This window comes from Streptomyces humicola, from assembly GCF_024436035.1.
GTDB classification, from domain to species: domain Bacteria; phylum Actinomycetota; class Actinomycetes; order Streptomycetales; family Streptomycetaceae; genus Streptantibioticus_B; species Streptantibioticus_B humicola.
Genome location: NZ_JANFNG010000013.1, coordinates 112643 through 163826, shown reverse-complemented (window position 1 = coordinate 163826; position 51184 = coordinate 112643). Strand labels below are relative to the sequence as shown.

41 protein-coding genes, 1 tRNA gene and 1 pseudogene (1 of these 43 only partly in view) are annotated in these 51184 nt (G+C 67.1%); 28 read left to right on the top strand and 15 right to left on the bottom strand.

The genetic code is table 11. The features are described 5' to 3' along the window. The 3 genes from NGB36_RS18365 to NGB36_RS33180 form a co-directional block, all read right to left on the bottom strand. Positions 1–311, bottom strand: a 311-nt coding sequence (locus tag NGB36_RS18365; RefSeq protein ID WP_505016745.1) for a transposase, incomplete at its 3' end; no start/stop codon positions are given. A gap of 481 nt (positions 312–792) precedes the next feature. Beyond that, entirely contained in the window at positions 793–1293 is a 501-nt protein-coding gene (locus NGB36_RS18360; RefSeq protein ID WP_255921395.1) for a hypothetical protein, read from the bottom strand. Positions 1294–1362: 69 nt separating this feature from the next. Then, positions 1363–7422: an RHS repeat domain-containing protein gene (locus NGB36_RS33180; RefSeq protein ID WP_308288877.1), complete on the bottom strand. Its 6060-nt coding sequence runs from the start codon at positions 7420–7422 to the stop codon at positions 1363–1365. Positions 7423–8279: 857 nt separating this feature from the next. Between NGB36_RS33180 and NGB36_RS18345 the strand changes: the two genes are divergently transcribed. From NGB36_RS18345 to NGB36_RS18330, 4 genes are all read left to right on the top strand, one after another. Beyond that, positions 8280–13205, top strand: coding sequence for a LamG-like jellyroll fold domain-containing protein (locus NGB36_RS18345; protein ID WP_255921394.1), 4926 nt, complete (start codon positions 8280–8282; stop codon positions 13203–13205). Between the two features lie 1355 nt (positions 13206–14560). Beyond that, entirely contained in the window at positions 14561–14965 is a 405-nt protein-coding gene (locus NGB36_RS18340) for a DUF742 domain-containing protein (protein WP_308288876.1), read from the top strand. Positions 14966–15564: 599 nt separating this feature from the next. Further along, positions 15565–16791, top strand: a complete 1227-nt coding sequence (locus NGB36_RS18335) for an NB-ARC domain-containing protein (RefSeq protein ID WP_255921392.1) — start codon at positions 15565–15567, stop codon at positions 16789–16791. Continuing rightward, on the top strand, positions 16792–17742 hold the full coding sequence (locus tag NGB36_RS18330; protein WP_255921391.1) for a tetratricopeptide repeat protein: 951 nt from the start codon (positions 16792–16794) through the stop codon (positions 17740–17742). A 246-nt stretch (positions 17743–17988) separates the two neighbouring features. Here NGB36_RS18330 and NGB36_RS18325 read toward each other — a convergent pair whose 3' ends face one another. Continuing rightward, complete coding sequence (locus NGB36_RS18325; RefSeq protein ID WP_255921390.1) at positions 17989–19293, bottom strand: nucleotidyl transferase AbiEii/AbiGii toxin family protein; 1305 nt, start codon at positions 19291–19293, stop codon at positions 17989–17991. Then, positions 19290–19958 carry a hypothetical protein gene (locus NGB36_RS18320; RefSeq protein ID WP_308288874.1) on the bottom strand — a complete coding sequence of 223 codons (669 nt, stop codon included), beginning with the start codon at positions 19956–19958 and terminating at the stop codon, positions 19290–19292. Before NGB36_RS18320 ends, NGB36_RS18325 begins: the two co-directional genes overlap by 4 nt. A gap of 179 nt (positions 19959–20137) precedes the next feature. Here NGB36_RS18320 and NGB36_RS18315 point away from each other — a divergent pair, with 179 nt between their 5' ends. Further along, positions 20138–21472, top strand: coding sequence for an ADP-ribosylglycohydrolase family protein (locus NGB36_RS18315; RefSeq protein ID WP_308288873.1), 1335 nt, complete (start codon positions 20138–20140; stop codon positions 21470–21472). 328 nt (positions 21473–21800) lie between these two features. After that, positions 21801–23027 carry an IS110 family RNA-guided transposase gene (locus NGB36_RS18310; RefSeq protein ID WP_255921403.1) on the top strand — a complete coding sequence of 409 codons (1227 nt, stop codon included), beginning with the start codon at positions 21801–21803 and terminating at the stop codon, positions 23025–23027. A 116-nt stretch (positions 23028–23143) separates the two neighbouring features. On the opposite strand, the gene NGB36_RS18305 is transcribed toward NGB36_RS18310, so the two are convergent. Together NGB36_RS18305 and NGB36_RS18300 are read right to left on the bottom strand one after the other, a co-directional pair. After that, positions 23144–24064 carry an SNIPE associated domain-containing protein gene (locus NGB36_RS18305; protein ID WP_255921389.1) on the bottom strand — a complete coding sequence of 307 codons (921 nt, stop codon included), beginning with the start codon at positions 24062–24064 and terminating at the stop codon, positions 23144–23146. Positions 24065–24083: 19 nt separating this feature from the next. Continuing rightward, positions 24084–24602 (bottom strand): hypothetical protein, encoded by a 519-nt coding sequence (locus NGB36_RS18300; RefSeq protein WP_255921388.1) that lies wholly within the window; start codon positions 24600–24602, stop codon positions 24084–24086. A gap of 820 nt (positions 24603–25422) precedes the next feature. Here NGB36_RS18300 and NGB36_RS18295 point away from each other — a divergent pair. The 3 genes from NGB36_RS18295 to NGB36_RS18290 all read left to right on the top strand — a co-directional run bounded on the left by NGB36_RS18295 (position 25423) and on the right by NGB36_RS18290 (position 27659). After that, a complete protein-coding gene (locus NGB36_RS18295; protein WP_255921387.1) occupies positions 25423–26193 on the top strand; it encodes a tyrosine-type recombinase/integrase in 771 nt (256 codons plus the stop codon). A gap of 58 nt (positions 26194–26251) precedes the next feature. Then, entirely contained in the window at positions 26252–27085 is an 834-nt protein-coding gene (locus NGB36_RS33825; protein ID WP_372509473.1) for a tyrosine-type recombinase/integrase, read from the top strand. 130 nt (positions 27086–27215) lie between these two features. Beyond that, positions 27216–27659 (top strand): hypothetical protein, encoded by a 444-nt coding sequence (locus NGB36_RS18290; protein WP_255921386.1) that lies wholly within the window; start codon positions 27216–27218, stop codon positions 27657–27659. 24 nt (positions 27660–27683) lie between these two features. Here the strand turns inward: NGB36_RS18290 and NGB36_RS18285 are convergent, their stop codons facing one another. The 4 genes from NGB36_RS18285 to NGB36_RS18270 form a co-directional block, all read right to left on the bottom strand. Next, positions 27684–28535, bottom strand: coding sequence for an NAD(P)-dependent oxidoreductase (locus NGB36_RS18285; RefSeq protein ID WP_255921385.1), 852 nt, complete (start codon positions 28533–28535; stop codon positions 27684–27686). Beyond that, on the bottom strand, positions 28532–29104 hold the full coding sequence (locus NGB36_RS18280; RefSeq protein WP_255921384.1) for a phosphotransferase-like protein: 573 nt from the start codon (positions 29102–29104) through the stop codon (positions 28532–28534). The genes NGB36_RS18285 and NGB36_RS18280 overlap by 4 nt, the downstream gene beginning before the upstream one ends. A gap of 11 nt (positions 29105–29115) precedes the next feature. Continuing rightward, on the bottom strand, positions 29116–30132 hold the full coding sequence (locus NGB36_RS18275) for a P-loop nucleotide/nucleoside kinase family protein (protein ID WP_255921383.1): 1017 nt from the start codon (positions 30130–30132) through the stop codon (positions 29116–29118). Positions 30133–30366: 234 nt separating this feature from the next. Further along, positions 30367–30708 (bottom strand): winged helix-turn-helix domain-containing protein, encoded by a 342-nt coding sequence (locus NGB36_RS18270; RefSeq protein WP_255921402.1) that lies wholly within the window; start codon positions 30706–30708, stop codon positions 30367–30369. Between the two features lie 245 nt (positions 30709–30953). On the opposite strand from NGB36_RS18270, the gene NGB36_RS18265 reads away from it, so the two are divergent. From NGB36_RS18265 to NGB36_RS18200, 14 genes are all read left to right on the top strand, one after another. Continuing rightward, positions 30954–31214 carry a DUF6284 family protein gene (locus NGB36_RS18265; RefSeq protein WP_255921382.1) on the top strand — a complete coding sequence of 87 codons (261 nt, stop codon included), beginning with the start codon at positions 30954–30956 and terminating at the stop codon, positions 31212–31214. After that, a complete protein-coding gene (locus NGB36_RS18260; protein WP_255921381.1) occupies positions 31211–31441 on the top strand; it encodes a hypothetical protein in 231 nt (76 codons plus the stop codon). Before NGB36_RS18265 ends, NGB36_RS18260 begins: the two co-directional genes overlap by 4 nt. Beyond that, positions 31438–32292, top strand: coding sequence for a DUF2637 domain-containing protein (locus NGB36_RS18255; RefSeq protein WP_255921380.1), 855 nt, complete (start codon positions 31438–31440; stop codon positions 32290–32292). The genes NGB36_RS18260 and NGB36_RS18255 overlap by 4 nt, the downstream gene beginning before the upstream one ends. Next, a complete protein-coding gene (locus tag NGB36_RS18250; RefSeq protein WP_255921401.1) occupies positions 32292–32672 on the top strand; it encodes an RRQRL motif-containing zinc-binding protein in 381 nt (126 codons plus the stop codon). The genes NGB36_RS18255 and NGB36_RS18250 overlap by 1 nt, the downstream gene beginning before the upstream one ends. An 88-nt stretch (positions 32673–32760) precedes the next feature. Next, entirely contained in the window at positions 32761–34947 is a 2187-nt protein-coding gene (locus NGB36_RS18245) for a hypothetical protein (protein WP_255921379.1), read from the top strand. A 220-nt stretch (positions 34948–35167) separates the two neighbouring features. Continuing rightward, positions 35168–35632 (top strand): hypothetical protein, encoded by a 465-nt coding sequence (locus NGB36_RS18240; protein ID WP_255921378.1) that lies wholly within the window; start codon positions 35168–35170, stop codon positions 35630–35632. A gap of 32 nt (positions 35633–35664) precedes the next feature. After that, complete coding sequence (locus tag NGB36_RS18235) at positions 35665–35907, top strand: hypothetical protein (protein ID WP_255921377.1); 243 nt, start codon at positions 35665–35667, stop codon at positions 35905–35907. Beyond that, positions 35904–36275 carry a hypothetical protein gene (locus NGB36_RS18230; RefSeq protein ID WP_255921376.1) on the top strand — a complete coding sequence of 124 codons (372 nt, stop codon included), beginning with the start codon at positions 35904–35906 and terminating at the stop codon, positions 36273–36275. The genes NGB36_RS18235 and NGB36_RS18230 overlap by 4 nt, the downstream gene beginning before the upstream one ends. Before the next feature lie 177 nt (positions 36276–36452). Next, entirely contained in the window at positions 36453–37322 is an 870-nt protein-coding gene (locus NGB36_RS18225) for a bifunctional DNA primase/polymerase (RefSeq protein WP_255921375.1), read from the top strand. Then, positions 37319–37663, top strand: a complete 345-nt coding sequence (locus NGB36_RS18220; RefSeq protein WP_255921374.1) for a hypothetical protein — start codon at positions 37319–37321, stop codon at positions 37661–37663. The genes NGB36_RS18225 and NGB36_RS18220 overlap by 4 nt, the downstream gene beginning before the upstream one ends. Continuing rightward, on the top strand, positions 37660–39213 hold the full coding sequence (locus NGB36_RS18215) for a YfjI family protein (protein ID WP_255921373.1): 1554 nt from the start codon (positions 37660–37662) through the stop codon (positions 39211–39213). The genes NGB36_RS18220 and NGB36_RS18215 overlap by 4 nt, the downstream gene beginning before the upstream one ends. A 354-nt stretch (positions 39214–39567) precedes the next feature. Then, positions 39568–39759 (top strand): helix-turn-helix domain-containing protein, encoded by a 192-nt coding sequence (locus NGB36_RS18210; RefSeq protein ID WP_255921372.1) that lies wholly within the window; start codon positions 39568–39570, stop codon positions 39757–39759. Then, positions 39759–41039: a tyrosine-type recombinase/integrase gene (locus tag NGB36_RS18205; protein WP_255921371.1), complete on the top strand. Its 1281-nt coding sequence runs from the start codon at positions 39759–39761 to the stop codon at positions 41037–41039. Before NGB36_RS18210 ends, NGB36_RS18205 begins: the two co-directional genes overlap by 1 nt. Before the next feature lie 191 nt (positions 41040–41230). Continuing rightward, on the top strand, positions 41231–42496 hold the full coding sequence (locus NGB36_RS18200) for a hypothetical protein (protein ID WP_255921370.1): 1266 nt from the start codon (positions 41231–41233) through the stop codon (positions 42494–42496). 411 nt (positions 42497–42907) lie between these two features. Here NGB36_RS18200 and NGB36_RS18195 read toward each other — a convergent pair. Together NGB36_RS18195 and soxR are read right to left on the bottom strand one after the other, a co-directional pair. Next, positions 42908–42981 (bottom strand) — tRNA-Pro (locus tag NGB36_RS18195). A gap of 111 nt (positions 42982–43092) precedes the next feature. Beyond that, positions 43093–43557 carry a redox-sensitive transcriptional activator SoxR gene (gene soxR, locus NGB36_RS18190; protein WP_255921369.1) on the bottom strand — a complete coding sequence of 155 codons (465 nt, stop codon included), beginning with the start codon at positions 43555–43557 and terminating at the stop codon, positions 43093–43095. A 53-nt stretch (positions 43558–43610) separates the two neighbouring features. Between soxR and NGB36_RS18185 the strand changes: the two genes are divergently transcribed. Then, a complete protein-coding gene (locus tag NGB36_RS18185) occupies positions 43611–44309 on the top strand; it encodes a thiamine pyrophosphate-binding protein (protein ID WP_255921368.1) in 699 nt (232 codons plus the stop codon). Positions 44310–44330: 21 nt separating this feature from the next. Further along, on the top strand, positions 44331–45230 hold the full coding sequence (locus NGB36_RS18180) for a transketolase family protein (protein WP_255921367.1): 900 nt from the start codon (positions 44331–44333) through the stop codon (positions 45228–45230). Here NGB36_RS18180 and NGB36_RS18175 read toward each other — a convergent pair whose 3' ends face one another. After that, the gene (locus tag NGB36_RS18175) at positions 45231–45734 is read right to left on the bottom strand and encodes a universal stress protein (RefSeq protein WP_372509470.1); all 504 of its coding nucleotides are present in this window, start codon (positions 45732–45734) and stop codon (positions 45231–45233) included. It lies immediately after the preceding gene. A gap of 138 nt (positions 45735–45872) precedes the next feature. Here NGB36_RS18175 and NGB36_RS18170 point away from each other — a divergent pair, with 138 nt between their 5' ends. The 3 genes and pseudogenes from NGB36_RS18170 (at position 45873) to NGB36_RS33820 (ending at position 50732) form a co-directional block, all read left to right on the top strand. Further along, positions 45873–48800: an alpha/beta fold hydrolase gene (locus NGB36_RS18170; protein WP_255921366.1), complete on the top strand. Its 2928-nt coding sequence runs from the start codon at positions 45873–45875 to the stop codon at positions 48798–48800. Beyond that, positions 48797–49735 (top strand): ABC transporter permease, encoded by a 939-nt coding sequence (locus NGB36_RS18165; RefSeq protein WP_255921365.1) that lies wholly within the window; start codon positions 48797–48799, stop codon positions 49733–49735. The genes NGB36_RS18170 and NGB36_RS18165 overlap by 4 nt, the downstream gene beginning before the upstream one ends. A gap of 350 nt (positions 49736–50085) precedes the next feature. Continuing rightward, positions 50086–50732, top strand: a pseudogene (locus NGB36_RS33820) (TetR/AcrR family transcriptional regulator). A 125-nt stretch (positions 50733–50857) separates the two neighbouring features. Here the strand turns inward: NGB36_RS33820 and NGB36_RS18155 are convergent. Continuing rightward, on the bottom strand, positions 50858–51184 hold the 3' portion of the coding sequence (locus NGB36_RS18155; RefSeq protein WP_255921364.1) for a hypothetical protein. Its footprint extends 177 nt past the window's final position; only the last 327 of its 504 coding nucleotides appear in the window; its start codon lies off the right edge, out of view; it ends in the stop codon at positions 50858–50860.

Sequence of the window (51184 nt, the reverse complement as noted above, 5' to 3'; positions counted from 1 at the left end):
CCCGCCCGGAATAGCGGCGCCTCGTGGCGCACCAGGGCGTACTTCCAGTCGATCCTGCCGCGGACCGCGTCGGCTGCCTGGCGGTCCGTCAGCCGCTCGGCGAACTGCATCACCGACACCACTGCCAGCATCCCCGGCGACAACCCCGCCCCACCCCGCGCGGGGAACGCTGCCACGAAGTCCGCGTCCTGAAACAGCACCCCCAACTCGTCACGGACCCGCATCGCCAGACAGCCCTTGAGGAAAGCCGCCTTGGCCACCCGCACGGTGGTCTCGGGGATCTCGGGAGCGGGGACAGGACGCAGCGACACCGCCGATCCTCCTCACTTCCCCGCGAACAGGCCGATCACCAAAACCATCCCACGCCGAGAACCTGCGCGTCAGAGGTTCTCAAGAATCGAGCGACAGAGTCCCGCAGTGCACCAACCGGCTACTGATCTTCGACAGAGGTCACGCGGAGAAACTCCTTCACGACTACGCACGTCACTTCAACAGCCACCGGCCCCACCAAGGCCGAAACCAGCTCGCGCCGTTCGACGACCCCAACGTCATACCGCTACCGACAGCCCGGATCGAACGCCGACAGGCTGTCACAGGCCTCATCAACGAAGACCACCGAGCAAGCTGACCACCAGCGAAACTCCAGCTCGCAGCCAAGCCATTTTGAAGCGCTACGGGGGCGATCGGGCTTCCCGACGGCAGTCTCACATAGAAATCTCACAGAAAGGGCGACTCACGGAAAAATTATCTTAGGATAGCCAAGGGTAATCCCCTTTAGCTAAAGTGGCGGCTTTATCGAATGAAAGCCGCCACAACGCCAGCAAGGATGGCCGCAGCCAGGAAAATATCTGACGACCAGCACCGCCGTATCAAATGTTTCTGGGCGGGAGCGGCCTTTTCGGGTGGCAGCGGGGATTTAGGCAACCGACTACCCACATCGCTGGCAGCCTGATCAGATGTTCCATAGTGTTTGTCAACAAGCGATCCGCCGAAGGCGAAGACTCTGATTGTATCACCGTGAACAGTCGACATCGAGAGGCCGCCGGTTGAGCTTAGCCCGACACTCTTGACGGAGGCGTAAGCGACCTCTTGAGAGCTTATCGGATTGTCCACGCGTAGAGAGTTCGCCAACAGCACGATCTTGCATGTGCCGATTCTCCGGAGAAGTGCGGTCACGCCGCAGAACACACAGGCCACAATCCATACATCATGATAATTTTCGTGACTAATGGATGTTTTCACCCCGAATGGATAAATAGTCCATATTGTCACGATACCGACCCAGGTCGCCATGGACCATGACCGCCGTTGAATCACTCGCTCATCGCGACCCGCGACACCTTTTTGCTGCATCATCGCAGTTTAGCACCCCCGGCCGTTAAGGGCGCTTGCGTTACCGGCCCCACAGAATAGCCAGGAAAGCTGCGCATTCACCCCGATATTCAAGGCAGTCCGCCCGGGGTCAACGACCCTTACCGTCTGGGTTGCCCAGCCTTTTCGTCCTCCGCCAACGCCGGTGTCATAGCCCATCTTGGTTCTGTAGAGCGGAACTTCCACTTCGGCGCGAGTCGCAGCGTTGCCCCGAAAGGCTTCATTCCAGTCCGCTGCGCCGATCCCATCCATACCCATTGCCCGGGCAACGCCTCCTGCGGCGAGTCCGCCTCCAACGGTCCAGCCAAGAGATTGGAGGTAGCCCCCTGTATCAAATTTCCCTGTCTTTACCCAGTCGCCACCATACTGGACTGTTGACGCCACAACTCCCACCACAATGCATGCGCCGGCCGAGACGAAGAGACATGCGGCGAAGGCACCGGCCGGGATGATTATGTTCTTCCAATTATCCCAGGTGGTCAAGAATTTGAATGCCGTGTCGATGGAATTGTGGCGCTGCAGAGCTTCCCCTTCTGCAGCTGCAGCCGCAGCCTCTTGGGCAGCAGAGTTGGCATTCTCTAGGCACGCCCGATTGCAGGTGCTCGGCATGCCGCCGCCGGTGTGCGTGACGGGTTCCGTTACGGGAGCCGGTGGCGGTGTGCATATGCCGTAGCTCTCGAGGTATTCGGTGCACGAGCCTGGGTAGGATGCGCCGGTGCCGCCTCCGGTTGCCGGGTTGCCGGTGTTTCCGCAGGGGCTGTCGCCGTTTTGGCCGCATTCGGAGCGTTGGCCGGAGGGGTCGCTGCCGGTGGTGGGGTTGTTGCCGGCGTAGTCGTAGCCGGCGAGTTGGGTGGGGTCGTTGGTTTCGAGGAGGGGGTCGGGTGAGAGGAAGCGTCCGGTGGTGGGGTCGTATTCGCGGGCGCCGAGGTTTTCGAGGCTGGTGGTGGGGTCGGGGGTGCCGCCGACGTAGCCCTTGTCGCCGGGCCATGTGGTAGGGGCGGTGCCGCGGGTGTCGCCGAAGGGTGTGTATTGGCGGCGGGTGAGGTTGAGGGTTTGGTAGTCGATGGCGAGGGTGTCGGTGTCTTGCCGGTCGGGGATGAGGTACTGGACGTCGCCGGTACTGGAGCGTTCGGCGGTGGTTATGCCGCCGGTGGTGTAGTAGCGGGTGCCGGACAGGGTCTGGGTGCTGCCGCTGGTGGTGTCGACGATCTGTTCGTCGCTGAGGTAGACGGTGGCCTGGCCGGGGTCGGTGCGTAGGACGAGGTTTCCGTCGGTGTCGTAGAGGTAGTTGGTGGAGCCGCTGCTGGTGGTGTCGGTGGCGAGTTTGCCCTGGTCATTCCAGGTGAGCGTCTGGTTGCCGTCGGCGCCTCCGCTAATGGAGGTGGTGTTGCCGGAGGCGTCGTAGGTGTAGCTGGCGGTTTGGTTGCTGGCGTTGGGGCCGGTGGCGGTGGTGTTGGTGAGGGTGTGGGGCTGGTCGGTGGAGGATCCTGCGGCAGGGTAGTTGTAGGTGGTGCTGGTGTCGTTGGCGGTGTTACCGGTGGTGTCGTGGTCGGTCTGGCTGGCTCGGTCTCCCGCGGCGTCGTAGGTCCAGCTCTGCCAGTACGGGTTCGGTCCGCCGACGCTGCTGCTACTGCCAGGCGTCGGGGTCGCGGTGCAGTTGTCGGTGGCAGTCCACGCGGCGTTCAGGCGGGTGGCGTAGTCGTAGGTGAAGCACTGGGTGTCGGTGGTGGTGCCGCCGTTTTGGTTGTCGGTGGTGGAGGTGACCAGCCCGGCACCCGCGGAGATGTTGCGTTGGGTGTCGGAGTAGTTGTATTTGGTGTCGTCGACGATGGTGCTGCCAGTGCCGACGGTTGTCTGGGCGTCGGTCAGGGCGTTGGTCTGCGGGTCGTAGCTGAGGTTGAGGTAGACCGGTGTGGTCGAGGGGCCCATCGTGTATTGGACGGGCTTGCCGTAGTGGTCGTAGCCGACGGCGTTGACGTAGCCCCATGCGGCACTGCCTTGGTCGCTGCCGGTGCTGATGGGCTGACTGTAGTTGTCGTAGCCGTAGTTGATGGTCTCGCCGGGCAGGCCGCCGTCGGCCGAGTCGCTTTGAGAGCTCTCATTGCCGGCGACGTTGTAGGTATAGGACTTGGAGTAGCCGCCGGAGGGCTGCAGTGAGCTCTCGTTAGAGGGCAGATTCGCGAGGGTCTCGCGCGTGGCGGCGACTTTGGCCATGCCGGTGTAGCCCAGGATGGTCTGCGTGACCGAGGGGCTGGTGGTGCCCATCTGGTAGGAGGTCGACGCGGTCGGGTAGCCCTTTTCGAGCGTGTCGTAGGTCCAGGAGCCGATCACGTTGCTGCTGGACGGGCTGGCGTTGCCGGTTGTGTCGTACGCGGCGGTCTTGCGCCCGTCCGGGTCGTAGCTGTAGGTGGTCTGCTTGCCCCGGGCGTCGGTGGTGGTGATCAGCTGGCTGGCGTTGTCGTAGGTGTTGGTCGTGGTGCCGGTGTCCGGGTCGGTGGCGGAGGTGGTGTTGCCGAGCAGGTCGTACTGCCAGGACCAGGAGTTGCCGGCGGCGTCGGTCTCTGTGGCCTGCTTCCCGTTGGGGTAGTAGGTGTAGTGGGTGTCGGAGTAGTCCGAGGCCGGGTCACCCACCGGGTCGGCGGGGACGCCGGAGTGGTATTGGTACAGGTCGGTCGTGTTGCCGCGGGCATCCGTGATCACCGTTTGGGCGGTGCCGCCGGTGGGCGGGACGGTGGTGGTGAAGTTGCCGCCGTAGGTGTAGGTGGTCTGCCAGGTCTGGTTGGCGAGGGCGTAGGCGATGGCGGCTGTTTTGCGGCCGTCGCCGTCGTAGCTGTAGCCGGTCTCGGAGGGGATCTGGCCGTCCTGCGCCTGGACCAGCGTGCTGTTCGGGGTACCGGTGGTGTAGTACGGGTCGGTGGTCTTGGCGACCCAGCCGTCGGTGTTGTAGACGGTGTCGGTGATCGTCCGGCCGCCGTCCTCGGTCGACGCTTGCGTCTCCCGCGGGCGCAGCAGAGAGTCGTAGAGGACCTCGCTGACCCGGTAGGTCGACCCGTCGTTGTTGAGGGTGTTGGTGGTGACCATCGCCGGCGCAGTGTTGGCCGGGGGATTGTTTGAGAGCGTGTAGGAGTACGTCAGGCTGGCGTTGGTGATGCCGGGCTTGAACACGGCGGTCAGGCGGCCGAGCGCGTCGTACTGCTCCTTGGTCACATAGCTGGCGGGGTCGGTGGTCTGCAGGGCCAGGTCGCGTAGCGAGTCGTAGGTCGTGGTGGTGGCGTAGGTCTTGGGGTCGGTGACCTTGACGGAGGTGGGTTCGGCGCCGGTGGTGGGGGTGTAGGCGGTAGTGGTCGTGCGGTTGTCGGCGTCCTTCGAGGTCAGGGTGCGCCCGTACTCGTCCACGGTGGTGGTGGACTGCGTGGTGTAAGTGGGGGTGGAGCCGCTGTACGAGGTGGCCTTCTGCGCCATGGTGGCGTCGCCGATGGTGGGGGCGGTGCCGAAGGTGGTGGAGCCGTCGTAGAAGGTGCGGGTGTCGGAGACCGCGTCCTGCGGCAGCGATGGGGTGGTGGAGCAGTTCACCGACACCGTCTGCGTCTCGTCGGCCGCATCCAGGATCCAGGCGGTGGTGTTGTCCGCGTAGGTGGTGGTGGTGCACAGGTCGTCGGAGCTGGTGGAGACGTCCCCCAGTTCGTTGGTCTGGGTGACCCGGCCGTAGTTGTCGTGGGTGTAGTCGGTCTCCGTCTCGCGGGTGCTGCCGGAAGCGAGCGGAGTGTAGACACGCTGCTTGGCGGTGCCCGTGAAGAATGCCTGTTCGTTCGGCAGGCCGGAGACGGCATGAGTGGCAGTGGCCGTCGAGGTCCAGGGGTCGGTGATGGTGTCGGTGACGACGTTTCCGCTGTTCCAGCCGTTGTAGACGATCTTCTCGTATGTCAGCCCCTCGAACTGGTTCGAGTCGGTGACGGCGGGATCGCCGCGGGAGTCGCTGATTGACACCGACCGCGTGCCGCTGTTCGGGAGGGTGTCGCCGTCCATGCCCCGGAAGTAGGTGTAATCGGTCTCGGTGACCTGATCAGGGGCGGTGCCGGTGGCGACCTTCATGCCCTGGTAGCCGCGCCAGTCGTTCCAGGTGCGCTCATTGGAGGGGGTGAGCGGGTTGTCATCGTAGTGCCAGGCGGGATTGCCGATCGGGTAGTAGTGCGTGGTGATGGTGTCATTGACGCCGCCGCCGGTCGGGTCCTGCTGGGTGACGCCGGTGACGATGTACTTGTTGAACCAGTCCTCGATCGGCGACGTCTGACCCGTCGGCGTCCAATAGGCGGGGTAGCACAGCTGGGTGTTCTGGCTCGCATCCGCAGGCGTGCCGGAGCCGCAGGCGGCGGAGGAGTAGGCGACGTTGATGGTTGCGTCGGTCTCGGTGGTGATGGTGTTCAGGCGCTGGCGGGTGATCGGCGGATATCCGTCGGTGGTGTTCACACGGTTCGACAGCGGCGTGCCGGTGAGTGTGATGGACGGCACGGATATCGAAGAGGAGGAGCCGCCGGCGCTGGTGTCCTGCCCGGTGCGGGTGATCGAGGAGAGCCACAGCGAGGGAGTGGTGGCGTCCCCGGTCGCAGGGAAGGAGTGGTTGAAACTCCAGGAGTCGACGTTGGTCTCCGTGGTACCGACGAGGGCCTGGGTCTGGACGCCGGTCAGCTCGTACTCGGACCAGAACGTCGGGGAGTTGACCGAACAGGAGGATCCGTTGGTGCAATTCAGGTCGTAGGGGACGTCCGGCCAGTTCGAGGCGGTGGAGGACGACAGGGTCGAGGTGTCGCAGCCGGTGGCTGAGGTGTCGCAGCGGCCGTTGACGTTGAAGGTCACCTGCGCGGCGGGCGAGGTGGAGTACACCTGGCCGGCTCGCTGGCCGTACTTGATCTGGTGGAGGTAGCCGCCGCGGATGTAGGAGGTGTTCGCGGTGGTGCCCAGATCGCGGGCGTAGGAGTTGGTCTCGGTGTTGTAGAAGTACGAGATCGCATCCTGGTGGGGGTCGACGACGTAGTCGAGGTTCCACCGGTATGCCTGCTGGCACCACGAGTTGGCGAAGGTGGAGTTGTAGCACGGCTCCCCGGAGGCGGTGGCGTACACCGGTTCGGTCCACACGGAGTTCGTGGTTGTATCGCCGCTGGCGTAGCCGGGGAGCTGGTTCTCGCCGAAGTAGTACTGGGTGCCGTCCGGCGTGGTGACCACCCAGTACTCGCCGTTCTGCGCCCCGTTGGATGCGCCCATCTCGTACTGCACGCGCTCGTTGGAGTCGTTCTGCGGGTGCCAGGTGCCCGTGGAGTCGTCCTTGATCAGGGTTGTGGCCGTCCCGTTGAGGGACAAGGTGAGGGTGTTGTTGTTCGACCAGCAGTTGTCCCAGGTCTGGGTCGAACCCGATGGATTCTGGTGGCAGGACTGGTACGACCGCTCGATGAAGCCGGGGCTGTATTCGAAACCGTCGCCTATAGGGGAGGCTTGGTTGTTGGTCGAGGAGGTCAGCCCGTCCTGGGATTGCGAGTTGTAGTCGAGGGAGACCTTCGGCTGGAGTCCGCCGGGGACGTTGGGCACATTGATCGGGTAGGACCAAGTGAAGGAATCCGAGCTGCCGCCTGCCTGCCAGGAATCTGACGGTTTGAGTGAGGTGGCGGTGAAGTCTCCGCCGCCGCCCCCGGCTGAAGAACTGGCCGCGAGGACCATGGGAGCTGTCTGCATCGCGGCGGACGACGTGGTGGCGGAGGGGGCAACATCACTGCCGAGCGTGATGTCACCGCGGAGTTGGCTGGTCTTGACGTCGTTGGCCGACGCGATGGGGGTCTGGGTACGGCAGCGCGGCAGGTTCGGGGTGGTGAGCGCGCAGGCCGGCAGTTGGACGAGGCGGAGGCGGGAGGGCCAGTCCGCGCCGAAGGCGCCGGCGAAGGTTCGATAGTCGAGGGCGATGCCGACCCTGCTCTCGCTGCTGCTGGAGTCCTTGCGGCCGACGGTCAGGAGCACGCCGTTGACGCCCGCTTGCGTGGCCTTGGCACGCGACAGAAGTTGCACCTTCGCACCTACGGGGGCAATCAGGGCGGGCGCGGTGGGGGCGTTTGCGCGGGTCACGCCGTTTTGAGGGGCACGGCCGATCCATATGGGCAGGGATCCAGCGCGCGTCTGTGCATCCGTTCTCGTTGCTCCGGTGGATGACTTGGTCGGCGATGGTGCGGTGGAGGCGAGCGTGACTGTTGCCGAGCCGGTGGGCCAGGAGACCTTCGGCGGGTGATAGACCGGCATCGCCTTGGGGGCGTGGTAGTGCGAGGTCACGGGCGTGACCGGGACCGGCTTGTCCTGCTGCAAAGGTGGTGCGTGGTGGGGGCTCGCGGCCGCGGCCGGTGCGGCCTGAAGTGCGCCCGAGATCAGAGCGGCGCACGTGGTAAGGGCCGTCAGTGCGCGAACGACGGTGCGGCGTCGCCATAGTCCCGCCCCAGTCATCCAGATGGGTCTGCCAGATGTGCCGCCGCGGCTGTCCCCGGAAGTCATAGCCACCCCGCCCCTCGTAACTCGGTGTTGGCCACAAGAGCCGAGCGGACGCTAGCAAGTGCACGTGCCACATGACCGACCCTCAGGAGATCTTTACTAACTGTTGAATAGTCAAGAACGTCGCAGAATGGTCACAAGATGGTCGAGTGGCTCCACTTCGTTCACGAAAGGTCTGGCGTGACGGGCTTTCGGGCTCATACCGTGCCTCCGGCCGGAACCACCGGCTCGTGGGAGGGGAGTACGGCTTGATGCCTCGACATGCGATTTCCCGTAGACGTGCCAGAACTGCCGTCGCTATAGCGGTCGTATTTGCCACCGCCGGTATGGGGCTTGCCCCGGCGCACGCGGACGACCCCCGCATCCCCGCACCAACGAACGCAGCCTTGGGCAGTCAGGCCACGCCCGGTCTGCCGAATTCGCCCGGTCTGCACATCGGCTCGGGCGCGCAATCCAACTACTCCTCCGGCCAGGAGGCTCCTGCCCCGGCCACCCCTACCGGGCCGTCGAACCTGACCACGTTGCCGAGTGGATACGGTGCGTCCCCCACGCAGCAGGCGGCGATGCAGGCGGCCTCTGCGCAGGCTGTCAAGACCGGAAGCCCGGTGGTGGTGAGCTCGCTCACCACGCCTGATGAGCAGGTCATGGCCGGCCCGAAGGGCGGCTATCAGCTGACGTCGAACGCCGAGCCGGTCCGAACCGAGCAGCACGGCCGCTGGCTACCGGTGAACATGACGCTGCAGCGGAACGCTGACGGCACGTGGTCTCCGGATGCGACCGCCTACGGCACGGTCGCCTTCTCTGGCGGCGGCAATACGCCTCTGGTCACCACCCACTTCGGCACCACCAACGTGACACTGTCCTGGCCGGGTAGTCTTCCCACCCCGGTCATCCACGACGCGACCGCGACCTACCCTTCGGTTCTTCCGTCAGTGGACCTGGTCGTTGCGGCCACCCCAAGCGGCGGCTTCACCGACACGCTCGTGGTCAAGTCCGCCGCGGCCGCCAAGAATCCAAAGCTGGCCACCCTCGCCCTGGGCACCACGGTCACCGGGGGCCGACTGGCCGCCACGACCGGCAGCAGCCTGGCCGTCTTCGATGGGCACGGGCACCAGCTGATGGACGCGCCGACCCCGTTGATGTGGGACTCCAACACGACCCTGCCTGCGCACCGCACAGCAACAGCTGGCGGGGGCAGCACGGTCAAGGCTGCCGCCGACCCCTCGGATGCCAGTCACCCCGGGCTGGCCGCCCGGATGGCCGTCGTCCGCCCGAAGGTCTTGGGCGCCTCGCTGTCTCTGACACCGGATCCGCGGATGCTCACCGCCCGCTCGACGGTCTTCCCGGTCTACATCGACCCGACCTTCAACTGGCACCCCTACGACCCGGCAGCTCCCTCGTTCGACGAGGTCAAGCAGGGCTGCCCGACGGTGTCCTTCTACGACCAGACCGGCTCCAACGCCGACAACGGCTATCTCGGTGTCGGTGACAACGGCTGGCAAGTCGGCGCATGCGACCCCGGCATCGAGCACGCGATCTACCAATGGCACCTGTCCTCCACGATCTGGGGCGCCCACATCAGCAGCGCCACCGTGGAAGCGGACGAGATCTACTCCGCCGCGTGCGGAGCCGGCTCCTACACGGTCAACCTGCACTGGTCCGGGGGCATCGGTTCGAGCACCGACTGGAACAACCGGCCCGGCTATCTGAGCTACTCCACCTCCGCGAACTTTCCTCGCGCTTACAACCCCACCTACTGCCCGAACAACGGGTCGGTCAGCGAGGGTCTCAACGTCACCTCCCCCATCGCCGACATGGCCTCCAGCCACGGCACCTCGTTCGCCGCAACACTCAGCGAGGACTCCGCCGAATCACGCGGCGACATCAACGGCTTCTCCCGCTTCTCCAACAACCCGGCCCTACAGGTCGAATACAACATCATTCCCTCCGCTCCGACCGCGTCGACGATGTCGGCGGTCTCCGGTGCTGATGACGCCGCTTGCGCCACCGGCTCGCCGTACCCGTACATGGGCAAGACCATCGCCAGCACCCCGCCGGTGCTCAAGGCGCGGGTGGCGGACCCGGACGGCGACAAGCTGCAGGCCACCTTCCAGTACTGGATCGACGGCTCCACCACCAAGAACTCCGGCGTCAGCGGAGACAACCTGAACAGCGGCTCGTACGCGACCTACAGCCTGCCCTCGTCCTTCACCTCCGGGCTGAGTAACGGCCAGGTCGTGGACTGGCAGGCCAAAATCACCGACGGTGAGGACTCCACCTCCTACTCCCAGTCGCCGACCTGCCACTTCACCGCCGAGCCCACCGCCCCGGACGCGCCGACCATCGCCTCGGAGAACAACCAATACCCCAACACGGACAACGGCGGCGGCCCCGGCGCGGCAGCGAACACGCCGGGCAAGTTCGACCTGTCCGTCACCGGCGGGGCCACCGCCACGAAGTTCGTCTACAACCTCGACGTCGCACCACCCACCACCAACCCGCCGGCCAACGAGGTCGTCACCGCCACCAACAACGCGGCGACGATCACGGTGACACCGCCCTCACCCGGCCCCCACACTCTGTGGGTCTACGCCGTCGACGCCGCCGGCGACATCTCCGGTGACCCCGGCTACGACTTCACAGCCACCGGAGACGCCACCACGCCGTGCGGCAGCCTGCAGGCGTGCATGGACAACACCGCCATCAGCCCCGACTCGAACATGTCACTCGGCGCGGCGGACGGCTACTCCAGCTTCTCCGCGACCGACCTGACCAACGCCGGCTGGAACAGCGGCGGCAAGGTCACCATCGACGGCGCCACCTTCACCCTGCCCGCCTACGGCTCCGGGCAGAAAGACAACGTCCTCGCCGCCAACCAGCAGGTCACCTTCAGCGGCTCCGGCAACGCGCTGATGTTCCTGGCCACCTCCACCAACGTCGCCTTCACCGACCCCGGGGCCCTCTCGAACGACGACACCGCCCCCTACGTGCCGCAGAACACCCCGATCTCCGGCAGCTGGTGCTTCAACGGCACCGACCCGGCCACCGCATGCGCGGCCACCGGAACCATCACCTACACCGACAACACCACCGCCCAGTACTCCCTGACCGTCCCCGACTGGATCACCGGCCCCTACTCCCTGGCCGGCGTGCAGCTACCGCACTGGAACAAGCCGTCGGGCCAGGTCACCAACAGCGCCACCCAGCCGAAGATCTACCCCTTCGCCGTGCCAATCGACCCGACCAAGACCATCAAATCCGTCACCCTGCCCGACGTCTCCAACCAGACCAACCAGTTCCAAGGCAGCACCGAGGCACTGCACATCTTCTCCATGGCCACCCGCAACACCACCACCGGCACCGCCGAAGCCAACGGCACCACCGTTGCCGCCCCCAGCGGCCAGTCGTGGACCGGCGGCTGGGCCAACCCCAACGAAGGCAGCTACAACTTCCAGGGCAGCAACTTCAACAACCAGACCTTCCGCATCGCCATGGCCCCGACCGTCTCCGGCAACACCGTGCGGATCAAGCTCGACAACGCCCTGGGCACCAGCGCACTGTCGATCGGGCACGCCACCATCGCCGTCGACTCCACCGACTCCAACGGCAACGCCACCCCCGCGGCCGCAGCGACCCCGACCACCCTCACCTTCTCCGGCAGCCAGTCGGTGACCATCCCCGAAGGCGGCATGGTCTACAGCGACCCACTCAGTTTCACCATCAACGCCGGCCAAGACCTGCTGGTCTCCTACCAGCTGTCCAACTCCGCGGCCTACCTCGTCCAGCACTCCGCTGCCAACGACGCCTATCAGTGGCTGACCGCCGTCGGTGCCGGCGACAAGACCACCGATACCACCGGCACCCCCTTCACCGGCACCGGCACCTACCAGGGCTGGTTCACCGACCTGGTCACCGACCTCGACGTCGCCACCTCAGGAACGCCTACCCAGGCGGTTCTCGGAGACCAGCTCACCGACTCCCAGCAGCCGAACGCCAAAGCCAACCTCAGCCAAGCCCGCCTGACGGACTACCTCTTGGACGACGAGATCACCGCACCGAACTCATTCGGCACGATCGCCGAAGGCATCTCGTCGAACCAGCTCATGACCGACTACGGGGAGACCAACAGCGTCGGCGCCCTGATCGGAGGACCCTCCGCGCTCTCCCGCATCGACCGCGACATCCTCGACCAACCAGGGATGAGCAACGTCATCATCGCCGAAGGACTCGAAGACCTCCTCTACGGCCGCCAGGCCACCGACCTGGACGCCAACGGCTACACCGCGCTCAACTCACAGCTCAATGGCTGGGGCCTCACCTCCACCTACGCATCGCTCACACCATGCGACAACTACGCGGGCGGCGGCGGAAAACCCAACGACCCCTGCAACACCTCCACCTCCGCCAATCCCCCCGTCGATGCCAACCGCATCGCCGTCAACAACTTCCTGCGCGGCGACAACCTGGGCAACCCGTTCGCCCCCAGCGGCCCCAAGGTCTTCTTCGCCGACACCGCCACCGCGCTGTCGGTACCCGACCCCAACAACAACACGCTGAACGAGCTCGACGCACCGGCCGACAACGGAGACCACGTCAACCTCACCACCACCGGCTACGCCGCCGAGGCCAACACCATCCTCCCACCCCACGACAGCTGGCCACTCAACGACGGCGGCGGCTTCACCGCGCAGGACAGCGCAGTCGCCGACCAAGCCCTGTCCACCTCCGGCGACGCCACCGTCGGCGCGGACCCACTCGCCTTGAACGGCACCACCACCTGGACCACCGACAACACCCGCGGCCAGACACTGACCTTCGACGGCAGCACCGGCTACGCCGCCGGCAGCGGTCCCGCCCTCAACACCGCCGGCAGCTACACCATCTCCGCCTGGGTCAACCTCTCCTCCCTGCCCACCGCAACCGCCACGATCGCCAGCCAGGACGGCAACGTAAACAGCCCCTTCTACCTCACCTGCACCAACTCCTCCTGGACCTTCGGCCTCTCCGACAGCGACGCCACCGGCGCCACCGTCCACCAAGCCACCGCAACCGGAGCCACCACCGGCTGGACCCACCTCGTCGGCGTCTACGTCGCACCATGGAAGGAAGCCGGCCTCTACGTCAACGGCCAACTCGCCGCCGTAATCACCGGCGTCACCTCCTGGAACTCCACCGGCCCGTTCACCCTCGGCCGCGACAAGACCAACGGCACCGACAGCGACTACTTCCCCGGCCAGATCAACAACGTCCAAACCTGGAACTACGCCCTCACCGGCGGACAAATCTCCGCCCTCTACCAGCAAATCCAATAACCCAGACCGGTGGTGGGCAAGCCGGACCCCCAGACCGGCCCGCCCACCACCCACCAGCCGCGCGTGATCCATCCCCGGATCGGCTTGGAGACGCTTTGAGCCGCTCGTGCTACAGGCGCCAGACTTCGGACAAGCCACGAGGCATACCTGCTGCCCTTGCGGCGTTACGGGCGCGAGCTGGGAGCCGATCGCCACCAGGTGTGGGCGAGCAGGCCAGCCGCCCGCTCCGCGATCTTCTTCATCGAGTGGGCTTGATCCGATTTGACAGACTCCTGGGACCATGGCTTTGGCTTCCGAGCGACGGAGGTATGGTCTCCGTCTCACATACCCACAGTCCGGGTCTCCCGGGGATTCACCGTTGCAGCCGAGCCCAGAGCAAGGCCGAGCCCCACCTCCGTCGAGATCCCCAACCGCGGGCAGCTGCCGTGCACGTGGACCCCACTGTCCCCTCCTATTGGGGCTCCAGCGGCGTCAGCAACGGACCCCAACGGATCAATACGGCACTCTACGGAGCTCCCGTCGTGGGAGTGCCCCGTCTGCGGCCACCAGTCAAGGGGTTTTGCCCGCCATTGACATGGCAAAGAGGAAGATCACCAGCCTTTCTGCACGGCCGACTTCGCGCGTGACCTGCGGCTACTGTCCTCGGCCCACGGTGATGGCGATCACGTCCGGCAGGGACAGGGGTGTCGCATGGGAGGCGTCGATCGCCGCTCCCACCGTCAAAACCATCAAGGGCTCCTTTGGCCTCTCGATGCACTGAGCATCCATCCCGATCGGGTGCCCCCAGCGCCGACCGGTTGACGACGGCGCCCTACGGCGCAGTACCACCGCATACGGCGCCCAAGGTCGACCGGATCGGGTGACGGATAAATCGGACCGGGTTGACGCGTCTGCGAGTGGGAGCACGAGGGCTCCCAGTTCGCTCCCACCCGGCTCCCATCCCAGAACCGACAAAGGCCGCTCCCGCTACCCGCGGAAACGGCCTTCGACCTGCGAAAACGCTGGTCGGGACGACAGGATTTGAACCTGCGACCCCTTGACCCCCAGCCGGGCGGCAATTCTCCCCTTGTGCTCCAATTTGATACTTCCGCAGCTCTGAGCCGCCGTCAAGCCCCTCTTGGGCGCTATACACCGACGCAGTCAAGTGCCCACAGCACGGAGAGATACGGGCGCCCCATCGCCCAGCCCGCTGGTCCCCCACCCTGGCTCTTCGATCCCGGAGGGGCGGGTGGCCGTCCGGGTTCAGCCGGATGCGTCCGGGCGTCTATCCGGCATGCATGTGCCCCGGATGCACTTATTAGCGCTCGTTTGCCGCCGGGGCTGCGGGCACCACTGCGCCCCATCCGAAAGCGAGGATGCCCATGCCAACTATCCGTGACGGACTTCACACCGCAGCTCCTGAGAGCGACGAAGTCACCCTGGTGCGCCCCTACGCGCTGACTCGAGGACGTACCCAGCCCAGGCTGCCGCTCCCCTCGGGGACCTTGATCCACACCGTGGGTGGTCAGCCGCCCAATACGGGGCTAGTGCCCGAGTTGTTGGATATCGTGGAGTTGTGCCGAACCCCACGTGGCATCACCGAGATCGCAACCACACTTGGCATCCCCCTCGGTGTCGCGGCGGTGCTGGTCTGCGACTTGGCGGACTCGGGGATCGTCACGTTCATCCGTCCACCCCTCATCTTCAGCCAGCGCCCGATCGAAGCCGCCCTCATTCGTCTCTTGTTCGACCTCCTCGACTCTGAAGGCCCGAGGGACTGACCTCGCCGTGATCCCTACCGTCGTCACCGACCCGCCTTTCTTCGCTGCTCTGCGGTGCGCAATCATTCCCCCCATCTCGCCAGCTGGCACTGGGACATGACCTTCGCCGAGCCGATACCATGTCGCGGCAGGGTTGAGGTTGTGGAAGGTTGATTGGGTCAATGCAGGACCACCCGGGCGAAGCACCGAGTCGGCCGACTCCCTCCCGCGCATGCTCGGCTGCAGACTATGTCCGGGAACTGAGGACGCTGAAGGTCTGGGCTGGTGACCCTTCCCTTCTTGAGCTGCGGCGGCGGACCGGCATTCCCACAAGTACACTCAGCGATGCGCTGAAGCTCGGTCGATGCTCTCTGCCGTCCCTCGAACTCATCCGGTCTCTAGCACGCGCTTGCGGTGTGCAGGCCGAAGGTTTGAAGGAGTGGGAGGATGCCTGGAGAAGACTTCGACAGGTCAGGGAACAGCAAACAGCGCTCACCTCAGGCCACGTTCATGAGGCGCTCCCATCGCGTAGTACGAGCACAGAGCCGCGTGGTGGAGTTGCGATCCCACGTCAGCTTCCGCCGGACGTACACGGGTTCACCGGCAGACGAGGTCACCTCATGGCCCTCGACGCCGCTGTCGGGTGCACGAAGCCAGCCGAGGCTCCGATCGCAATCGTCAGCGGTACTGCCGGCGTTGGTAAGACTTCGCTCGCGGTGCACTGGGCTCATCGCGCCGCGGGTGCCTACCCGGACGGTCAGCTCTATATCAACCTCCGTGGTCACTCACTGGATCCTGCCCTGAGCACTACGCAGGCGTTGGCGTTGTTGCTGCAGTCCTTGGGGGTGCCTAGCGGTAGCGTCCCGGTCGACGAGCAGGTCCAAATAGGCCTGTATCGGTCGCTTCTTTCGCAGCGCCGCATTCTCGTCCTGCTCGACAACGCCTCTGATGTGAACCAGGTTCGTCCCCTGTTGCCGGGCACTCCCCAAAATCAGGCCGTGATCACCAGCCGGGACAGCCTGGACAGCCTGGTGGTCCGGGAAGGCGCCCATCGCATAGCCCTGACAGAAATGGATCCCAGCGAATCCGTCCATCTACTGCGCACCGTCCTTGGAGCTTCACGGATCGACGCGGAGCCAGACGCCGCACAGGCCTTGGCCGACCTGTGCGCCGGCCTGCCGCTGGCCCTGCGCATCGTCGCCGCACAGCTGAGCGCTCATCCCGACAGGACGATCGCGGAACACGTCTGCGATCTACGCGATTCCGACCTACTGGACGAACTGCAAGTCCATGGAGATCCGGAAACAGCCGTCGCGGCGGCCATGGAGCTGTCGTACCGGACACTGCCCGAAGATGCGCTGCGCATGTTCCGGCTGTTGGCCCTGGTCCCAGGACCAACTGTCTCAAGGGACGCCGCTGCTGTCCTGGCTGACGTCACCCCCCGCGCCGCCTCTCGAAGCCTCACCCGTTTAACGAGAGCCCACCTTCTGGAGGAATATCGCCTCCATCGGTATCGGCGGCACGATCTGCTGTCCCTCTTCGCGCGCCGACTCGTCGACGAAATCGAGAACGATCACGACCAAACCGCCGCCACCGGACGTCTCTACGCCTGGTACCTGCAGACGGCCGATGCAGCTACGGGACTGATCACGCCGTCCGTATCTCACCATGAGCGAAAAGGCTGCCCGACCCTCGCTTCCCCCACCCATCTGCGAGCCAGCGCCGAAGCGGCAGCCTGGCTGGAGCAGGAGCGAGCAAACCTGATCGCCGCCGTCCACCGGGCAGCAGACGCCGGACACCCAAACATGGCATGGCACCTTGTCGACGCCCTTCGCGGACACTTCTAAATGCTGCGCAGCGATGTGGATTGGGTGGATAGTGCACGCACGGCACTCCAACTAGCAGAAAAGCACGGCGATCTCATCGGCGTCGCGGCAATGTACAGCTCACTCGCGATAGCAGCCAACTGTCGAGGAGACCTCAGAGGATCCGCCAAGGACTTCCGACACGCCCTGAAGCTCTACGAGGAGATCGATGACCTCAACGGTCAATCGCAGTCACTCGTAGGCCTGGGGGACGCCATACACAAAACCGGGAGCCTGCCGGACGCCGCCTCTCTCTTTCAGCGTTCACTCAAGCTGCACCCGGAGCCCATCCGCTATCACGTCATCCCCGTGCTCGACCTGGCGGCAGTCCACCGCGACATGGGCGACCTGCCCACAGCTCACCGCTTCGCAGCCACATCGGTCGACTTGGCCCACCGCTTCGACGTCGGGGCTCGAGTCTCCACCGCCTTGACAACTCTGGGATCGATCGAGTGCCTCATCGGACAATGCCCTGAGGCACTGGCCCACCACCAGACCGCCCTCGAAATCTCGCGTCAATTAGCCGACATCCGGGGAGAGATCGATGCAATGTGCGGCCTCGCCGTAGCACTGAGCCACCTCGGACAACACCAGGACGCAACCGAAGAGGCGAACAGGGTCTGGCTCAAGCTGCAAGACGGCGCCCCGCGGGGCTATGAAGAGCGCGCCCTGACCTCCATCACCGAAGTCCTGCTGTCTGCCGGAGACATCCAGGGCGCGGCACGCCTCGCCACCGAGGCTTTCGACATTCACCGATCGGAAGGACACCTGCTCGCCGAAACCAGGACGCTCCTCCTGTTGGGCAAGGCACAACTCAAGAACGGCGACCAGGCGGCCGCGCAGGCTCACTTCCGACGCGGCCTCGAGATCGCGCAGCGCATCCAGGCAGCCGAAACCAAGGAGCTGGCCCTTCTCATAGCGGACGAACAGTAGACCCGCCGACGCTCGATGAAGTACATGGCGCGGCCCAGGGCTCCCACTGACACGGCCGCCGAGACACACGAGCCCTGCGGCACACCTGATCGCCGCGGACGTGCCGCGCTCGACGCACGGCCAAGGGTAGCCGGTTTCATCCGGAGTCGTGCGGACCAATAGCCGTATACCAACTCGTCCAGCTTCGCCTTAATCGGAACATTAACTCGCCGGCGAACACACGCAAAACCACCAACGGGCTCTTGGTCACAAGGATTCCAGGTATTGGTCCAGCTCGCTCATGTTCTGCCTCGCCCACGTGGGGTGTTGTGCGAAGGCAGCAGAGTTGAGGATCCTGTCGCGGGCGTCGTCCAGACCATGGGTGTCTGGGCCGAGCAATTCTCGGGTGATGATAATGGCACCGCGTAGCGGAATGCCATCTTCGGCCATCCTGGCCAACACGGTTTCAAGAGCTCCAGCTGCCGTGGTGAGAGTGGGGCGGTACTTCTCGGTGCTGGGTGAAAGCCAGCTCGCCAGCAGGGCGTAGGTGTCCCGGCCGTTCTCGGGGACGCCCGCCGCAGCGAAGGTGGGAGCCAGGGCGGTCACGAGCCGCTGCTGATAGTCCCGGTAACTGCCGGTGATGTGGGGGTACTCGCGGAGGAACTCCCCCCACTCGGCCTCCAGGTCCAGCTCCAGGAGGTGGTGTGTGTGGAGGGGGTGCACGCAGTGGTAGGGGTCCACTTGGCTCAGTACGTCGCGCAGCATGCTGTAGCGCAGCAGATAGCGCTCGGCCAGCAGCGCTGCGTCATACAGGTCCTTGCCCTGCGGCCACATGTCGGTGACCAGCCACTGAAGTTTCCAGGCCAGTGACAGCTCGGGGGTTACTGCCAGCAAGTGTGCGGCGTCGCGGCCGTCACGGGTGGGAATGCGCGTGGGTTCTGGCGGCACCGGTAGATGCTCGTTGAAGACGAGGTCGAGCTGGACGACCCCGCCCGCCACGTGGTCGGTCCTCCAGGGCAGGATCAGACGGCGGCCGGGAACCCGGTCATAGGTCCAGATCTCGTCGCTGGCCGCCTCCTCGGGCACGAATCGTAGCCCACTCGCTCCTTGCGCACACGTCCGCTCATGTACAGCAGAAGTGAGCTGTTCGAACATCGACTTGGTGCGCGGGTCGTCAAGTTTCCACGAGGCCGGGACAACGATGAAGTCGAGGTCGCCCGGCTCGCGCGCGACCGGTCCACACCAGCCTGCAAGGAGCACGCTGCCGCGCAGCACCAGTGAATCGGCCCACGGCGATGCGGCGACCGCAGCGATGACGACATCCAGCGCATTGCGCCGGGCCACACGCCATGCCGTCTGCTTGTCAGGGTCGTCGTAGCGGGGGTCGGCTGCTCGGAACGCCCGCTGGTGCTGCTTCAACGAAGGGTCGAATACGCCAGGTTGGACTGCCTCCGGGTCACTGATCGGGCGCAGTGTCGCCGGAAAGCCGAGGCGTTCGCGCTGGTTCTCCTCCAATGGCAGCTGCGGCAGGTACTCGCTGTAGTGCGAGAAGCGCTCCCACGACTCGCTCATCTTTCGTCCCCCTTCTCGATCCATCCGGCATCCACGTCCGGGGCATTGTCGTAGAGCACGAACTCCCTCTCGACGGCGGGGATCTCCCAGCCACTGGAGCGCAGGTCCGTCAGCAGCAGTTCCAGATGCCGTCCCGCTGTGCGAGCTCCGACGCCGTGGCATCGCTGGGTGACAAAGCGCTCTTGCCGCCCCTCCAAACGTATTCGGCGCGCGTTCCAGGAAAGATGTGCCCCGTGCGCCACGGCGACAGCGGTAAGAGCTTGGCGGTCGAAGCCCGCGTCCAGCAACAGTTTGACGTGGTGCTCGAAGTACCGATCCGGAGCCTGGCCACGTACTGACGCGTCGTCCTGCGGCGCTTGCGGCGACCACGGCGTGGTCTCGATCTTCACTCGCACCGGCTCGAACCCCGCGACCCGCAGCCGCGCCATCAACACCTCAGCGGCGGCATGCTGGGCGGCGAGCCCGCCCTCGGCACGCAGCGTCAGCATCGGCTGGGAGATCATCCTGCCACGCGCGAGTACGATCCGGGTCAGCTTCAGCCCAGCCGTCTCGGCCCACCTCTGCAGCCGGGCCACCTCGTCGCCCTCGCAGCGAACGGTCACATGCGTCTCGTACTCCTCGCCACCCCGGCCGCCGGGTACGGGTATGGTCGCCGCCGTCATCATGTGCTGATCATCTCAATCGATCGCACGGCGGCGCACAAGGCCAGCATGCCAGCACATCCACCGCCAAGTACCCGAAGCAGCAGATACTGGACCCGTCCCGCCCGGCCGCCTGGCCTGGGATAGCGGACGCTCCCACGGCCCTGGCTCTTCCTCCTCGGGCATTGGCATGATGCCCGATGATGACCGACCAATCCGAACCCGCGCTCGATCCTTTTCCCTTCGACCACCGCACGGCCGCGCGCGATAGCGTGCTCGGCCTAGCGGTTGGTGACGCCTTCGGCGCCCAGCACTTCGTGCCCGAAAACCTGCCCGCCCTTGCGAAACGGCAACTGCCCCCCGCACCCTGGCCATGGACCGATGACACCGAGATGGCCTGCTCGATATTCGCTGTGCTGCGCTCGCGCGGCACGGTCGACCAGTGGGAGCTGGCTCACTCCTTCGCCCATCGGCACGACTTCGACCGCGGCTACGGTGCGGCGATGAACCGGCTGCTACGGCTCGTGCGCGAAGGAGGCTCGTGGGGGAAGCTCGCCGCCGGGCTCTTCGACGGACAAGGCTCCTGGGGAAACGGAGCGGCCATGCGCGTCGCCCCGCTGGGCGCGTGGTTCGCCGTGGACCCGCGCGAGGCCGCCTGGCAAGCGGCACGCTCGGCCGAGGTCACACACGCCCACCCGGAGGCGGTGGCGGGAGCTGTCGCCGTCGCAGTAGCGGCAGCCCATGCCGCGCGCAGCCGCGGGCAGCACCTCACACCACAAGACCTTCTCTCATCTGTACTGGAGTTGACACCAGCGAGCACGGTGCGCGAAGGAGTGGCCGAAGCTCAGGCCCTGCTCGACCACCCGCATGTGCAGCTGGCCGCACACCGCCTGGGCAACGGGCGCCAGGTCAGCGCCATGGACACGGTGCCGTTCACCTTGTGGTGCGCGGCCCGGCACCTGGACGACTTCGAAGCCGCCTTGTGGGCGACCGCCTCCGCGGGTGGCGATGTCGATACCACCTGCGCGATCGTCGGCGGGATCCTCGCCGCCCGGCTGGGCAGGCACGGCATCCCCCACAGATGGCTGGAGGCGACAGAATCGCTGCCCAAATGGCTGGAGGCAGACCGGCCCGGCAACGACCTGAACCGTCACAACATCGGGAAGACGCAGCCGATCAAGCACCCCAAGGCGATCCCCGTGCCTCAGCTGACATGGACGCCCGGCCAGTGGCAGCGCATCCGACTCGGCATCGCATCCCAGGCCATGGAGGAGAAGTGGAACGTCTACCTCGACGGCGACCGCATGTTCTGGCACCGCAGTTGGACCGGCCACTGCATTTTCGAGGTCGCGGTCGAGCAGACGGCACACGGCTGGCGACCGACAGGAGCATGGGTGGAGTCCGATCGCGGCACATACCAGCGCGGCACCAACGAAGCCGAAAGCCTCTTCCTGCACATCCTCCTGGACCAGTACTTCGCAAAGGGCGAGCGGACGGATCTGCGTGAACGCCACCAACGCCTCAGCTTCGAGGCCTGATTCCTTGGATCACCAGCACTCCATACACGATCACGCTGCTCAGGCGCACGGCAGTTGGATCCCAGCGATGCCGCAGCCTCCTAATGGGACTCATCGGGTCGTGAGTGAGACTCGGTGAGTGGCCGCCAGCAGGTGAGCACTATCGCCTCCGGAGCCGTCCGAGCTCTGAGGTCAGACCGTGCCCCTGCTGGTCGGCCGGGAGGCCGGACTGCTGATGGGATGGCGTGCCCGCCGGGCTGATCGGCGTGAGCACTGGATCCATTAGGGCGCGAGCTGTGTCTTCCGCAGGCCACGCGAACGCTGCCATGTCGAGAGGTTGGAGAAGCGGGTGCTGTTCGTCGGCGACGACTGGGCCGAAGATCACCATGATGTCGAGGTCCAGGACGACTCGGGCCGCAGGCTCGGGGCCGCCCGGCTGCCGGAGGGCGTCGAAGGCGTCGCGAAGCTGCATGCCCTCATCGCCCGGCACGGCGGTGAGGACCTGGAACCGGAACAGGTAGTGGTCGGGATCGAGACCGACCGTGGCCCATGGGTACAGGCCCTGCTCGCGGCCGGCTACCAGGTCTACGCCGTCAACCCGAGGCAGGCCGCCCGGTTCAAGGAACGGTACGGCTCCTCCGGCGCGAAGAGCGACAAGGGCGACGCGCACGCGCTGGCCGACATGGTCCGCATCGACCGCGCCCAGCTGCGGCCGATCGCCGGTGACAGCGAGCAGGCCCAGGCCGTCAAGGTCGTCGCCCGCGCCCACCAGACGCTGATCTGGGAGCGCACCCGTACCTTTCAGCGGTTGCGCAGCATGCTGCGCGAGTACTTCCCCGGCGCGCTCACCGCCTACGCGGGACTGGAGTTGACCAGCACGGATGCCATGGAACTGCTGGTCAAGGCACCCACGCCCGAGCGGGCAGCGAAGCTGACAAAGCAGCAGATCACCGTGGTCCTTGCCCGGCACCGGCGCCGCAACCGAGACCAGAAAGCCGCCGCCATCCAGACCGCGCTGCGCGACCACCAGCTCGACGTCGCGGCCCCGGTCGCCGACGCCTACGCGGCCGCCGCAACCGCACACGCCCGGCTACTGATCGCTCTGAACGAGCAGATAGACGCTCTGCAAGGGCAGGTGAAGGCCCATTTTCTGGCGCACCCGGACGCTGAGATCTACCTGTCGATGCCCGGCATCGGCGAGATCACCGGCGCCCGGGTGCTGGCCGAGTTCGGCGACGACCCCACCCGCTACGCGTCCGCGAAAGCCCGCAAGAACTACGCCGGCACCAGCCCCATCACCCGGGCCTCCGGCAAGAGCCACACCGTCCAGGCCCGCTTCGTCCGCAACAACCGGCTCGCCGACGCCCTCCAACGACAGGCGTTCTGCGCACTACAGAACTCGCACGGAGCCCGCCGCTACTACGACAAGCAGCGCGCCCGCGACTTGGACTACAACCCTGCCCTGCGGCAGCTGGGCAACCGACTCGTCGGCATCCTCCACGGATGCCTCAAGACCCGCACCCTCTACAGCGAGGCCACTGCGTGGGCACACCACGCCAACCTCGCCGCAGCTTGACACCCAACGTCATGGGACGTCTGACCCCACGCCGCTCCGGAACGCTGAACGGGCGGTGCCTCGTTGTGAACATGCACATCATCTCGGGCACCCGCGAGGCCTGAGCGCGTGTAGCTTTATTGCGAGCGTCCGCCGGATGCGCGCCACTCGGGTGCCTCGGCTTCCTCGCGGAACTGCAGCAGGTGCTGGCCGGCGAAGCGCTGGAGCGCCTCGCGGACCTCGGCGGGTCGGACGTAGAAGAACTCCCGACGCAGATTGACCCGGTTCACCCGTCGGTCGTCGAACTCCTGGTGCAAGGTGCGCTCCAGGCCTACCGCGTCTTCGGAGAAGATCAGGGCATGGACATCGAAGCGGAACGGCACTGAGGCGTCGCCCAGCTCATTGACCCGGTCCATGGGCTCGAGTCGACGTGTCAAGCCGATCTTGACGATGCTTTCGCCGAAGGCGCCGATGTTGGAGATGACGTATACGTAGCCCGCGCGGATGTTGGCTTCGCGTGCGTCGACCGCTGCCATCGCCGCCTCCAGCTCGGCAAGCTGCTGTTCCAATTGCGCCACCTCGGCCTCATCGACCGCCCCGCCTTCAGACGCGGCGCGCAACCGCTGCAGTGCGCTGCGGTAATGGGCCTGCTCCTTGGCCAGACGGGCACGTTCGCGCTCGATCTCGCGTTGCAGCTTTTCTTCCTCGCGCTGGCGCTCGCGCAGCTCGCGTCGGCGTTCCTTCTCCTCTTCCTGCTTGGCCAGGTAATCAGCGGTGAGCTCCAGTTCGCGTACCCGTAGCCGGTGATAGGACTCGCTGATGCGGATCTGCATGGTGGCTCCGAGCCGAGCCACCGTCGCCCGGGACTTGTCCAGCCGGTCCACCAGCGAGGCCAGCCGGTGGGGCCGCATCGATCGGACCGCGTAATCGGCCTCGGCGTTATACGCACGCAGCATCAACTTGGAGAAATCCCGGACCATCTTGCGGCCCTCCGTCGCCGAACCGTTGACCTGCCAGTTCGTGATCGAGTGCACGGCATCCCCGTTGCGGGCCTGCACCTTGATCTGGTCCTTGAGCTCATCCAGTCGGCCCTTGTAGGCAACGGCGTCCTCGAGCGGGGTGCCGGTAGGCGTAGACCCCCACCTCCTGCAGCATCGCGGTCTCCTCGGTCCTCACGATGCGCCGCTCGCCCTGTACCACCTCGGCTTGCACCTGCGTCAGACGCTCCTGCGCCGCCTGCACACGAGCCATGACCTCGTCCAGCTCGGCGAGCTTGCCGTCCAGCTGGGCCTGCAGCGCCAGCATCGCGCGCTCGGCCTTCTCCGCCAGAGCCGCATCCGCCCGCGCAGCTTCCTCCTCCCGTTCCCCCACGAGAGCCTCACGCTGACGCTCCAGCTCAGATATCTCAGCCCGCAGCCGCTCCACCTCGGCCGCCCGTTGCGCAATATCCATCCCGCGGACACGCTCAAGCTCCTCCTGCAGCACCCCCATGCGAGCCCGCGCCTCTTGCAGCGCCGACTCCAGATGAACGCGCCCGGCATCCTGCTCCGCCAACCGGCGCTTCGCGGCATCCAGATCGCCGGAAAGAGTGTTCACTTGAGTGCGTAGCTGCTCGATCTCCGCCTCGGCTTGCCTGCGACGTTTCCCGAATACCCCAGACGACGAACCGGATCTCTCCGAGGACGACTCCCAAGCCCCCGCAGGGACAGCAGACTGCTTGGGCACCGGAGGTACGGCCTCAGCGGGTGCCGTGGACCACTGGGGCCGCAGTGATGGTGCAAACTGCGTGGGAGCCACCGCCCACTGCGGTGTAGACGACGCAGGCCCGTCCGGATACTGCGGCACCGTCGGCGCGTGGCCGTACGCACCGTGCGGCAACACATCATGGACATCATCTGACCCATCCTCCGCAACCCACAACTGCCACCCCGCAGGCGGGGCGGGCCACGAGGGATCAGGCATCCAGCCCGGCGGCGGCGTCCATCCGGACGGCGGTTGCGGCCACGACGGAGGCGGGTTGAATCGGAATACCACAGCCAGACCCCCAGTAAGGCCAAGACGCAGACGAACCCCACACCGGCGCCACCAAGCCACGCCGTACCTGGCAGTTGCCTTCACCCAGGCGGTAAGGGCTACACGGAGTATTTCAGCCCGGAAGACTCAAAAGGTAGTCTCCGTTGAAAATCGCCACCATCAACTCTTCAACCATCGGGCATGCCCGCCGTCAGGTCCGCACTCCCAGACCGCCTCACCGAAGCGCCCTCCCGTGACTTGATCACCAAGGACTAACTGTCCTTGAGGCCTCGACAAGGGAACACCGCAGGTAGGGCAAGTAAGTTTCGGTGTGTGGTCGCGTAGTGAGTGCAGCGGCGGACACTGAGCGTGTCGGCCCCCCTCCGTCTTGGAGGCGATCACCATGCGCTCTCCCACCGACCGCGGTCGCGTCTACCGCCGCTGCGGCTGCCGCGACAACCACCACCGCCAGCTCGGCACCCGCTGCCCGGCCCTGGCAGCCGATCCCGACCACGGCACCTGGACCTTCGCCGTCGACCTGCCCTCCCCCGCCGGACAGCGCACCACCATCCGCCGCGGCGGCTTCCCCAGCCGCCACACCGCACGCACCGCGCTACGCCGGCTGCTCGAAGGTGAGGCCGGCGGATTCAACGCCGACCCGAACCAGACCGTCGCCGACTACCTCACCGCATGGCTAGCAGCGAAGGCGCTCACGATCAAGCCCACCACCTGTGCGCGCTACCGCGATTACGTCACCAAGGACCTCATCCCGGCGCTCGGCAGCCTCAAACTCGACGAACTCGGCCACCGCCACATCGCCGGCTTCGTCCATGCCCAACTCACTGCTGGCCGCGGCCGGGTAACCCTCCACCGGTGCCTGGCCACCCTCTCCAGCGCGCTCGGCGACGCCGTCCGACAACACCGCCTCCCCCACAACCCGGCACGCCCCGCCGTCCTCCCCCGGCCACCAACTCCCGAACGCCGCATCTGGACACCGCAAGAAGCAGCCCGCTTCCTGCGCCACTGCCACCAGCACGATCCCCTCTTGGCCGACCTGTGCGAACTCCTCATCGGCACCGGCATGCGCAAAGGCGAAGCACTCGGACTCCACTGGGCAGACGTCCACCTCAAAGAAAAAAGTTCTCTACGTCCGCTACACCCTCTCCGCCGTTGACAACAACCACCTCGTCCTCACCCCGCCCAAGACGCGCTCCAGCAAAAACTGGGTCGCCATCTCCCCACGCGTCGCCGCAGCCCTCACACGCCACGCCGCGCGTACGCCACCTCCAGTCGGCAGCGGCACACCCATCCAGCCGGACGGTCCCTACGCCGACCTGGTCTTCTGCCGGCCCGATGGGCGTCCACTGCGCCCCGAGCACGTGCTCCGCCGCTTCCGCCGACTAACGAGCCAAGCAGGCGTCCCCCGCATCAGCCTGCACGACCTGCGCCACCTCGCCGCCACGCTCACCATCAACGCCGGCGTCCCCCTGACGGTGGTCTCCAAGACCCTGCGGCACTCCACCCTGTCCACGACCGCCAACATCTACAGTCACCTGACCACCAAGGCCGCCCGCGACGCCGTCGACGCCATCGACCAAGCCCTCACCCAAGCGGACCCAGACCGCCACCACCTGCACTGGCCCGGCTGGCTGCGACCACACCCCGACCACCTCACCCGGCTGCGCAAGGCGCTCACACCCGCCTACTCCCCCGCACCGGCCGCCACTTCACCAAACGCCTCCCAGCCCCGCCGCACCAGCGCGACCACACTGCGACCACCACCGCCAGGACAGCGAAGAGGCCGCCTTCCCGAACTCGAGAAAACGGCCTCCGACCTGCGAAAACGCTGGTCGGGACGACAGGATTTGAACCTGCGACCCCTTGACCCCCAGGCGCGTGCTGTCCTTCGGGAGGTGCATGTGGGCGGTGCCCAGGCTGGGGCGCCGCTGCGACCGCTATCTCCCCTTGTCTTCCTGCGTCTACCACTGTTGATGTCAGGGGTTGATGTCAGCGCCCGAAGTCTTAGCGGTCACCAGATGAACGGCCACTCTCCACCAGCATGTTAATGGCGATTTCGTGAACCCGGTGATCAAACTGCCAGGTTCCTGATCCACTACCAACGTGGACGGAACCATAGCGACGCTCATCGGAACCTGTATCGGCGCCCTGGGAGGACTCGCGGGGGGAGGACTCTCGATGTTCACTCAGGTGCACCAACAGAGGACGCAGCTCGAAGCGGACGATTGCCGACGCACGGAGGACATGCGCCGCCAGGCTTGTGATGACTTGCTCAGTGCTTCGGCACGCTTTGCTATGGCCTGGTGGCGCGTAGCTGACAAGCTCGACGATGGCGAGGCGAACGAAGACCTTTACCAGGAGACTGCGAAGGAGTGGGTGGAGGTTACCGGCGCCCAGGGGCGCGTCGCGATCGCCGGTCCGGGACCTCTGGCGACGACTGGGATTGCCCTGTTTCAGCAGCTCAAAGCCCTTGATGAAGCAGGCACGGCATGGTATTGGCGCTGCCGTGAGGAAGATCGACACGGCCTGGACAAATGTGCGGCGCAATTTCGAGAGGCAATACAAGCTGTTGCGATGCACGCTTTCGCCACTGCCGCACGCGAGGCTCTGGGGAACGACTGACCGAGCCTCACCTGTTCACACGCATTAGGAAGGCTCAGTGTCCGGGGCCTCGTGCAGGTGATCGAGCACCTGCACGACATCCATGGACGAGTCTTTGAGGCTCTCCCACCGGCTCATGACCGCGGCCGACGCGTTGGCGAGGTCAGATGGCAGGCCAGCCTCTCGGAGGGCGCGCGCCACCTCGTGCATCTCAGGGGCCCAACGCCATGCCCGCGCAGCTACCTTCGGGAAGTACGCAGTTTCGGCGAGGTAACTGGACACGCGTCCCCGCGCGATGTCGAGCAATTCGGTCTCTACGCCGTAGTCCCGGGCCAGCGCGTACGAGACTGCCGCGAGAACGCGGCTCGTCTTCTGGTAACTGCCGTACGACATCTTGAGCGCTGAGGCCTGCCCGATATCACCCGGCAATAGGTGAGCTTGTACGGCGCTTCCGGCGAAGAGCTGCGCCACGGGAGGCAATGCCTCGGATGCCCCTGAGAGATAGAGCCGCGTGCTCTTGGACGCCGACGGGGGCGAACCGATGACGGAGCCGTCGACCACCGTCGCTCCGGACGCCCGCATGATGGCGTTGATGTTCACCATGGTGGCCGGCGAGACGGCGTTCGCGTCCACGTAGGTCCCTGTGTAGGCGTGCGCCGCGATCGATCGAGCGACGTCCTCGGCGACGGCCGGCGGGCACAGGCTCAGGATAAAGTCTGCTCGCTCGGTCATTTCGTCGACATGGATCACTGGGGTGAGCCCGTAGCGCTCGGCGCGTTCCTTAGTCGAAGCGCTGCGCCCGTCGGGGCACCACAGAACCTCTGCTCCGTGATGTTTCGCCTGAGCGCCGACGGCCGCACCCATGCTCCCAGGGTGCACGATCCCGAGGGTGGTCATCCGATCAGCTCCCTGATGTTTCGGCGCTCGGCAGTCGCGCGGGATTCAAGTACATCGCTGATGGCCTGAGCCGACTCGGCAGGGCTGAGATGGTCGGTCCGGATGGCCAGCGTCCACGGTTCGTCGGCGTGGGCCAGCAGGTCTTCCCGCGTCTCGTGCCAGACCTTCAGTCGCGCTTCCACGTCCTTGTCGCCGCGACCGACGGACCGTTTCTCTGTAACCTCAAGCGAACACCAGAGCAGAACTCTGGCCCAGTGGAGGGGGAACTCGGCGACCGCGCTCGCTCCGGCTACCTGGCCCATGTGCAGCACAGGAATCCGTCCGTCGTCGACCAGAGCGGCGACGCCGTGTCTGTCGATCGCGTACTCGGCGTTGTACCGGGCGTTGCGGTAGAGCAGCTCTCCGGCGCGCGACAGCTCCTCAATGTGCTCGGCAGTCGTGAGCCGGTATCCGGTCGTCCGGCCGGGACCGGCCTTGAGCCGCTGAAAAAGCATGAACTCCGGGCAGAGAAGCGTCAGTTCGGCAGTGATGGTGTCCTTGCCCGACCCCGGAGGGCCGTACAAGATCACGCCAGATCCAGTCACAGGCCACCTCCGCTCAGAACGTCGCGCGCTTCGTCGACGAGCGCAACAGCCGCGCCAAGACGGTTGTCCACGACGAAATGCGGTCCCTGCGGCCGCATATCCAGGTTAAGCGTTGAGAGATACTCTTCCCACGCCTCCATCTTCCATGCGTCGCGCGCAGCTCCTCGGAACTCAATGTACTCACGCATGGAATCAGAGTCGCATTCGACCCATATCGTCGCGACGGATACCCGCTTGGAGCGGCAGCGGTTGTGGAAGCGCTGCATCCATTCAGCTTGCGAGAATTCCGAGACGAACGGCGCGTCGAGGATTGTAGAGATTCCGCAGTCCACGTTGTCCCATGCCGCTTCCATCAAGCAACGGTATTCCAACGGGCGAACTTTCTCGCGGTAGAGTTCCGAACTCCTGTCGTGAGCCTCGCCGCCGAGGGCGATGAGCAGTTGGTCCACCAAGGGGCGGGTCAGTGAGTCCTTGTCGAGGATGGGCCAGCCTGTGAGGCTACCCAGAAACTTGGCGAACTCCGACTTTCCAGAACCGGCAAACCCTCCCACGAGCACGACAGAAGGGCCATCGATGTTGCCGCCCGTTGAGCGTCGGGTCCACGCATCGATGACACGATTGCGCAGCGCCTCTATGTCTACATCTGCTGTGCCTTCGCGGATGCTGCTGAGCGCCTGGCGTACGGCGTGCGGCTGATCGGGGAGCTTTCGCTCAGCGGAAGCGGGCGCCAGCGCGGACTCCACAGGGGCATCCTCTCCGGGCAGTGCTCGACGAAAGCCAAGTTGGGCTTCATTGCGACGATAGAGACGGCAGTACCCCCGCCGGTAATGCGGACCGGGGTATACCGTTCCCTTCTCGTGTCCCCAGATCGTCTGGAAGTTCGCGGCGATGTTGAGGCCATGCCGATCCGCGATATCGCGAAGCTTCTCCCCCGCCTCTTCCAGGGTCAGCCCTATTTCTTCCCTGTGCATGCGAAGAAGGTCAGGCTTCCAGTCCGGATGCTGTCGAGCCATCTGCCCCTCCTAGACAGCTAGTCGGAGCCGCGAGTGTAGCGGTCCGAGTAGTCCCATGGGAAATAGTGATAGCGGACGTGTAAGCGGATGTGTAAAACCGCTGAGACTTAATCAGGTAGCAGGATGTGATACAGGTTCTCCGCTCGTAGTAGTGAACTGGAGCACATCCGAACCGAGGAGGTGCCCATGTACGGGAACCCGAGACCGCGCCCCATACCTGCGACCGCCGCGCCGTCAATGACCTTCGAGCTTGGCTACGCGCTCGCGGAGCGACCCGACTTCGCGTCGAAGCTCCTCGATCTCCCGGCGCAGCTCATCCAGCCCGTCGGCTTGGCCGGCACGCTTAGCGGCGTCGGCCGTAAGGAAGGCACCCTTGCCCTGATGGCTCACCGCGAGCCCCTCGGCTTTCAGCGCGCGAATCGCTTCACGGGCAACCGTGCTGGTGACGCCATACCCGCGCTCAAGCTCGGCCAAGGAAGGCAGCTTGCCGGTCTCGGCGTACTCACCAGCCGCGATACGCCGCCTGAGATCATCGGCAACCTGCTGGTAGGCAGGCCTGCCACTCCACTCGATCATGAACACCCCAAGCTCCGTCTCTATCTCTGCCCCATAGTGCCCAAGCGGCAGAGATAGAACCACTCCCCCTCCCTCACTGTTCCGCAGGGAGACTTGACTAGCTCTGCCACATAGTCCACTCTGTGACAGAGTCGCAGAGCCCGCCAGAGCCACTCGTCAGTCGACGGGTGGACGGAGCGCGGCTCCCGGTGTGGCGACACCGGGAGCCGCTGTAAGGGCCGTTCCATCCGAAGGGAGCACGACCCATGCGTTACATCGCTGCTGTTCAGGAGCCTGTTACCGGCTCCGACGACCGAGAACCCACCGCCGCGGAGCTGGATGCGATCGAGCGGGAGATGCCCGTGATCCTGGCGGAGGTTGAGCTGCTGGACGCGCAGATCATGACGATCGACCGTCCGGCCTGCGAGCTGGACGCCCGCCGGATCCGCCGGGCACGCCGCAAGGTCCTCGCTGCACGGCGTGAGCTGACCAACCGTGCCGCATCGGTGTCGGGGGTGGGGGCATGAGGCCGATCACCCACACCGAACGCGCCCTGTTGCTGCTGGCCCGCCTGCGCGTGGGGCTGGCCGTGGCCGGCGTCGCATGGCTGCTGGGCTACTCGCCCTCGATCGACGGCCGGATCACGGTCGGTGTCCTGGTGGTCGCGGTGCTGGTGCTCGATGCCGCCGCGGGCGCGGTACACGAGCCGGTCACGATCAGCTTCGGCCGGCGCCCGCCAGGAGGTGCCCGATGAACCGCAAGGGCAAAATCCTGCTGGTCCTGGCACTGGTCGTCGTGGTCGGTATGGCGTTTCGGGTCTCGTGGAACGCGCTGCGGGATGTGGCCAAGGCCATCGGCGCGGACGCCACGGCCGCCATGCTCTACCCGTTCGTGGTCGACGGTCTGATGGCGCTCGCACTGGTCGCCACCCTCGTCCTCACCGGCAAGGCGAAGACCTTCGCACTGCGGGTACTGGCCACCTATGCACTCGCGTCGTTGGTGTTGAACTACGTGCACGGCCTGGTGCCGCAGCTGCACGACCGGGCGGTCGACTGGAGTCGACTGGCCGACTGGGGACCGGCGAACTGGGCACTGGTGCTGCTGGCCACGTCGCTACCGGTCGGGTCGATCTACTTCGGCTCCGATCTGGTCGCCAAGGTCCTCCACCACCAACCCGACCACGACACGAACCAGGAGAAAACATCTGAGGTCACCGTAAATCGGTCTACCTCTGACCTGGACAAGTCGACCCCGCAGCACGCCCCGAGGGTCTTCGAGGTGACGGCCGATCAATCGGCCGACCATGCACCGGTGCTGGAGTCGATCGAGGCGACGCCCGCGCCTTCTGTTGCGGCGGTTGCTGCGATTGCGCACCGGCCGCGCAGGACGACCGGTCGGGTACCTGAGTCGGCCCGCAGCCCTCGCCCGGCGCGCACACCGGAGCAGCTGCTGGAAGAGGCGCGGTCGGCGACGGCGGGATGGTCGGTGGAGGAGTTGACCGCTGAGGCGATCCGTAAAGCGGTGCGGACCTCGCCTGCCAAGGCTCGCGTGCTACGCGAGACGCTGCGTGCCGAACGCACCACCGGCGAGGGTGAGGCGGCGTGATGCGGCTGACGCTCGCGGACTGCTTCGACCCGGACGGGACGCGGTTCGGCACCCCGACCTTCCCGTGGGCTCTGGCGCCGGACGGATACGCCACGCGCCGGCAGCTGCGGGCGCTGGGTCTGCGGCCCGGTGGTCAGCCGGTCCAAGCCCAGCTGCTGCGTCCCCGGCGGCGTCGTGAGCCGTTGACCGCCTACCTGTACACGATCGCGGACGCGCGGCCGGTCCGCCCCATGACATCAGGGCGTGCGGTGGCGCTCGCCAAGGCGATGCGGGCCCGCCGGATCTGCCCCGCCTGCCGTATCGACGCCGGTTACTGCATCCCGCGCTCGCGTGGGATGTGCGGCCGGTGCCTGCACATCGAGGAACAGCGCACCGCTTGACCACCCCACCCGCGGTGACCCGGACGCGAATTGCTTTGGCCGGCAGGCGTCCGGGCCCCGCTTCCCTCCCGAAGGAGTACACCCCATCGTGTCCGAGGACTTCGCGCGCTCCAACTCCACCCCGGCTGACGTAGTCGATCTGGACGCCTACCGTCACCCGACCGGCCCCCGCGTCATACAGGGCACGGTCCTCCCCAAGACCCACCCCGAACCGCCCTACGCCCCTGAGCTGGACGACGACCCGATCGGCGATGCCCCGCTCATCCCGGCGTGGATCCGCTCCAAGGAAGGCCGCCGGGCCCGCGCCAAGTACGCCTGGCGCATCACCAAGCGCCGCGCCCGCAAGTCGCTGCGCCGGCAGACGACCACGCACGGCACCCTGCCGCGGATCGTCCGCGGGACCCGCCGCACCCATGAGTGGGTACGCGGCACCGAGGGCATCCGCGTGACCACCGCCAAGGACCGCGCCCACCACAAGGCGAAGACCGCCCGCGCGGCGGAGCGCAAGGCCCGCTGGACGCTGATGGACCGCGACCTGATGGCCAAGCGCGCCGAGAAAGCCAAGGTTGAAGCCGACGAGGCGGCGCTTGAGCACCACAAGTTGAAGAAGGCCGCAGCCCGTGCCACCACGCTGCGGGCGGCTGCCGCCTACGGCCCGGCCCTCGCCGCAGAAACCTGCGGGTACGTGCTCGAGCACGGTCTCGGGATGGCCGCAGCCACGCTGTTGACGGTCTCGGTGGCCGCCTGGCGCGGCCGGCGCCTGGACGAGGACGAGGCCGCGTTCTACGACGACCCCGAGCGCTCGATCCTGGATCCGGGGATGACGCCGCGGGCGTTCGGCCGGATGCTGCGCGATGCCCTGGAGGAGGACCTGGGCATCAACGTGGCCGACCTGCACGTCATCGCGCACCACTGGGGCTTTGAGGCCAAGGTGCAGCTGAGCAAGGCCAAGCCTGCCGATGTCACTGCCAAACTCGATGATCTCGAAGCGCTGCTGATCGCCCGGCCCGGATCGCTGCTGGTGCAGCAGTCCGCCAAGGCTCGCCCGCTGTTCACCCTCCGCGCGTTGGGTGAGAACCCGTGGGCGGGGCAGAAGCCCATCCCGTACCGGGCGCCGAAGTCCGTGTCCTGCCACGACCGGGCCGACCTCGGTGTGGAGCTGTCCCAGCAGCCGCTGTTGATGAACTTCCTGCGCACCAATGCGGTGTTCATCGGCGGCCCCGGATCCGGCAAGTCCAACGCCCTGCTCTCCGTCGCCGAGTACCTCACGGCGTGCCGGGATGCGGTGGTGTGGGACATCGACCTCGGCTCCGCAGGTGCCGGTCTGGACCCGATCGGGGACGCCATCGCCCGACGGGCCACCAACAAGGTCGACGCCCGCAGGTTGCTGGAGGACGCGTTGGCGATCTCCATCACCCGCCCGAAGCTGTTCAAGCAGCTGAGCATGGGCCGCAACTGGGAGCCCTCGGAGACTCACCCGGCCCTGTATCTGATCATCGATGAGTACCCGGCGCTGGTCGCAGCAGGGTTGTGGCCGCTGGTCGCCGAGATCATCCGGACCGGACGCAAGTCCGCGGTGAACCTCATCATGGCAGCCCAGGGCGCCACCAAGTCCTTCCTCGGCTCCGCCGACCCCGGAGCGGTGCAGAACCGGGTGGCGCTGCCGTGCCGGCCGCAGGACGTCACCCAGCTGTTCGACGGCGGTGCGATCGGGGAGGGCTGGGCCGCACACAAGCTGCGTCCGTCGGAGGGCAAGACCCTCAACGACGTGTCCGTGGCCTACGTGCGCGGCGGTGACCACGTCGAGCCGATCCCCAAGCGGTTCAACTACCTCGACGACGACAGCTTCGAGGCCCGCGGCACCGAACGGCGCCAGGCGGGGCTGGTCGCCCTCGATGGCAACTCCCTGGCCATCGCGGAGGTGGACCTGAGCGCGGAGCTGACCGGGGACGTCGACCGGTTCGAAAAGCGCATCCAGGCCGTGGAGGAGATCGAAGACGCTGATGACGCCGTGGAGTTGCCGCCGCTGATCGCCGCAGCCATCGAGGTCCTGCAGAACGCGGAAGAGACCGCGATGACCCCCGGCGACCTGCTCACCGCGCTCCAGGCCCACAACCCGGCAGCGTTCGGAGACCTCAACCCGGTCACCCTCGGACGCACCCTCTCCAGCCTCGGAGCCGGCGCCCGCAAGTGGGGCGACGCCCGCGGGGTGTACCTCTCCGACCTGCTCACCGCAGCCGCCACCTACCGGCGCGCCACCGCACAAAGCGCCTGACCCATCCGTCCGGGGATCCGTCCGCACGGACACATCATCCGTCCCCTTCGGACGGATCCCCGGACGGATCGAAAACCCGCCCTGAGCAGGACGAACACCCGTCCGGACGGATCGGACGGATCCCCCCTGCACACCCCTCAGAAGCCCTCAGCCGCCCCTGTGCGGGCCCGCGCCGCACCCGTCGACGCGCGCCCGCCCCCAGCCCCTGAAAGAGGCCGAGATGAGCGAGCACACGCCCAGCCGCCCCGCGGCCGTCGAAGTCCACCACCCCACACCGGTCGCCCCCGCACCCCAGCACGCAGCATCGCTCGTGCCGCAGCAGGCAGGCGTGCCCGCGGTGCAGAGCGTGCAGCTGCCCGACGGCCGCATCGTCACCGGCTACGCCCTCACCCCCGCCCAACCCCCGCTCCCCGAGCAGGCACCGGCCGCGCGGAGCGTGGTGAGTCCCGTTGCGGTGAACATCGCCCTGACCGGCGTCGGCTTCGCCGCCGTCTGCGGCGGACTGCTGCTGCTCACGGGCTTCATCGCAGCCCTCGCAGCCTTCATCCACCAACTCATCATCCTCGCCGCCGTCATCTTCGGCGGCGCCATCGCTGTCCAGGTCTTCGCCGCCGGCCGCAGCACCAGCGGAACGACGGTCCACATCCGCAAAGCCGTCATCAAGCGCAACCACTTCCACACCTGACCGAGCTCGGCACTGCATGGAAGGGAGTCCCAGTGGCCAGCAAGCCGCAGGTCCACTTCGCCGTCATCGACCCACCCACACCCTCATGGTGGCGCCGAAACCGCCACATCGTCCTGCTCATCCTCGGCCTGATCATCGGCCACCAATGGGGCATCGGCCACGCCTCCGCGCACACACCGCCCGCTCCCAAGCCGAGCCACGCGCCCGCCACCCCGGGCAGGTCCACGGTCACGCCCCTGCCCACCCACGTCTGCACCCCAAGGAAGGCCGCATGAACCAGAAAAGTGCCGCCGAGATCGCTGACGCCGCGGCCGAACTGATCCGTGACCTCAACTACGCCACCCGCTATGGCGAACAGGGCAGCACAGTCGTCTACCCAGGCGACGTCTACGACACCGTGGCCAACCTCGCCACACTCTCCACGCGGCTGCCGCAGACCCTTATCCAGCTCCGGGTGTTCCTGCTCTCCGAGTACGAAGACGGGCATCTGCTCAGCACCAACAACACCCTCGGCACCGACGTGTCCACCGCCAACGGCGGCCTCTACGACGCCGCCCGCGCCGCGCACGAACTCTACGAGGCACTCAACCGGGCCCACAACGGGCTCTCACCGATCGCCTACCAGGCCCCCGACAACGCCTGACCGCCTGGGGCGAGCCGCCACTCACGCCAATGACATACGGCCCGCCCCGGTCTCCAGTCCTCAACAGACCTATTGGAGGTCTCCAGCATGACCCAACCTGTCCCTCACCCGCGACCTACAGCGCCTGCCCAGCCCGCGCATCCCGGCCGCTCACACGGACGCCGTGGAACTGGCGGCATGAACGACCAGCTCTTGACCACGATGCGGGATCTGGCCTGCCTCGGCATTCCCGTCCTGCCACTGCGCGCCGGGAAGCTGCCGTTCGGCAACTGCCGCTCCTGCGTCGACAACGCGTGCGGCGGCCGACCGAACATGAAGCTGGCCGGACCCTGCCGCTGCCCCGCCCCCTGCCACGGCTGGGCAGCGGCCACCAGCGACCTGCTGACCGTCTTCTCCCACCCCTGGCGCGCAGCCTGGCAACGCGCGGCGGCCGTCGCCTACCACCCCGGCGGCGCCCGGCTGACCGTGGTCGACCTGGACAACGCCGCAGCTGTCGCCTGGGCGCGCAAACACTTGCCAGCCACCCGCACCGTCACAACCACACGCGGGGAACACTGGATCTACCGCGGAGCGATGCGCTCAGCCAACTCCGTGCGGCCTGGCGTGGACATCAAGTCGCTTATGGCCTACGCCGTCTGGCGCGACCACGGCACCGGCACCATGGTGGACCTGCCGTCCGCCGTCCGCGCGCTCGTCGAGCAGGAAGAGACCACCCCCGCCCCCGGGAGGACGCTCCCGTCCCCTGAGCGCGCCGAGTGGGACCGGACCGTAGCGACCGGGTGCCGCCACACCGAAGCGTACGTGCGCACCGGTCTGGAACGCGGCCTGGCCATGGTGCGAGCCCGCACCGAATCCGGCGCCGGATCCCAAGCATTCGGCGTGGCCTCGTTCCTCGCAGCCCAACACGCCCAATGCCCCGGACCGTGCGGACTGGACGCCATTGGACAGCACATCGTCGCTGCAGCCGTTGCCGTCGGCGTCCCCGAGGCATACGCCCAACGGGCCGTCGCCAACGGCCTGAGCGCCGGCACCGGGAGGGCAGCATGACGCCCCAGCCGCGCGAGGGTGGTCTCTTCCACCTCCCCGCCAACCAGTCTCAGGACGCCGTACAACCCCCACCCCGCATCACCAGTGGCGCCTCAAAATGCGCCGGCCGTAAGGCCGTCCGCTCTGCTCTTAGTTCTGACCTGGAGCAGGTCACGATCACCGGCATCATGCCGGGGCTGCAGGTACGCATGACCGGCGTGCCGGTCGCGGACTGGCTGTGCCGATGCGGGCACCACGAACGCGCCCGCGGCCGCGCCGCGGTCATCGCACTCACCCGACGTGTTCGCGTCGGCATCTGCCCCCACGACGCAACGGAGAACGAAGGGAGGAAAGCCGCATGACCGCACCCAGCACCGAGCCCAGTACGGATCTATGGGCAGGCTTCGACACCCTGGTCGCCGACGAGAGCGCGGCGCCGGCGTGGGACGAGCCAATCCCGCTCACCGGTCGCCGCGAGTTGCCGTCCTTCCCGGCCACCGTGTTCCCTCGCTGGTTGCAGGAGTTCACCGAAGCGGTCGCGGAGGAGACGCAAACCCCTGTCGACCTGCCCGGCTGCTTCGCTCTGGCCACCCTCGCGACCGCGGCCGGCGGGCGTGCGGTGGTGCAGGTGCGCGGGAACTGGCGCGAACCGACAAACCTGTTCGTCGTCGTCGCCCTCCCGCCCGCCAACCGCAAATCCGCCGTGGTCGCTGCGATGACCGACCCGCTGTACGAGGCGGAAAAGCAGCTCAAGATCGCAGCCACACCGGCCATCATCGAAGCGGCCATGACCGCCCGCCTGGCAAAGGAAGCCGCCGACAACGCGACCAAGAAGGCAGCCGGCGCATCCCCGGACGAGCGGGACGAGCTGATCCGCGAGGCCGTCAGCCTGGCCGAAACCGCGGAGACCGTGGCCATCCCCACTGAACCGCAGTTGCTCGCCGACGACGCGACCGCGGAGACCGTCACCTCCCGCATGGCCGAACAGGGTGGCCGCATCGCCGTGATGAGTGCGGAGGGCGACATCTTCGACATCATCGCCGGCCGCTACAGCAAAGACCCCAACATGGGCGTCTTCCTCAAAGGCCACGCAGGAGACCGGCTGCGCGTGGACCGGCAGACCAGGAAGGAGTACATCGACCACCCTGCGCTCACCATGGGAATCTCGCCCCAGCCGGAGGTATTGCGGGACATCGGCCGCGTCAAAGGCTTCCGTGGCCGCGGCCTGCTCGGCCGCTTCCTCTACGCGTTGCCCGCATCCCTCGTAGGCCAACGCAAGGTCATCACCGACCCGGTGCCCGCCGACGTGGCCGCGACCTACGAACGCAACGTCATCGCTCTCACGCTCGCTCTGGCGGACTGGACCGACCCCGCAGTCCTCCAGCTCACCCCCGAGGCCGACGCGGCTCTGCTGGCCTTCCAGGAGCGTCTGGAGCCCCAACTAGCCGCCCGCGGCGGCGCATTGGGGCACCTGGCCGACTGGGCGGGCAAACTCGCCGGAGCGACCGCCCGGATCGCCGGCCTGCTCCACCTCGCCGAACACCTCGACGACGGGCACACGCAGCCGGTCAGCGAGGCCACCATGCACGCGGCCATCACGCTCGCCGACTACTTCACCCTTCACGCCCTCGCTGTCTTCGACGTCATGGGCGCCGACCCCACCGTCAACCGCGCCCGCACCCTGCTCGACGTGCTGCGCGAAAACCAGTGGAGCGAGGTCAGCCGCCGCGACCTGTTCGCCAAGCTCAGCCGCGCCGAGTTCCCCACCGTCGAAGACCTCGAACCGGCCGCGGACCTGCTCGAAGAGCACGGCTACCTGCGCTCGTACGTCCCCGAGCGCACCGGCAAGCGCGGACGCCCACCCAAACCCCGCTACCAGGTCCACCCCCGCCTACGCGAGTCACCCACGTAGGCGAGGCTCCACCGCTCAACCCCTCCCGCACAAACCGCAAAAAAACAAAAATGCCAGGCCGTGGCCGCTGACCTGCGGCAACACCCCGCACCCTGCCGCGCACAGGCCGAGGACCGCCCCCGCCGCAGAAACCGCAATAACCGCAGAAACGCGAGCGCCCCACCCGACACCGGCCAGCCCGTCACCGGCGCCAGCTCATTTTGCGGATTCTGCGATTTCTGCGGCACGAACCCCCTCGGCCCACCGCTCGGCACATCCCCGCAGGTCAACCGCCCCTCACCGGGTTTCTGCGGTTATTGCGGTTTCTGCGGCAGGGGTCCACCTCCATCCGTCCTGCCTCCCCGAGGAGCTGAGGTGACCACCGCACCCATATCCGAAGCGCTCACCGTGCCCGAGGTCATGACAGTCCTGCGACTGAGCCGCGCAAAGGTCTACGACCTCCTCCGATCCCGCCAACTGCCCAGCTTCACCGTCGGCCGCTCGCGGCGCGTTCGCGCCGAAGACGTGGCCGCCTACATGCGCAACCGACTTGAGGAGTCCTACTGATGGCCAAGCGACGCGCCAACGGCGAAGGAACCATCACCAAGCGCAAAGACGGCCGGTACCACGCCGCCGCCTACGTCTTCCGGCCGGACGGAACCCGCGTCCGCAAGTTCGTCTACGGCAAGACCCGCAGCGAGGTAGCAGAGAAGCTCACGGAACTGCAGGAGAAGACCCGGCAGGGCATCCCTGCGGCCACCTCCGCCATGCTGCTCGCCGACTACCTCACTTACTGGCTCGCCGCCGTCGCAGCCGCACGGCTCAAGCCTTCCACTCTCACGAGCTACGAGATCATGGCCCGCCTGTACATCGCGCCTCAGTTGGGCAAGAAGAAGCTCAACCGGCTCTCCCCTGCGGACGTTCGCCTGTTCCTCGCGGAGTTCAAGAACTCGTGCCTGTGCTGCCTGCGGGGCGTCGACGCGGGGCGCACTGAGGACGAGCAGACGTGCTGCGCGGTCGGGAAGTGCTGCCGCCGACGGCCGTCCGCCCGGACCGTCCAGTACGTCCACGCAGTCCTGCGCTCGGCTCTACAACAGGCCGTCCGGGAAGAACTCATCGCCCGCAACGTGGCGAAGATCGTAGAGACGCCTACGCTCGAGCGGCAGGAGGTACGGCCGTTGGACCGGACTGAGGCAAGGATGCTCCTCAAAGCCGCCCGTGATCACCGGCTGTACGCGCTTTGGCTGCTGCTGGTCTCGACCGGACTGCGACGGGGCGAAGTGCTCGCCTTGACGTGGCAGGACATCGATCTCGACAAGGGGCAGCTCCGGGTCCGCCGGAACCTGCAGCGCATCCAGCGGGAGCTGGTATTCGGCACCCCGAAGACCGCCCGATCTGTACGAACGATCTCGCTCCCCCAGAAGTGCGTGACCGCGCTCAAGTTTCATCGGGAAGCTCAGCGCCGCGAGCGAGCGAGCGCAGGGGAGACATGGAAGCCCTCGGCTGACCAGCCCGGCGGGCTGGTCTTCACGACGCCCACCGGTCGGCCCACAGACCCGCGGAGCCTGAACCGGATGCTCACGGTCCTGTGCCGGAGGGCACACGTACGCCAGGTACGCGTACACGACCTGCGGCACACCTGCGCCTCACTCCTCCTCGCTCAAGGGGTGGACGCCCGGACCATCATGGAAACCCTCGGTCACAGCACCATCACCATGACCCTGGACACCTACGCCCACGTCATGGACACGACCCTCAAGGCCGCAGCCGACCGCATGGACGATGCACTCGGCCAGGATGAGGACGAGGGCGACGACGGTGTCGCGGGAGTCCCCGCAAGGATCTGAGAGGCCCGTTGACACTCAACCACCGTTGCCAGAAGCCCTCCGAGATCTTCCCGGAGGGCTTCTGGCCCTCGTCGCTAACGAAAGCCCGGCGCACTGGCAAGGGAACAGGCAGCTTGCAAGTTGGAGCGCGCTCAGCCCGGAAGACTGACGTAGCATCAAGCACCAGTCGGCCATCGCCCGAAGGGGGAGGGGTGGAGTTCAAGCTCTGGACCTACACGTTGGAGTGGAGGCCGTCGGGGGAGTCAGATGAAACGGCCAAATACAGGGATGTCCGGCAGCGGATAGCGCACGAGATACGGCGAGAAGTTCGACGTCTTGATCCTGACTCGTTCGTATTCCCGGGTAGAGAACCGACTGAACAGCTACAGCTACGGAGGGCCGTCCGGCGGGCCATGGCCCGTCAGGTTGCGACGGGGCAAGCTGCCGGAATTTGGACAGAACGGCTATGTTGGTCCATCCTTGCAGCCTTCACCTTGGCCGTAATCGCGCTATGCGTTTGGCTCGGATGGGCTTTCCCTATCGGAATCATCTCATGGTTGGCTTATCTGGCCATTGTAGCCATTGCAGGGAGGGTTTTGGAGCGGCTACCCCTTTACATTGAGACCACTTTTCTGTTTTTCATGTCGGTAGCACCCATAGTTGCGGGTTGGTCTCTCTGGTACGACACCAGGGCCCTGCAATCCTACGCAGCCAGGTTTGCCTGGATTCCGGTTGCCGCATATTCTCGCAGCTCTTTGCGCGGCATAGCCGCCGCGGCCATACTTCTCGTTTGTCTTTTCGTATGCCTCGGGATCCCCCTTCAGCACATGGCCCGCTACGTGCTGCGACAGACGGGAAGGCTCAACGGAGCAGGGCCTTACGATTTGCTCATCTACGCATGGGCTCAGGCAGTGCGCGAGATCGAGAGAGCGGACCAGGGGTGGCCAAGTCGCAAATCCATGAAGCAGGCTTGTGGTGCTATTGACCTCCTCGGCCATCTCGCTCGGACTGAACTGCAAATGGAGTGGCTATTCGACGCGGAGTCTTCCTGTCGCGAGGAGTATAAGCGCGAAGCGCTTACGGTGGCTCGACATATATGGGGTTACGAGAGGATCCTGACCCGATCCGCTGGAGGGAAGGATGCTATCCTTCAAGACCTGCTCAAAGGACTTGCCTTCCTCGCTCTAGGCGATCGAGAGTCGCTGTTGGAAAACCTTCCGCTAGACGCAGGCGACTCAGAGCGAACTTGGAAAGATTCACTGAAGGACGCAGCCAAGCGGATATTCCCCGGCACCATACTTGCAGGAGCTGGATTCTTTCTACCTATGATCCCCGGGGTTACAAGCCAAGGCGTGCTCGCAGGAAATTTGAGGATCACGCTACTCGTTATGGCGGCACTGAGCTTGATATCCGCACCCGAAGAAGTAGCCAAGAAGGTTAACGATGCATTGAACAGGGCGTTGCCACAGAGACAGTGATCGAGACCCTTCGCCGCACGCAGACACCGGCTGGGGCTGTCATGGGGCGAGAGAAGATAGATGACTATGACGCTAGTTCGCGGCCGAGGCCGACACTCCTGGTCAACCCGCCGTGGCTCCACCTGCGGCTGCCAGAAGCCTTTGAGCGCAGGCAGGCATGACTAACCGTGGCGGGCCAACGGCCGAGGCGGAGCGGAAACAGGGGGCATGTGCCCGGTGAGGGTTGAGCCGCCCACGGCGCGTGGAGCTAGCCACCTGGCCAGTAGGACATACCCTCACTAGAACCTTGATCTCTGAGGTGTCACACAGGGACCGCTCAGGGTGACGCAACGAGGCCCAATGCCGCACACTGATGTCAGCCGCTGATGTCAGAAGCCCCCTGGGGTGATCCCAGAGGGCTTCTGACCTGCGTCGGGACGACAGGATTTGAACCTGCGACCCCTTGACCCCCAGTCAAGTGCGCTACCAAGCTGCGCCACGTCCCGATGCCCGTTGCAGCCGGGCCTGGGCCCGGCTGAGCGCGCACGAGAACAATACCGCATTCCCCCGGGTGCCCGCCGACACCCCACAGGTGGGCACGCAGCGTGCGCGGATGGCTACACATCGGGCAGCGCGTCGCCGAGGAGGTAGCGGGCGCCCGTGCCGTGGGATGCGGCTGCATCCTCCGGGTTGTACAGACGGCACTTGGTCAGTGACAGACAGCCGCAGCCGATGCAGCCGGTGAGGCGGGCGCGGAGACGTTCCAGGTCGGCGATCTGCTGGTCGATGCGGTGCTGCCAGGAGCGGGCCACGCGGGCCCATTCGGTGGCGTTGGGGGTGCGCTCCGCGGGCAGCTCGGACAGGGCGGCTCGGGCCTCCTCCAAGGAGAGGCCGACCTGCTGGGCGGCGCGGATGAAGGCGACGCGGCGAAGGGTCGCGCGCGGGTAGCGGCGCTGGCCGCCAGCGGTGCGTTCGGCGTGGATGAGGCCGAGCTCCTCGTAGTACCGCAGGGCGGAGGGAGCGAGTCCGCTGCGGGTGGCCAGTTCGCCGATGGTGAGGCGGTCGCGCGCGTGCGGAGACATGCGGTGAGGATAGCCCTTGACCTCAAGCGGACTTGAAGTTGCAGGCTCTTCCCATGACTTCGACCAGGACTTTCTACGACTACGCGGGCCTGGAGCGCCTGATGTCGCTCATGAGTGGCGACGAGAAGCACGGGCCGGCCGCAACCTCCACCCTCGATGTGCTGTGGGTGCTCTACGACCGGGTGCTCCGGGTGGCGCCGGACACCGCCGACGACCCCTGCCGCGACCGTTTCCTGCTCTCCAAGGGACACGGGCCGATGGCGTACTACGCGGTGCTGGCCGCCAAGGGGTTCATCCCCGAGGAGTGGCTGTATCACTTCGCGGCGTTCGATTCGCCGCTCGGGCATCACCCGGACCGCACCCTCGTGCCCGGCGCGGAGATCGGCTCGGGTTCGCTCGGGCACGGTCTGCCGATCGCCGTCGGGACGGCGTTAGGCCTGCGGGCGCAGGGGCGTGACCAGGCCCGTACCTGGGTGCTGGTCGGCGACGCGGAGATGGATGAGGGCAGCAATCACGAGGCGGTCGCCTTCGCGGGCGCGGTCGGGCTGGAGGGGCTGCACGTCGTGGCGGTGGACAACGCGTCGGCGACCTACGGCTGGCGCGGCGGGCTCGCCTCCCGCTTCGCCGCCGAGGGGTGGTCGGCAGTGACGGTGGACGGCCGCGACCACCAGGCGTTGTACCAGGCGTTCACCGCGCCGCACCCCGGCCGGCCGCATGCCGTGATCGCCCGTGTCGAGCCCAAGTACGTCTGACATCTGAGGAGAGATCAGCCCATGGACACCATGCGTGAACGCTTCACCGCCGTCGCCTCGCGCCTGCTGGACGAGGACCCCCGGCTCGCCGTGGTCCTCGCGGTCATCTCCAGCGACCGCTTCCGGGAAGCGGCAAAGGCCCATCCCGACCGTGTGATCGACGTCGGCATCCGCGAGCAGTTGCTGGTCAGCGCCGCCGGCGGACTGGCGCTGGCCGGGATGCGGCCCATCGTCCACACCTTCGCGAGCTTTCTGGTCGAGCGGCCGTTCGAGCAGGTGAAGCTGGACCTGGGGCACCAGGGCGTCGGGGCGGTGCTGGTGAGCGCGGGCGGCTCGTACGACATCGCGGCGGGCGGCCGCACGCACCAGGCACCGGGCGATGTGGCGCTGCTCGACACCCTGGAGGGGTGGACGGTGCACGTGCCTGGGCACCCGGACGAGGCGGAGGCGCTGCTGCGGCACGCGGCCGCCGACGGGGACCGGCGGGTGTACGTACGCCTCAGCGAGCACGCGAACCGTGAGCCGTTGCCCGTCACGCCCGGGAGCTTCCAGGTCGTGCGGGAGGGCCGGGCCGGGGTGGTGCTGGCGGTCGGGCCGATGCTGGACGCCGCGCGGGAGGCGACGGAGGGTCTGGAGGTGACCGTGCTGTACGCGACGACAGTGCGGCCCTTCGACGGTGAGGGGCTGCGTGCGGCGGTCGGCCGTTCGGGCACGGCCGACGTCGTGCTCGTCGAGCCCTACCTCGCCGGCACGTCGGCGCCGTTCGTCGACGAGGCGCTGGTCGACCTGGAGCACCGGGTGCTGGGGATCGGGACGGCGCGTGAGGAGCTGCGCCGGTACGGGACATGGGCGGAGCACGTGGCGGCGCACGGGCTCGACGCCAACGGACTGCGGGGGCGGATCAGCGCCTTCCTTCGCTGATCAGGGGACGACGGTGACCGGCCACCTGGCGGCCTTGACCAGGCGGACGGCGAGCGAGCCGACGATGCGGTGCCCCGCGCGCTCCGACGCACCGACCACCACGGCATCGGCCCGCAGGTCGTCGGCCGCCTTGGCGAGCCCGGTGAACGGGTCGCCGGGGAAGGTGTGGAACTCCCAGCGCAGCTTGAAGTCGTCGCCCAGGCGCTTCACACTCTCGCGCACCTGCCCGATGATCTCCTCGGCTATCTCCGACGTCGTCTCGGCCATCGACACGGCGACACCCGGGGCGGTCACCGCGCCCAGCGGCTGCACGTAGACCATGGCGAGCAGTGCCCCCTGGCGCCGGGCGAGCCCTGCGGCGTAGGCCACGGCCCGCCACGACGAATCGGAGTCGTCCACGCCGGCGACGATCACCTTCGGTCCGTCCGTGCCCCGCTCGAACTGCGACTGGCCCGATTCCCGGCTGTCGAGGTTCCCGTCGTTTGCATCGCTTCCGCCGCTCACAACCCGAGAGTAATGCGGCCGGGTTACCGGGCATGCGTCGGCCCGCATGGCTCCCCCGGCCGACCGTGGTGGGATCACCGCGAGGCAGACTAGGTGCGCTTCATCCTTCAACCGTCCTACGGACCCGAGGACCATCGCATGCACCTGGCCGCCCGCCGCACGCTCCGGTTCTGGCGTACGAGACGACGGCTCGCGGCGGGCGCGGCCGCGCTCGTCGTGCTCGCTGGGGGCGGTGCGACGTCGCTGGCGATCGCCGACGGCCCAGCCACCGTGCACCGAGAGAACCACGTGTTCTCCATGCCGGAGACGCCGGGGAGCGGCCAGGACGTCCGCATTGACACGTCGTTTTTCACCTCGGGTCCGCCGGGGCGGCGGCCCGCGGTGATGCTGGCGCACGGTTTCGGGGGCAGCAAGGACGACATGACGGGGGAAGCGGAGGCGCTGGCGCGTGACGGCTATGCCGTGCTCACCTGGTCGGCGCGGGGGTTCGGCAGGTCGACCGGGCAGATCGGACTCGACTCGCCCGACCGCGAGGTCGCCGACGTGCGGCGGCTGATCGATTGGCTGGGGCACCGGCCGGAGGTGCAACTCGACGGGCCCGACGATCCGCGGGTCGGTATCGCAGGTGCCTCGTACGGCGGGGCGATCGCGCTGCTCGCCGCTGCGTACGACAAGCGGGTCGACGCGATCGCACCGCAGATCACGTGGTGGGACCTGGTCGACGCGCTCTTCCCGCAGCATGCGCAGGGGCAGCCGGCCGGGTCGGGGGTCTTCAAGAAGCTGTGGGCCGGGATCTTCTTCACCACCGGATCGACCGGGACGAGCCCGGCGCCCGGATCCGCGGGGAGCGCGGGGAGCACAGGGAGCACGGGGAGCACAGGCGGCTGCCGGTTCACCGCCGAATTGTGCGCCGTGTACGAACGGGCCGCCGTCTCGGGGCGTGCGGATCCCGAGACCGTCAAGTTGCTCGAGGAGTCCAGCCCCTCGTCGGTCGGCAACCGGATCAAGGTCCCGACGCTGATCGTGCAGGGACAGAACGACTCGCTCTTCCCGCTCGACCAGGGCGATGCGATGGCGCGTACGATCGCCGCCAACGGTGCGCCGGTGTCGGTGGACTGGAGCTCGGGCGGCCACGACGGCGGGGATCAGGAAGACGCGCGCGTCCAGGCGCGGGTCCAGGCATGGTTCGACCGGTATCTCAAGGGCGAACGGACGAACACCGGCCCGGCGTTCAGGGTGACGCGTTCGGGAGGAGTGGACACCACCACCGGGCAGCCGGTGGAGCACGGCGCCTCCGACGGCCGCTACCCGGGGCTGCTCGGCACCGACGAGCGCAGGATCCCGCTGTACGGGCGGCCGCAGACGGTGTCCAATCCCGCGGGCGGTTCGCCGCCTGCGATCTCGTCGGTTCCCGGCATCGGCGCGCTCTCCCAGCTGTCCAGCCTGGGGCAGGGGTTGACGCCGGGCCTTTCGCTGGATTTTCCCGGGCAGCACGCCGTCTTCGACTCGGCTCCGCTGACGTCCGCCGTGACGGTGACGGGGGCGCCGCAGGTGCGGGTCACCGTGGGTTCGGATGCCCCGGACGGTGAAGCGGTGCTCTTCGCCAAGGTGTACGACGTCGGACCGAACGGCAGCGAGACGCTTCCGCACCAGCTGGTCGCACCGTTGCGGGTCACCGGCGCGGGCGGCGGCGGCCGGACGGTGACGGTCACCCTGCCCGCGATCGACCACGCGTTCGCGGCAGGGCATCGGATGCGGCTGGTTCTCGCCAGCACCGATCTTTCGTACTCCTCCCCCACCGCGCCTGCCACGTACCGGCTGTCGCTGGCGGGCGGGGCCGGTGCCGGCAGCGGGCTGGCCGTTCCCCTGGTGCCCGCACTCACCACGGCGCAGGCGGACATTCCCGCCTGGACCTGGGCGCTGCCCGTCGCGGCGCTCGCCGCGGCCACGCTGCTGCTGTTTGCCGGGCGCAAGCGCACGGCGGAGCGAACGAGCCGTCACCGGTCAACGGCCGGACTGGCGGCCGCCGCATCCCCGGATCCCAGATCTGCGGATCCCGGAACGTCCGGCCCCGGATCTGCGGCCGGATCGCCGATCGGGCCTCCGGCCGGTTCTGAGGCCGGTTCTGCGGCCGCTCCGTCCCCGCTGCCGTTGGAGATCATCGGGGTGTCCAAGCGCTACCACGGCTCCGCCGACCGGTACGCGGTGCGGGATCTCTCCTTCCACGTCGGGCCGGGACGGGTACTGGGGCTGCTCGGTCCCAATGGCGCGGGCAAGACGACCACCATGCGGATGCTCATGGGACTCATCCGCCCCGACGAGGGTGAGATCCGGATCTTCGGGCAGCCGGTCGCAGCGGGCGCGCCCGTGCTGTCGCGGGTGGGCGCGTTCGTCGAGGGGCCGGGCTTCCTGCCGCACCTCACCGGACGCGCCAACCTCGACCTGTACTGGCGGGCCACCGGCCGCCCGGCGCAGGACGCCCACGTCGCCGAGGCCTTGGAGATCGCGGGGCTGGGCGAGGCCCTGGACCGCGCCGTGCGCACGTACTCCCAGGGCATGCGGCAGCGCCTGGCGATCGCCCAGGCCATGCTCGGTCTGCCCGATCTTCTGATCCTCGACGAACCGACCAACGGGCTCGATCCGCCGCAGATCCGCGAGATGCGCACGGTGGTCGCGCGGTACGCCGCGACCGGCCGGACGGTGATCGTCTCAAGCCATCTGCTCTCAGAGGTCGAACAGAGCTGCACCCACCTGGTGGTGATGGACAAGGGGCAGCTCATCGCGGCTGGGCCGGTCGACGAGATCGTCGGCAGCGGGGACACCCTGTTCGTCGGCGTCACGCGCATCTCCGACGCCGCACTCGAGGACGCCGCTGCCCGGCTGTCCGCACACCCCGGCATCGCGGCGGCATCTCCTGCCGCCGACGGGCTGCTCGTGCGGCTCGACGGGCTGGGCGTGCCGGATCTCCTTGCAGAACTGCTGCGCCTCGACGTGCCGGTGGAGCGGTTCGGCCCGCACCGACGGCTCGAGGAAGCGTTCTTGACCCTGATCGGAGGCCCGGCATGACCACCGACACCACAGGCACCCCCGGGCCGACGGAAGAGACCGGCTTCCCCGGCCCGTCCGCTCCGTCCGCGCCGTCCGCACCGGTGCGTGGCTCCGGTGCGGCACCCGGCTACCGACCGCACGGCACGTTGCCGCTTCGGGTGGAGGCGGAGCGGCAACTGCGGCGCCGCAGAACGCTGATCACATTCGCTGTGGTGACCCTCCTGCCGTTGATCATCTGGGCGGCGTTCGCGATCGGCGGGACGCCGCGCGGCCGGGAAAACGTACCGTCGATGATCGATACGGCGACCTTCTCCGGGCTCAACTTCGCATTCGCTGTCCTCTTCGTCTCCTGCGGCTTCCTGCTCACCCTGCCCGTGGCGCTGTTCTTCGGCGACACGGTGGCCTCCGAGGCGGGCTGGTCCTCGCTGCGGTACCTGCTCGCCGCGCCCGTCCCGCGGGCGCGGTTGTTGACCAGCAAGGCCCTGGTCGCCTTCGCTTTCAGCGCGGTGGCCGTGCTGGTGTTGCCCGCCGTGGCCCTGGGAGTCGGCACGGTCGCCTACGGGTGGGGAGACCTGCAGGTGCCGACCGGCGGCACGCTGCCCGCGGCGAGTGCGGCTCAGGACTTCGCAATCATCGCGCTCTACGTCTTCGTCAGCCAATGGGCGGTGGCAGGGCTGGGGCTCTGGCTGTCGACGGTCACCGACGCACCACTCGGTGCGGTCGGCGGAGCGGTCGGGCTGGTGATCCTGTCGAACATCCTTGACCAGATCACCGCGTTGGGAGGGATCCGCGAGATCCTGCCGACCCACGGACTGTATGCGTGGATCGATGTCCTCCAACCCACCGCGGAATGGGCCGGCATGGCCAAGGGCGTCTCGATCTCGCTCTCGTACGCCGTTGTCTTCCTCGCCCTGGCGTACCGCGGATTCCGGACCAAGGATGTCGTCTCCTGAGGCGTACAGCGCGACCCGGAGGCCACCGACGACGCCGACGGATCCGTCCCGTCGGTCGGTAGCGTGCCGCGAACGAAACCGCTGCGCCTGCCGTCTTCGGACCGCGGCTCTCCCCGACCGCCGCTCTCCCCGACCGCGGCTCTCCCCGACCGGTAGCGATCAGCGGCCGCGAGCACCATCCGTTCGGGCCATGACACCGAGGCCCACGAAGCCTACGTCCACTGCGAACCACCCTGTCCGGTCGCCCCTCTCTGGTCGGCGTCCGTCGTGTGCCTGACGCCCGCGAGCCGGGTCGCAGCCCCCTCGCGGCGGCCGAGGTGGCGGGATCCGAACGGAGACCGCGCCAGCGCATGGTCTTCAGCGCAGCTAGCTCATCCGGCGTGACGGGGTCACCGCGACGGGGATGCGCGACGTTGTGGCCCACGCGCAGGCGCCACGAGGATCGCTGCAGCACTACTTCCCGGGCGGCAAGCAGCAACTCGTCAGCGAGGCCGTGGACTGGGCCGGTCGCTACGCCGGCAACCGCGTGGCCCGGTTCCTCGCCGAGATCTCCGAGCCGTCACCGAGCCGGCTGTTCGCCGCAATGGTCCACCAGCGGACCGAGGAATTCGAGACGGTCGGGTTCGCATCGGGCTGCCCGGTCGCCGCGGCTACGGTGGACTGCGCGGACTCCGCCGAATCCACCAGGGCCGCCGCCGCAGACTCGTTCGGCCGCAGGACCCGCCCGGTGGCCCGGGCGCAGGGGAGCGGTCTCCTGGCTGTTGCCGCTGACCAGTCCTCTGCCGTCAATCGTGCCGGGGCCGTGGATGGTGACGTTGTCCGGGTTCTGGCCCCAGATGAGGCTGTTGTGCCGGTGGCTGTGGGCGAAGTCCTGGTAGTCGTTGCCCGCCCCCGGCTCCGCCGGGTCGTAGCCGCGGCCGCACGCGGGTGTGGCCGCGAGGACGGTGGCGTTCTCGGCGAGGTACAGCCCGACAATGCCTGCAGGCGGATCGAGTAGCTGGCGTAGGTGCCGGCCGTGAAGTAGACGGTGCCGCCGGCGGGCGCGCCGCCGGTTCCAGCTGCGGCGGCTGCCCGGGTCGCCCGGTTGATGGCGTCGGTGGGGCGGCGCGTCCTCGGCGGTCGTCACGGTGAGGCGTCGCGGCCTCGTGCGGGCCGTTCCTCGTCGGCGCGGGCGGCCCGCCGGACGCGCCGCATTTTGAGGGCGAGGGCCAGGGCTGAGATGCCGAAGAGCACACCCGTGATCACCAGCCATCGGCCGAGGTAGACACCTTCGGGCAACCGGGCGGCACCCGGGTAGGGGACCGACAGATCGAAGATGAGGGGGAACCAGACGAGCAGGAGAACACCGGAGAGGAAGGTGGGGACGCGCAGGTAGTTGATCCACGGCGGCTGGGGCACGCGGGTGGCGCGATGCCGCAGAACGGCATGGGCCGACAGGTCGGCGAGCGA

Coding starts and splice junctions, on each gene's coding strand:
- NGB36_RS18265 (WP_255921382.1), top strand. CDS start 30,954: ATGCGTTACATCGCTGCTGTTCAGGAGCCTGTTACCGGCTCCGACGAC.
- NGB36_RS18255 (WP_255921380.1), top strand. CDS start 31,438: ATGAACCGCAAGGGCAAAATCCTGCTGGTCCTGGCACTGGTCGTCGTG.
- NGB36_RS18335 (WP_255921392.1), top strand. CDS start 15,565: ATGGCCCTCGACGCCGCTGTCGGGTGCACGAAGCCAGCCGAGGCTCCG.
- NGB36_RS18215 (WP_255921373.1), top strand. CDS start 37,660: ATGACCGCACCCAGCACCGAGCCCAGTACGGATCTATGGGCAGGCTTC.
- NGB36_RS18295 (WP_255921387.1), top strand. CDS start 25,423: ATGCGCTCTCCCACCGACCGCGGTCGCGTCTACCGCCGCTGCGGCTGC.
- NGB36_RS18270 (WP_255921402.1), bottom strand. CDS start 30,708: ATGATCGAGTGGAGTGGCAGGCCTGCCTACCAGCAGGTTGCCGATGAT.
- NGB36_RS18225 (WP_255921375.1), top strand. CDS start 36,453: ATGAACGACCAGCTCTTGACCACGATGCGGGATCTGGCCTGCCTCGGC.
- NGB36_RS18285 (WP_255921385.1), bottom strand. CDS start 28,535: ATGACCACCCTCGGGATCGTGCACCCTGGGAGCATGGGTGCGGCCGTC.
- NGB36_RS18230 (WP_255921376.1), top strand. CDS start 35,904: ATGAACCAGAAAAGTGCCGCCGAGATCGCTGACGCCGCGGCCGAACTG.
- NGB36_RS18185 (WP_255921368.1), top strand. CDS start 43,611: ATGACTTCGACCAGGACTTTCTACGACTACGCGGGCCTGGAGCGCCTG.
- NGB36_RS18290 (WP_255921386.1), top strand. CDS start 27,216: ATGTTCACTCAGGTGCACCAACAGAGGACGCAGCTCGAAGCGGACGAT.
- NGB36_RS18260 (WP_255921381.1), top strand. CDS start 31,211: ATGAGGCCGATCACCCACACCGAACGCGCCCTGTTGCTGCTGGCCCGC.
- NGB36_RS18165 (WP_255921365.1), top strand. CDS start 48,797: ATGACCACCGACACCACAGGCACCCCCGGGCCGACGGAAGAGACCGGC.
- NGB36_RS18180 (WP_255921367.1), top strand. CDS start 44,331: ATGGACACCATGCGTGAACGCTTCACCGCCGTCGCCTCGCGCCTGCTG.
- NGB36_RS18170 (WP_255921366.1), top strand. CDS start 45,873: ATGCACCTGGCCGCCCGCCGCACGCTCCGGTTCTGGCGTACGAGACGA.
- NGB36_RS18320 (WP_308288874.1), bottom strand. CDS start 19,958: ATGATGACGGCGGCGACCATACCCGTACCCGGCGGCCGGGGTGGCGAG.
- NGB36_RS18325 (WP_255921390.1), bottom strand. CDS start 19,293: ATGAGCGAGTCGTGGGAGCGCTTCTCGCACTACAGCGAGTACCTGCCG.
- NGB36_RS18360 (WP_255921395.1), bottom strand. CDS start 1,293: ATGGCGACCTGGGTCGGTATCGTGACAATATGGACTATTTATCCATTC.
- NGB36_RS18220 (WP_255921374.1), top strand. CDS start 37,319: ATGACGCCCCAGCCGCGCGAGGGTGGTCTCTTCCACCTCCCCGCCAAC.
- NGB36_RS18250 (WP_255921401.1), top strand. CDS start 32,292: ATGCGGCTGACGCTCGCGGACTGCTTCGACCCGGACGGGACGCGGTTC.
- NGB36_RS18275 (WP_255921383.1), bottom strand. CDS start 30,132: ATGGCTCGACAGCATCCGGACTGGAAGCCTGACCTTCTTCGCATGCAC.
- NGB36_RS18240 (WP_255921378.1), top strand. CDS start 35,168: ATGAGCGAGCACACGCCCAGCCGCCCCGCGGCCGTCGAAGTCCACCAC.
- NGB36_RS18315 (WP_308288873.1), top strand. CDS start 20,138: ATGACCGACCAATCCGAACCCGCGCTCGATCCTTTTCCCTTCGACCAC.
- NGB36_RS18330 (WP_255921391.1), top strand. CDS start 16,792: ATGCTGCGCAGCGATGTGGATTGGGTGGATAGTGCACGCACGGCACTC.
- soxR (WP_255921369.1), bottom strand. CDS start 43,557: ATGTCTCCGCACGCGCGCGACCGCCTCACCATCGGCGAACTGGCCACC.
- NGB36_RS18205 (WP_255921371.1), top strand. CDS start 39,759: ATGGCCAAGCGACGCGCCAACGGCGAAGGAACCATCACCAAGCGCAAA.
- NGB36_RS18340 (WP_308288876.1), top strand. CDS start 14,561: ATGCCCATGCCAACTATCCGTGACGGACTTCACACCGCAGCTCCTGAG.